This window comes from Psychrobacter sp. JB193 (assembly GCF_002285555.1).
GTDB classification, from domain to species: Bacteria; Pseudomonadota; Gammaproteobacteria; order Pseudomonadales; family Moraxellaceae; genus Psychrobacter; species Psychrobacter alimentarius.
The window spans coordinates 1,384,116-1,441,786 of record NZ_NRGY01000001.1 but is presented as its reverse complement, the minus strand read 5'-3'; the positions used below and the strand labels follow the sequence as shown (position 1 = coordinate 1,441,786).

At 43.5% G+C, this 57,671-nt stretch carries 49 protein-coding genes (2 of these 49 cut by a window edge); 26 read left to right on the top strand and 23 right to left on the bottom strand.

What is annotated here, in order from left to right:
* Nucleotides 1-1,549: the 3' portion of an NADPH-dependent 2,4-dienoyl-CoA reductase gene (locus CIK80_RS06235; RefSeq protein WP_095569261.1), read on the top strand. The gene continues 587 nt to the left of window position 1, outside the view; only the last 1,549 of its 2,136 coding nucleotides appear in the window; the start codon falls outside the window, past its left edge; it ends in the stop codon at nucleotides 1,547-1,549.
* A gap of 478 nt (nucleotides 1,550-2,027) precedes the next feature.
* Nucleotides 2,028-3,193, top strand: a protein-coding gene (locus CIK80_RS06230; protein WP_095568611.1) for an IS3 family transposase whose coding sequence is annotated in 2 segments (ribosomal slippage) — nucleotides 2,028-2,286 and nucleotides 2,286-3,193 — 1,167 coding nt in all. Because the reading frame shifts where the segments join, the coding sequence is not laid out codon by codon here.
* Nucleotides 3,194-3,688: 495 nt separating this feature from the next.
* Here CIK80_RS06230 and CIK80_RS06225 read toward each other — a convergent pair.
* The 6 genes from CIK80_RS06225 to CIK80_RS06200 form a co-directional block, all read right to left on the bottom strand.
* Nucleotides 3,689-4,486, bottom strand: a complete 798-nt coding sequence (locus CIK80_RS06225; protein ID WP_095569260.1) for a tetratricopeptide repeat protein — start codon at nucleotides 4,484-4,486, stop codon at nucleotides 3,689-3,691.
* A gap of 30 nt (nucleotides 4,487-4,516) precedes the next feature.
* The gene (locus tag CIK80_RS06220) at nucleotides 4,517-5,092 is read right to left on the bottom strand and encodes a hypothetical protein (protein ID WP_095569259.1); all 576 of its coding nucleotides are present in this window, start codon (nucleotides 5,090-5,092) and stop codon (nucleotides 4,517-4,519) included.
* A gap of 269 nt (nucleotides 5,093-5,361) precedes the next feature.
* The gene (locus CIK80_RS06215) at nucleotides 5,362-5,724 is read right to left on the bottom strand and encodes a hypothetical protein (protein ID WP_095569258.1); all 363 of its coding nucleotides are present in this window, start codon (nucleotides 5,722-5,724) and stop codon (nucleotides 5,362-5,364) included.
* A 4-nt stretch (nucleotides 5,725-5,728) separates the two neighbouring features.
* On the bottom strand, nucleotides 5,729-6,562 hold the full coding sequence (locus CIK80_RS06210) for a hypothetical protein (protein ID WP_095569257.1): 834 nt from the start codon (nucleotides 6,560-6,562) through the stop codon (nucleotides 5,729-5,731).
* Nucleotides 6,559-7,092 (bottom strand): PAAR domain-containing protein, encoded by a 534-nt coding sequence (locus tag CIK80_RS06205; RefSeq protein ID WP_095569256.1) that lies wholly within the window; start codon nucleotides 7,090-7,092, stop codon nucleotides 6,559-6,561. The genes CIK80_RS06210 and CIK80_RS06205 overlap by 4 nt, the downstream gene beginning before the upstream one ends.
* A 219-nt stretch (nucleotides 7,093-7,311) precedes the next feature.
* Nucleotides 7,312-8,316, bottom strand: a complete 1,005-nt coding sequence (locus CIK80_RS06200; RefSeq protein WP_095569255.1) for a lipoate--protein ligase — start codon at nucleotides 8,314-8,316, stop codon at nucleotides 7,312-7,314.
* Between the two features lie 357 nt (nucleotides 8,317-8,673).
* Between CIK80_RS06200 and CIK80_RS06195 the strand changes: the two genes are divergently transcribed.
* Nucleotides 8,674-9,636 carry a hypothetical protein gene (locus CIK80_RS06195; RefSeq protein ID WP_095569254.1) on the top strand — a complete coding sequence of 321 codons (963 nt, stop codon included), beginning with the start codon at nucleotides 8,674-8,676 and terminating at the stop codon, nucleotides 9,634-9,636.
* A complete protein-coding gene (locus CIK80_RS06190; RefSeq protein WP_095569253.1) occupies nucleotides 9,633-10,070 on the top strand; it encodes a Panacea domain-containing protein in 438 nt (145 codons plus the stop codon). The genes CIK80_RS06195 and CIK80_RS06190 overlap by 4 nt, the downstream gene beginning before the upstream one ends.
* Before the next feature lie 217 nt (nucleotides 10,071-10,287).
* On the opposite strand, the gene CIK80_RS06185 is transcribed toward CIK80_RS06190, so the two are convergent.
* Nucleotides 10,288-11,453, bottom strand: a protein-coding gene (locus CIK80_RS06185; RefSeq protein WP_095568611.1) for an IS3 family transposase whose coding sequence is annotated in 2 segments (ribosomal slippage) — nucleotides 10,288-11,195 and nucleotides 11,195-11,453 — 1,167 coding nt in all. Because the reading frame shifts where the segments join, the coding sequence is not laid out codon by codon here.
* Between the two features lie 579 nt (nucleotides 11,454-12,032).
* Here CIK80_RS06185 and CIK80_RS06175 point away from each other — a divergent pair.
* Both CIK80_RS06175 and CIK80_RS06170 read left to right on the top strand, forming a co-directional pair.
* Nucleotides 12,033-12,929, top strand: a complete 897-nt coding sequence (locus tag CIK80_RS06175; protein ID WP_095569251.1) for a DMT family transporter — start codon at nucleotides 12,033-12,035, stop codon at nucleotides 12,927-12,929.
* 285 nt (nucleotides 12,930-13,214) lie between these two features.
* Nucleotides 13,215-14,318, top strand: a complete 1,104-nt coding sequence (locus CIK80_RS06170) for an alkene reductase (RefSeq protein WP_095569250.1) — start codon at nucleotides 13,215-13,217, stop codon at nucleotides 14,316-14,318.
* Between the two features lie 123 nt (nucleotides 14,319-14,441).
* On the opposite strand, the gene CIK80_RS06165 is transcribed toward CIK80_RS06170, so the two are convergent.
* Both CIK80_RS06165 and CIK80_RS06160 read right to left on the bottom strand, forming a co-directional pair.
* Entirely contained in the window at nucleotides 14,442-15,452 is a 1,011-nt protein-coding gene (locus tag CIK80_RS06165; RefSeq protein ID WP_095569249.1) for a pirin family protein, read from the bottom strand.
* Between the two features lie 119 nt (nucleotides 15,453-15,571).
* Complete coding sequence (locus CIK80_RS06160; RefSeq protein WP_095569248.1) at nucleotides 15,572-16,855, bottom strand: NAD(P)/FAD-dependent oxidoreductase; 1,284 nt, start codon at nucleotides 16,853-16,855, stop codon at nucleotides 15,572-15,574.
* 437 nt (nucleotides 16,856-17,292) lie between these two features.
* Here CIK80_RS06160 and acs point away from each other — a divergent pair, with 437 nt between their 5' ends.
* The 14 genes from acs (at nucleotide 17,293) to CIK80_RS06090 (ending at nucleotide 33,052) form a co-directional block, all read left to right on the top strand.
* Nucleotides 17,293-19,254, top strand: coding sequence for an acetate--CoA ligase (gene acs / locus CIK80_RS06155; RefSeq protein WP_095569247.1), 1,962 nt, complete (start codon nucleotides 17,293-17,295; stop codon nucleotides 19,252-19,254).
* A 249-nt stretch (nucleotides 19,255-19,503) separates the two neighbouring features.
* Nucleotides 19,504-20,682 (top strand): FAD-dependent oxidoreductase, encoded by a 1,179-nt coding sequence (locus CIK80_RS06150; protein WP_087041958.1) that lies wholly within the window; start codon nucleotides 19,504-19,506, stop codon nucleotides 20,680-20,682.
* Nucleotides 20,683-20,807: 125 nt separating this feature from the next.
* Nucleotides 20,808-21,239: an MgtC/SapB family protein gene (locus CIK80_RS06145; protein ID WP_087041959.1), complete on the top strand. Its 432-nt coding sequence runs from the start codon at nucleotides 20,808-20,810 to the stop codon at nucleotides 21,237-21,239.
* Nucleotides 21,240-21,507: 268 nt separating this feature from the next.
* The gene (locus CIK80_RS06140; protein ID WP_095569246.1) at nucleotides 21,508-22,842 is read left to right on the top strand and encodes an integrase arm-type DNA-binding domain-containing protein; all 1,335 of its coding nucleotides are present in this window, start codon (nucleotides 21,508-21,510) and stop codon (nucleotides 22,840-22,842) included.
* 117 nt (nucleotides 22,843-22,959) lie between these two features.
* Nucleotides 22,960-24,381, top strand: a complete 1,422-nt coding sequence (locus tag CIK80_RS06135) for a hypothetical protein (protein ID WP_143516784.1) — start codon at nucleotides 22,960-22,962, stop codon at nucleotides 24,379-24,381.
* Between the two features lie 121 nt (nucleotides 24,382-24,502).
* Nucleotides 24,503-24,730: a helix-turn-helix domain-containing protein gene (locus CIK80_RS06130; protein WP_095569244.1), complete on the top strand. Its 228-nt coding sequence runs from the start codon at nucleotides 24,503-24,505 to the stop codon at nucleotides 24,728-24,730.
* A 3-nt stretch (nucleotides 24,731-24,733) separates the two neighbouring features.
* A complete protein-coding gene (locus tag CIK80_RS06125) occupies nucleotides 24,734-25,015 on the top strand; it encodes a helix-turn-helix domain-containing protein (RefSeq protein WP_095569243.1) in 282 nt (93 codons plus the stop codon).
* Entirely contained in the window at nucleotides 25,016-25,291 is a 276-nt protein-coding gene (locus CIK80_RS06120; RefSeq protein ID WP_095569242.1) for a hypothetical protein, read from the top strand.
* Nucleotides 25,284-25,559 (top strand): hypothetical protein, encoded by a 276-nt coding sequence (locus CIK80_RS06115; protein ID WP_095569241.1) that lies wholly within the window; start codon nucleotides 25,284-25,286, stop codon nucleotides 25,557-25,559. The genes CIK80_RS06120 and CIK80_RS06115 overlap by 8 nt, the downstream gene beginning before the upstream one ends.
* Nucleotides 25,546-26,055 (top strand): hypothetical protein, encoded by a 510-nt coding sequence (locus CIK80_RS06110; RefSeq protein WP_095569240.1) that lies wholly within the window; start codon nucleotides 25,546-25,548, stop codon nucleotides 26,053-26,055. Before CIK80_RS06115 ends, CIK80_RS06110 begins: the two co-directional genes overlap by 14 nt.
* The gene (locus tag CIK80_RS06105) at nucleotides 26,048-26,629 is read left to right on the top strand and encodes a hypothetical protein (RefSeq protein ID WP_095569239.1); all 582 of its coding nucleotides are present in this window, start codon (nucleotides 26,048-26,050) and stop codon (nucleotides 26,627-26,629) included. Before CIK80_RS06110 ends, CIK80_RS06105 begins: the two co-directional genes overlap by 8 nt.
* Before the next feature lie 106 nt (nucleotides 26,630-26,735).
* Nucleotides 26,736-28,856, top strand: coding sequence for a DUF3987 domain-containing protein (locus CIK80_RS06100; protein WP_095569238.1), 2,121 nt, complete (start codon nucleotides 26,736-26,738; stop codon nucleotides 28,854-28,856).
* Between the two features lie 2,542 nt (nucleotides 28,857-31,398).
* Nucleotides 31,399-32,085: a CDP-diacylglycerol--glycerol-3-phosphate 3-phosphatidyltransferase gene (pgsA, locus tag CIK80_RS06095; protein ID WP_062843649.1), complete on the top strand. Its 687-nt coding sequence runs from the start codon at nucleotides 31,399-31,401 to the stop codon at nucleotides 32,083-32,085.
* Between the two features lie 205 nt (nucleotides 32,086-32,290).
* The gene (locus CIK80_RS06090; RefSeq protein ID WP_095569237.1) at nucleotides 32,291-33,052 is read left to right on the top strand and encodes a hypothetical protein; all 762 of its coding nucleotides are present in this window, start codon (nucleotides 32,291-32,293) and stop codon (nucleotides 33,050-33,052) included.
* 137 nt (nucleotides 33,053-33,189) lie between these two features.
* Here the strand turns inward: CIK80_RS06090 and CIK80_RS06085 are convergent, their stop codons facing one another.
* Together CIK80_RS06085 and CIK80_RS06080 are read right to left on the bottom strand one after the other, a co-directional pair.
* Nucleotides 33,190-33,684: a pyridoxamine 5'-phosphate oxidase family protein gene (locus CIK80_RS06085; protein ID WP_095569236.1), complete on the bottom strand. Its 495-nt coding sequence runs from the start codon at nucleotides 33,682-33,684 to the stop codon at nucleotides 33,190-33,192.
* Between the two features lie 220 nt (nucleotides 33,685-33,904).
* Nucleotides 33,905-34,399, bottom strand: a complete 495-nt coding sequence (locus CIK80_RS06080; RefSeq protein WP_095569235.1) for a pyridoxamine 5'-phosphate oxidase family protein — start codon at nucleotides 34,397-34,399, stop codon at nucleotides 33,905-33,907.
* A gap of 369 nt (nucleotides 34,400-34,768) precedes the next feature.
* On the opposite strand from CIK80_RS06080, the gene purL reads away from it, so the two are divergent.
* Nucleotides 34,769-38,761, top strand: a complete 3,993-nt coding sequence (purL, locus tag CIK80_RS06075; RefSeq protein WP_095569234.1) for a phosphoribosylformylglycinamidine synthase — start codon at nucleotides 34,769-34,771, stop codon at nucleotides 38,759-38,761.
* A gap of 204 nt (nucleotides 38,762-38,965) precedes the next feature.
* Here the strand turns inward: purL and CIK80_RS06070 are convergent, their stop codons facing one another.
* From CIK80_RS06070 to CIK80_RS15490, 11 genes are all read right to left on the bottom strand, one after another.
* Nucleotides 38,966-39,877, bottom strand: coding sequence for a hypothetical protein (locus CIK80_RS06070; RefSeq protein ID WP_095569233.1), 912 nt, complete (start codon nucleotides 39,875-39,877; stop codon nucleotides 38,966-38,968).
* Nucleotides 39,870-40,439 (bottom strand): hypothetical protein, encoded by a 570-nt coding sequence (locus CIK80_RS06065; RefSeq protein WP_095569232.1) that lies wholly within the window; start codon nucleotides 40,437-40,439, stop codon nucleotides 39,870-39,872. The genes CIK80_RS06070 and CIK80_RS06065 overlap by 8 nt, the downstream gene beginning before the upstream one ends.
* A gap of 429 nt (nucleotides 40,440-40,868) precedes the next feature.
* Nucleotides 40,869-41,894: an L-threonine 3-dehydrogenase gene (gene tdh / locus CIK80_RS06060; protein WP_095569231.1), complete on the bottom strand. Its 1,026-nt coding sequence runs from the start codon at nucleotides 41,892-41,894 to the stop codon at nucleotides 40,869-40,871.
* A gap of 63 nt (nucleotides 41,895-41,957) precedes the next feature.
* Nucleotides 41,958-43,148, bottom strand: coding sequence for a glycine C-acetyltransferase (gene kbl, locus CIK80_RS06055; protein ID WP_095569230.1), 1,191 nt, complete (start codon nucleotides 43,146-43,148; stop codon nucleotides 41,958-41,960).
* A gap of 297 nt (nucleotides 43,149-43,445) precedes the next feature.
* Complete coding sequence (locus CIK80_RS06050; RefSeq protein WP_095569229.1) at nucleotides 43,446-44,321, bottom strand: N-acetylmuramoyl-L-alanine amidase; 876 nt, start codon at nucleotides 44,319-44,321, stop codon at nucleotides 43,446-43,448.
* 95 nt (nucleotides 44,322-44,416) lie between these two features.
* Complete coding sequence (locus tag CIK80_RS06045; RefSeq protein WP_095569546.1) at nucleotides 44,417-45,070, bottom strand: MOSC domain-containing protein; 654 nt, start codon at nucleotides 45,068-45,070, stop codon at nucleotides 44,417-44,419.
* A 308-nt stretch (nucleotides 45,071-45,378) separates the two neighbouring features.
* Nucleotides 45,379-45,792: a ribosome silencing factor gene (gene rsfS, locus CIK80_RS06040; RefSeq protein WP_062843658.1), complete on the bottom strand. Its 414-nt coding sequence runs from the start codon at nucleotides 45,790-45,792 to the stop codon at nucleotides 45,379-45,381.
* 130 nt (nucleotides 45,793-45,922) lie between these two features.
* The gene (locus tag CIK80_RS06035; RefSeq protein ID WP_095569228.1) at nucleotides 45,923-46,840 is read right to left on the bottom strand and encodes a nicotinate-nicotinamide nucleotide adenylyltransferase; all 918 of its coding nucleotides are present in this window, start codon (nucleotides 46,838-46,840) and stop codon (nucleotides 45,923-45,925) included.
* 357 nt (nucleotides 46,841-47,197) lie between these two features.
* A complete protein-coding gene (gene pta / locus CIK80_RS06030) occupies nucleotides 47,198-49,345 on the bottom strand; it encodes a phosphate acetyltransferase (protein WP_095569227.1) in 2,148 nt (715 codons plus the stop codon).
* A gap of 144 nt (nucleotides 49,346-49,489) precedes the next feature.
* The gene (locus CIK80_RS06025) at nucleotides 49,490-50,722 is read right to left on the bottom strand and encodes an acetate kinase (protein ID WP_095569226.1); all 1,233 of its coding nucleotides are present in this window, start codon (nucleotides 50,720-50,722) and stop codon (nucleotides 49,490-49,492) included.
* A gap of 34 nt (nucleotides 50,723-50,756) precedes the next feature.
* Nucleotides 50,757-50,885 (bottom strand): hypothetical protein, encoded by a 129-nt coding sequence (locus CIK80_RS15490; protein WP_257011694.1) that lies wholly within the window; start codon nucleotides 50,883-50,885, stop codon nucleotides 50,757-50,759.
* A 455-nt stretch (nucleotides 50,886-51,340) separates the two neighbouring features.
* Between CIK80_RS15490 and CIK80_RS06020 the strand changes: the two genes are divergently transcribed.
* From CIK80_RS06020 to CIK80_RS06005, 4 genes are all read left to right on the top strand, one after another.
* Complete coding sequence (locus CIK80_RS06020; protein ID WP_095569225.1) at nucleotides 51,341-51,667, top strand: lipoprotein; 327 nt, start codon at nucleotides 51,341-51,343, stop codon at nucleotides 51,665-51,667.
* A 120-nt stretch (nucleotides 51,668-51,787) separates the two neighbouring features.
* On the top strand, nucleotides 51,788-53,140 hold the full coding sequence (gene lysA, locus CIK80_RS06015) for a diaminopimelate decarboxylase (protein ID WP_095569224.1): 1,353 nt from the start codon (nucleotides 51,788-51,790) through the stop codon (nucleotides 53,138-53,140).
* Nucleotides 53,141-53,457: 317 nt separating this feature from the next.
* The gene (gene dapF / locus CIK80_RS06010) at nucleotides 53,458-54,345 is read left to right on the top strand and encodes a diaminopimelate epimerase (RefSeq protein WP_095569223.1); all 888 of its coding nucleotides are present in this window, start codon (nucleotides 53,458-53,460) and stop codon (nucleotides 54,343-54,345) included.
* Nucleotides 54,346-54,554: 209 nt separating this feature from the next.
* Nucleotides 54,555-55,577: a tyrosine recombinase XerC gene (locus tag CIK80_RS06005; protein WP_095569222.1), complete on the top strand. Its 1,023-nt coding sequence runs from the start codon at nucleotides 54,555-54,557 to the stop codon at nucleotides 55,575-55,577.
* Nucleotides 55,578-55,761: 184 nt separating this feature from the next.
* Here CIK80_RS06005 and CIK80_RS06000 read toward each other — a convergent pair whose 3' ends face one another.
* Nucleotides 55,762-56,658 carry a nitrilase-related carbon-nitrogen hydrolase gene (locus tag CIK80_RS06000; RefSeq protein ID WP_095569221.1) on the bottom strand — a complete coding sequence of 299 codons (897 nt, stop codon included), beginning with the start codon at nucleotides 56,656-56,658 and terminating at the stop codon, nucleotides 55,762-55,764.
* A gap of 456 nt (nucleotides 56,659-57,114) precedes the next feature.
* Between CIK80_RS06000 and rpoN the strand changes: the two genes are divergently transcribed.
* Nucleotides 57,115-57,671: the beginning of an RNA polymerase factor sigma-54 gene (gene rpoN, locus CIK80_RS05995; RefSeq protein WP_095569220.1), read on the top strand. It continues 1,108 nt past the right edge of the window; 557 of the gene's 1,665 nt are visible here — the first part of the coding sequence; its start codon is at nucleotides 57,115-57,117; the stop codon falls past the right edge of the window.

Below are 57,671 nucleotides of genomic sequence, written 5' to 3'. Positions count from 1 at the left end.
CACGGACAAATACGGTGGCGATATTCAAGGTCGTATGACATTTGCAGTCGACATCGTCAAAGCCGTACGCGAGGCAGTGGGAGAAGACTTTATTATTATGTTCCGTCTGTCGGTGATTGATTTGGTCAAAGACGGTAACGTCATGGACGAAGTCATCACGGTTGCCAAAGCGCTGGAAGCGGCTGGCGTGACCATCATGAATACTGGTATTGGCTGGCATGAAGCGCGTGTACCAACCATTGTGACAAGTGTACCGCGTGCCGCCTTTGTTGATTTTAGTGCTGAAATCAAAAAACACATCAGCATTCCTATGATGGCCGCCAACCGTATCAACATGCCAGACTTGGCAGAAGAAATTGTCGCTAGTGGTCAAGCGGACATGATTCAAATGGCACGTCCGTTTTTGGCCGATGCAAACTGGGTCAATAAAGCCAAAAACGGTCAAGCAGATCGTATCAATACCTGTATCGCTTGTAACCAAGCTTGCCTCGATCACACTTTTGAGCACAAACGCTCCACCTGTTTGGTCAATCCGCAAGCTTGCTATGAGACGGAGTTGGTCTACAAAAAGGCGAAAAAACCTAAAAAGGTGGCGGTCATCGGTGGCGGGGTGGCTGGCATGTCAGCGGCGCACGTGGCCGCGCTGCGTGGTCATGACGTGACTTTATTTGAGGCCAAAGATATCTTGGGTGGACAATTTAACTACGCCAAAGTCATCCCAGGTAAAGAAGAGTTTTTTGAAACCATTCGCTACTACATCAATGAGCTTGAACATCTAGGCGTTGAGGTCAAACTTAATACCAAAGTCGATAAAGCCATGCTTGAAAAAGCCAAGTTCCATCATATCATCGTCGCTACTGGCGTCGTGCCAAGAAGCCTTGCTGGTAAGCTTGAAGGGGCAGATCTGCCACAAGTCATGAGCTACGCTGAACTGCTCTCGGGTGAAAAGTCGGTCGGCGATACCGTTGCCGTCATTGGGGCGGGCGGCATTGGCTTTGATGTCAGTGAATATCTAACTGCACGTCACGGTCAGCCGCTTGATGAACTAGGCCCTGAGCTACTAAAAGACCCAAGCTATCGTCCAAAACCCCAGTCAGTGAGCGAATGGCGCGAAGAGTGGGGCGTCACTGAAGATACGGATTATAAAAACGATGGTGGATTGACTAAGCCCGAAAGTATTAAACCGATTCGCCAAGTTTACCTCATGCAGCGTACCAAAGGTCGCCTAGGTAGTGGTCTGAACAAAACCACAGGCTGGGTGCATCGCGCTCATGTCAAATCGCACGGTGTCATCCAAGTATCAGGCGCTCAATATAATAAAATCACCAATGAAGGAATTTGGATCACTAACAATCAAGGGCAAACGCAGCTGTTGCGTGTCGATAGCGTCGTCGTCTGTGCTGGTCAAGAGTCAGTGGTTGAGCTGATGCCAAACGTGGGTGATGCGCCAGATGCGCAATATCATTTGATTGGTGGCGCTAAACTCGCGGCGGAGCTGGATGCCAAGCGCGCGATTCGTGATGGAGCAGAGGTTGCGGCAGGGATTTAAGAGTTGTATTTTAAAAACAATAAAACGGTAGGGAATTAGTTTCCTGCCGTCTTTTTCAAAGCTGGAGGTTGTCACTTACTCATAAGTCTTATTTTCCGGCACTGTTATGCAACCTAGTTATTATGTTGAAGCGGAGGCTGATGATAATAAACAGGGTTAATACAGCCCCATTTTCTAATTGGTGTTACAGTCGTTTTATTGTCAGGGTATACATTTATCTGAAAGCTACAATAAGCTCTTTGTCTTGCATATTGAGGTTCACTAGAAAAAGTCGTACCTTTTAAACTGCGATACTTTTCCTCTCCAGGATCACCAAGTTTGTAAGAGAAATCGATACTTATATATAAGCTTTTATTTAATAGATTATTCCTGTGAACTTTAAGCACTCTAGATTGGTGACCCTTCACAGTGTATGAGCTATGCTGAAAAAACTATAGAACCAAACTTGGTAAACTAAGTGTATTCACAGGAGTTTATCATGACTAAGAAAGTCAGAACCTACAGTGCAGCTTTTAAAGCTGAAGCCGTCAAAAAGATAGCAGATAATAATGGCAATGTTTCAGCGACTGCAAAGCAGCTAGGTATAGCGATGCAGACCTTATCTAACTGGCAGAATAAAGCGAATGAAGGCAAGCTTGTCGGCACTAAGCAATATGATCCTGAACTCATGGCCATTATAGAAGAGAATAAACGTCTTAAACGTGATCTCAAGGTTGCTCAGGAGGAGCGAGACATTCTAAAAAAGGCGACGGCGTACTTCGCGAAGCACAGTTGATGAAGTACGTCTTTATCAAGGATAACCAGAAAATATTTAGCATCACCTGCATGTGTCACGTATTAGATGTTAAGCCATCAAGCTATTACAACTGGATAAATCGTGGCATCAGTAATCAGCAGATCCATCGCAATCAGTGTGAGTTGCTAGTCAGAGTGGCTCATGATGAGACTAAGCAGCGCTATGGCTATGAGCGACTGTATGCTTACCTTACAGGGCAAGGATATGCCATAAGTAAGTATATGGTTAGACGTATAAAGGAAGAATGCGGCATTAAATGCCGTCGTCACAAGCGCTTTAAAGTCACCACCAACTCTAATCACAACAAGCTGGTCTATCCAAACCGTCTAGAACAGAAATTTAATGCCAATCGTCCTAATGAGGCTTGGGTCAGTGACATCACTTATATTTGGACAAATGAAGGTTGGCTATACTTAGCAGGTGTTAAAGACCTATATACTAAAGAGCTCGTCGGCTATGTCATCAATAAGCGCATGACCGCTGATTTGGTATGCCGTGCACTTAATATGGCAATCAAAAACAAGCGACCTAGCCAAGGGTTGATTTTACATTCTGACAGAGGCAGTCAGTATTGTAGCAATGAGTATCATAAGATCATTAAGTGCCACCAATTTACAGGCTCGATGAGTGGTAAAGGCAACTGCTTTGATAACGCGCCCATAGAGAGCTTCTGGGGCATATTAAAGAATGAGCTGGTGTATCACCAAGACTATAAAACAAGATTCGAAGCCATCAACGATATCACTAAATATATTGAGCTTGAGTACAACCAAACTAGAATTCAAAAGGGCTTGGGCTATAAAACGCCAAGACAGGTGTGGTTTGACTATTATCGTCAGGCTGCGTAATTAAAATCTCCCAAGTTTAGTTGTACGGATTTGACGGCAGGGGTCAGTATCTATATGTATAACTTTCCATCTCCGAGATAGTAGGCTCAGTATCTAACCTAGCATACTGAAAGTTTGTAGCTCTTATCGACTCATTCGTTTTATTAATAATTATAAAATTTTTATTAGAAATTAAATAAAGAAACGAGAAAGATAGTAAGAATACAATAATGATAGATCTTTTTATAATTTTCATAATAAACCAATCTACGGCTATCACTTTACCAGCAAGTTTTTCACCCTTGTAAGTCAATTGGTAGTTTTTGCCAGAGATATATCTTAGCTTTAACTTACCTAGGATTGGAGGTTGATATATCCTATGATTAAGAAACGATAGGGCAATAGTTATAAGTATTATTAGGAAGAATTTCTTTGATATTGTATATTATATAGCCGATTCAGGTTCTAATACGTAGTGCCTACTGAAATCTCGTTTCTATCATTATTAATATTTTCTTAATTTTCTGAACTATTCTCTAAATCACCCAAGGTAAGACCTGTTTCTTGGGTACTATAGATAACGATGTCTTCATCGTCGATTTTACCATTCATGACCAATTTACCGATGCGATTACTGGCTTCTTGATTGCCTTGATCTGCTGCCTTTTGATACCACTCAAAAGCTTTGTCGTAATCTTGCGGCATGCCATAGCCGTTCTCGTAGAGACCACCGATATTAAGTTGTGCCATATCTAAATCTTGATCAGCTGCTAGCAGATACCACTGCATTGCTTTTTTATAATCTTGTTCCACACCAATACCTTCATGATACATGACGCCTATATGATGCTGAGCGTCGGCATCCCCTTGGTTAGCAGATCGTTGAAGCCATTTAAATGTTTCTAGATCATCTTTTTCAACAGTGATACCTTCATGGTACATAACACCGAGATTGAATTGAGCCTTAGAATACCCTTGGTTAGCAGCTTGTTGGAACCATTTAAATGCTTTTTTATAATCTTGTTCCACACCAATACCTTCATAATACATAGTACCGAGATCGTATTTAGCAGGAGCATAATCTTGATCAGCAGCTCTTTTAAATAGGCTAAAAGATTTTTCATAATCCTGAGGAACTGAGTTACCCTCATAATAGGCAAGGCCAAGTTCGTATATTTCAGCAGGGGTGCTTTGATTTGACAGTATAGGAGTGTTTGATGATTCGGCTGAGTAAGCGGAAATGATGAATACATTTGATAATAGCGTAGCTAATAGTAAAGACTGAATGAAAGTAGTAGTTTTTCTTTGATGCATTGAATATCCTTTTTTTAATTGTTATAGCTATTAATTATCCAATTCTATAGCACTAGGATTGTCATATATTTTTTCATTTAAGTCATAGCAAGGTAAACTATAGTCATATAGTAAGTCTACTAAAGTACGTGCTTCAAAAGATTCATATTCATAATCATTTTGCATGTCGGTCATATACATGAAAATGGTAGCTTTATCTTTGCATAGAATGCGAACACGTTTGGCTGTTTTATCAGATCTACTTGAGGTCTTAGATATATAATCATAATCGTTTTTGTCAATTTTATCAGTCATATCTATCCAGCCTTCCTTGAGAAGAAAGCTATGTAAATGTAACATTTTATTCTTATCAAACTCGGGACTGACATACCAAGCAGTGAACCAAACTTCTCGATTAATGTAATCATATTCACTGTTGTTGAAGTTAATAAAATTGGCGATATCATTTAATTGAGATATTAACCAACTTTCCTTCGCAACTAATTCTTGTTGATATATTTCTAGCTCTTTATCTGGTTCTAAGTCTACAGTCCATATAAATAAAATAATAACGAAAGCAATAAGTGAAATATCAGATAACTTATATTTTTTACCTCTTATTTTCACTGATTATTTTCCTGTATACACTATTATATTTTTTGCAGCGTTATACTTCATGTCCGTTGCTTCTTCTATATTTGTAGAGCCTTTACTAGTCCCAACAGAGAGTTGCTTTTCATACCTGCTAAAGATAATTGTTACCAACACCAAAAGTGAATAACTTCATTCTTATCTTACTCTCTCAGAATTTTGAGTCTCTGACAATACTGGAGTTATTTACTTTGAAAGAATAGTTGACTCTTACTATCAGTAAGTTCATCGAAAATATAGATTATCTATTCTGTAACCTTCACCTCAATGTTGTACTCTTTTTCAAAATCTTTACCAGGAAAATTAGTTCCATAGGTATTGCCTGATATATAAACTGTTATAGGTTTAAGAGTAGTGGGTAGGCCACTAATCGTTAAATTATTATAGTCGTCTTGACCGCCCTCCCTGACTGTAGGAGTAATCTTAAAACTAGCGTCTGAAAACGTTGAATAGAACGTCATGTCGTCAACTGCTGAATTTATTATATTTATATTTGTCTTATAAGGTTGATTCAGGTAAGCGTCGGGCAGTTTATTAGGCGTTACCTCAACACTGGGAGCACAACCAAATAGCAATGTTGCCATAAAGAGAACTAAGTACTTATTCATTATATTACTTCTCTATGATAATAGTGGTCGTAATGTATGCGCTAAATTTTGCATAAGATAAATCAGCATGAGTCCTCATACCAGGATCTCCCCATGAAAATAGCTTAAAGCTAACATTATCAGAAAAGGTAAGATTCTCAGTAATAGGCTTATTGCTAGTACACAACACATCTGTCCATACAATCCAATGATTTGGATACACAAAATAGCCTTTTGCTTGTGTTGAAATAATACTTGAGTCCAATAAAGAGATTACGTGATACTTTGGGTTTTTAACGTAGCCATTAATCTCTATAAAGTTGTTGACTGAAGGCATATAGTACGTATCTTTTACTCTATATCCTGCAAGTCTAAACCAGTCTTTTATCTCTCCTGGCGTTGTAATTCCAGCAACCTGTTTTAAAGGAGAGTCGTAACATAGAGCAGAATTCCATGAGTCACGCAAACCTGCTAATGTCATCCAGTCAATAGCTTTCATTACCTGAGTATTATTAGAATTAAAAAAATCTCTAGCTTTTCTAGCATCAAAAGGCCTAATATTTAGCTGATTTATTGTAGTTTTACCATCTCTCCAGAGTTCGGCTACTGCCTGCTTATATATATCTGGGTAGTCAATAAGTAAGCAATAAAAAAGGGTTGCTGGCCCACATAAAGATGATACACGTTGATGTGGAAATGTTTTGAGAGCCAATCTATTTTCAAGCTCTTCCTTCACTTTTGCTGCGGTAAAGGGGTCTTCTGAATCATTTAGAGGGTGCTGCTTTGATATAAAAGGTCTTGGTTTTATTTTAGTGGAGGTGTCCCCATCCTTCATATTTCCGCTTGTGCTATTGCTCATTCAAATGCTCCTAAGTCTTTTTGCCACTCTAAATCCAGCTTAACCTCAATCTGGTCGTCAGTATCGGAGTAGAAACGCTCCGTCCAACCACTCTCATCTGTAATGCCTTTATAAATTTGGCCGCTTTGTTTATTTTCAGCAGTATAGTGAAAACCAGCATAAGGAACATCTTCATTATCTACAAAATGAAAGGCGGTATCATATTTACTAGCTTGTTCTAGAGTTTCTTTTTTAATTGCTTCCGCCTGCGCGATACTACCGACACTAAAATCCGACTCCGCAAACGCTTGCTGATTGGCAATCAGTTTCGCGCCGCAGCTCGTTACATCGCCGCCGCGTGCAATGGGCGCACCATCGACCACAAAAGAAGCATCGCCACTCACGATGACGGTCATCTTTTTGCATTTTTTGCACATGACTTGATCGCCCTTACGAGCGACAGGAATACCGTTATGAGTGGTATGCGGTGAGCCAGTAAGGACTGTCCCACCGTGAGAGGTCTTTGCGCCAACTGTGATATAGGCTGCCATAATGCTACCTTGCTAAAATGCCCAACGTTCAGACTCTTACAGCGAATCCATTATTTGCAGGACATTATAGAGGGCTAACACCTTAAACATCAAACTTAAGTTCGTCTAATTTTATAGATTATATAACACCTTTGGTCTATGCTGAATGTAGAGATCTTTGAATATAAGGTTATAAAGAAAAGTAGGCTATTTTTACTGATAATAATAACCAGCAAAAATCTAACTTTTTAGTATACCAATCAACCAACGAGATACATCGTCAATTTGCGCTGCCAACTCGGTATTTGCTTGACTCAATTCATCGAGCCTAGTCTTGATGTTATCTTTATTATATTTAACACCAGCTAGGGCATCCTTTAATAAATCAATCAATTCCACATTCAGCGCATCAGAGAAAATGACCACATCGGTAATGACGGCTTGCTTCACATCGAGATGCATATCAATGATGCCCCAGTCAAAGCGCGTTTCTATATGATGGGTGAATTCAGGCGTCTTGCCGAAGCGCCAGTCCCAGTCTGCCATTTGCTCATAGTACTGATTAAGCGTTGGTTGCTTAGCAAGACTGGCCTCATCTAGCTCTTCTACTGGCGCAGTCTCTCCGTAATACTCGCAAAACGCCTCAATAAGCGCATTAGATAAGATTTCATGAGTGATGTCTTCATTGAACTCAACTAGGTTCGCGACGCGAGCGCGTACCGACTTGATACCTTTGGCTTTTAGCTTAAGTGGGTGCGGATTGAGGTAGTCACCCAGCTTTTGCATATCGGCATTCACGAGTAATGTCCCATGGTGAAAGCTGCGATCCGTAGCGTGTTTAAAGGCATTACCCGATATCTTACGATCGCCGACTTGAATGTCATTGCGACCTGAAAGCTGAGCGTCTATGCCCAGTTTTTTGAGCGCATTAATGATAATTGTGAAGTTCGCTGCTTGGTTGTAACTGTTTTTAGGCGACAAAAAAGTAAAGTTAGTATTACCCAGATCATGAAACATCGCGCCGCCACCGCTCTGACGACGCGCCAAAAACACCTCGTCTGCTTCCATTTTATCGATTTTGCATTCTACCCACGGGTTTTGTGAGCGCCCGATGACGACGGTCTCAGAATTACGCCATAAGAATAGCGTATGAGAATTGGCGTCCAGTGCTTGGAATATCCAGTCTTCGGTAGCGAGGTTAAACCAAGGATTGGTTACGGCAGACTTTAAAATACGCAGGTTCATTAGTTGTCCTTTTTAGAATGGTTTTATAAATTAGATAAAACCATTCTTACCGATGCAAGTTTGGAATTCAATGGGTGGTAGGTAGGAAAGATGATTTTGGGCATTTGGAGATGATGATGTAACGAGGTGTTTTGGTTAGATTCTAGAGAAGGTGAATTATAATTTATGAATAAAACTAAACGACAACTAATGACGCATAAAGCTTCTATTGATTAGTATTTGAGAAAATATATGAGTAAAATCGAGTCAAAAGACTTAAATAGTATAATAAATATTTAAGCTCAACATATATTGGTAATTTTATAGATATGATATGTATAATAAGGTATTTTCTATAGTTTAAGGCTTTATAAAAACATGTCTAGTCCAACAAATGATTCTTGTCTTGTAAAAAGTATTAAGTGGTTAGAGAGGCATGTATTAGAGTTTTTTAAAACTATCGAAGGCCTAGTACTTTTTTTAATAGGTATTATTTTTACACCTTCATTTGGCTCTTTCATGCAAATTATAAGAGATGATAGTATTCCATACAGTAAGGTCTTAGAGAACAAAGCCTTCTATATTTTATTTCTTATTTTACCCTTATATATCCTATTCATATATAAGAATAAAAAGAAAAGAGATAAGGAGGTTGCTGAAATTAACGCATTAATTAATGAAAAGATGCAACTTAGTCTTGACGTTGAAGAGAAAGATAAAGAATTAAATGAAATAAAGCAAAATCTTAATGATGCCCAAGAAGCGATCACTGACTTAAAAACACAGCATTTATCTGAATCAAGAGAGATAACTTCAAGGTTTTTAGCTTTTCTGTCCAAAAAGCTGGGGTTCACACCTAATGAAAGAATTTCACTTTATATGCTTATAAGTGTAGATAGCAATATAGATGAACAAGATTTCTTACATATTTTTGGTAGATATAGTGTTAACGTGAGCTATAACAAAACTAATAGATTGAGATTTCCAAAGGATGAAGGGGTCATTGGTAAAGCTTTTGTAAGTAGTGATACTAATACAAGCACTATTCACTTGAGTGGTAATGATAATCAATATCTAAAAGAGACTAAAACTTTTGGGATTAAGATGGAGGTTGCAAGGAAGTTCAATATGCAAAGTAGAAGTTTCTATCCTTATATGATTACCAAAAATTTAGGCGATCGTATAGGTGTCCTTCTGTGTGAGAGCACCACTGTTAATCAGCAGTTCGATTTAGCCGAAATAAATCGTATTCTGGACGAACATGATAGTATTATTTTGGAACTTTTAGATTACAATCGCGCTATCTTGAATAAAACTATAGTAAGTGAGGACAAAATATGAATATACTCAATAGTCTAATAAAATATATTTGTGTTGTTTATCCACACTCACATGAATTATCTAATGCTAGATTAACGAAATTGATTTATTTAACTGACTGGGAATCAGTTAGAATTACAGGTAGTCAAGTTACGAGTATAAAATGGTATTTCGATAATTACGGACCTTTTGTACGTGATGTTTACGACGTTGCATATATAGATCCTAATATTAGTATAGTTGAAACACAAACGATATATGGTACTCCAAAGATAATATTTCAGTACCTAGGGGAAAAGCCGATTTTAGATCCTCATATCAGAGGAATTATAGATAACGTAATTCGAGATACTAGAGGAATGTACTGGAATGGGTTTATTGAGTATGTTTACTCAACACCTCCTATAGTGAAATCAAATAGATATACTTATTTAGACCTTGTAGAATTTAGATGACTAGAGTCAAGGTGATAGTAGGATCGTGCCTACCGAACTCTTATCCAAAAAAACGCTCTTTATGAGCGTTTTTTATTGAATTAACTCTTTTAAACCTATAATTATTTACCCAAACTATTCCCTCAAAATAGCCTTTATAATCATATTACACTTTACAAGTCCTAAATCCTGTGACCCCTGCCGTCAAATCCGTACAACTAAACTTGGGAGATTTTAATTACGCAGCCTGACGATAATAGTCAAACCACACCTGTCTTGGCGTTTTATAGCCCAAGCCCTTTTGAATTCTAGTTTGGTTGTACTCAAGCTCAATATATTTAGTGATATCGTTGATGGCTTCGAATCTTGTTTTATAGTCTTGGTGATACACCAGCTCATTCTTTAATATGCCCCAGAAGCTCTCTATGGGCGCGTTATCAAAGCAGTTGCCTTTACCACTCATCGAGCCTGTAAATTGGTGGCACTTAATGATCTTATGATACTCATTGCTACAATACTGACTGCCTCTGTCAGAATGTAAAATCAACCCTTGGCTAGGTCGCTTGTTTTTGATTGCCATATTAAGTGCACGGCATACCAAATCAGCGGTCATGCGCTTATTGATGACATAGCCGACGAGCTCTTTAGTATATAGGTCTTTAACACCTGCTAAGTATAGCCAACCTTCATTTGTCCAAATATAAGTGATGTCACTGACCCAAGCCTCATTAGGACGATTGGCATTAAATTTCTGTTCTAGACGGTTTGGATAGACCAGCTTGTTGTGATTAGAGTTGGTGGTGACTTTAAAGCGCTTGTGACGACGGCATTTAATGCCGCATTCTTCCTTTATACGTCTAACCATATACTTACTTATGGCATATCCTTGCCCTGTAAGGTAAGCATACAGTCGCTCATAGCCATAGCGCTGCTTAGTCTCATCATGAGCCACTCTGACTAGCAACTCACACTGATTGCGATGGATCTGCTGATTACTGATGCCACGATTTATCCAGTTGTAATAGCTTGATGGCTTAACATCTAATACGTGACACATGCAGGTGATGCTAAATATTTTCTGGTTATCCTTGATAAAGACGTACTTCATCAACTGTGCTTCGCGAAGTACGCCGTCGCCTTTTTTAGAATGTCTCGCTCCTCCTGAGCAACCTTGAGATCACGTTTAAGACGTTTATTCTCTTCTATAATGGCCATGAGTTCAGGATCATATTGCTTAGTGCCGACAAGCTTGCCTTCATTCGCTTTATTCTGCCAGTTAGATAAGGTCTGCATCGCTATACCTAGCTGCTTTGCAGTCGCTGAAACATTGCCATTATTATCTGCTATCTTTTTGACGGCTTCAGCTTTAAAAGCTGCACTGTAGGTTCTGACTTTCTTAGTCATGATAAACTCCTGTGAATACACTTAGTTTACCAAGTTTGGTTCTATAGTTTTTTCAGCATAGCTCACTGTAACAAAGACATAAAAATCGATGCTGTATCTATCTAAGATTAATGCATCATATTGCATGATAGGTATTTCCATACCCTTTTACGCGACAATATCAATAATGAATTTACGAAGTACGTAGTTACCTCATGGTTAAAAGCGAAGGTTACTACCGAAGTACTCTTTAATTAATGAACAGTAAACTCGATATAGAGCCGTCATTGGCTGTAGTAAGATTTTCGACCAACTTTTATTTTACTTTCACTTTAAAGCCTGACGTTGTCATAAAAATCATAAAGCAAACGCCAATAAACAAGCTAACTTTACTTAAAGAATTGGAGCACGGCGATAAACTATCAATTATATATTGAGCAAGACTACCACGTAGACAAAAATCCTCGATAGATACAGAAAACACCATACCCATTGAGCGCGTAAAAAGTTATCATCGAGGTTTTTTATCTCCCTGCTACTTTTACGATTGCGCATTTTTATAATATGCCCATGCCGTCCAACGCTCGATAGGATCAACCCATGACCAACCGTGACCTCATCATTTTTATAACCCTCTCCTTTATGTGGTCGCTGTCCTTTATTTTTTATCGTATTGGCGTTCCTGAGTTTGGTTCATTGGCCTTTGCCAGCTTGCGAGTGGTATTGGCAGGGCTGACCATGTTGGTTTTTGTGCTGATCAAAAAGAAAAACAGACAAGGCATCGTTAAAAACTGGAAGGTACTGACCCTAGTTGGGCTGTTTTCTGCTGCCATACCTTTTATCTTATTTTCTTTTTCAGCGCGCTCGGTAAATGCGGGCGTATTGGCAGTACTCAACGCCTCTGTACCCATGATGAGTGGCTTTATCGCCAGTACGTTTTTTAAAGACAGACTCTCAAAGAAACAAATCCTAGGCTTGGTGATTGGGGTTATCGGGGTCGTTATTTTGATGAGTGAGAATCTGTTTGGCGAGCAGAGTGCCACATCAGGATCTGGGTTATTGCCGATGGGTTACGCATTATTGGCCTGTGTTGGGTATGCCGTGGGGGCAAACATCACCAGAAACTATTTAGACAATGTCTCACCAGTGGCGATTACCGCAGGCTCACTCATTATTGCCAGTGTGATAATGCTACCAGTTGCCCTTTATGAGTTTCCTTATGGCAAGAGCATCAGTCTCACCGCGTGGGTGTCTGTCATTTGTATTGGCGTGCTCTCAACAGCCATCGCTCTGATTTTTATGAATCAGTTGATTAAAAGCATTGGGCCGATGCGTGCCACCAGTATTACGTTAGTCATTCCGATTTTTGCGATTGTTTTGGGTTACTTATTGCTGGGTGAAGCGTTGGATACGCCAGCGATCATCGGTTCAGTGGTGATACTGTTTGGCACCTATTTATCCTTGAATCTGTCTATCAAAAAAATGCTTAAATCTTGAGCTTTAAGCATTTAAAAGCTCAGGCAGACAGCGACTTTGCGGATCGATCGTTTTGTTAGTAAATCTTATTAAAGGCATTCACTTAATAAGGTAATAAGAAGATTTGAATAATGAGTATTATCAATACCGATATCATGTTGTACTGGCCTTTTTGTTTGTAAATTTTCCTTGAATAACCTCATCTATCCCTTATAAAGAAAATCAATAAAAGCATATCTACAGATGCTTTTATCAGCATTTTTCAGCGAAAAATAATCTTTATAATCGATAACAACAGGATATTTTATGGCACACGACAGCTTATTTGAACCCGTAAAAATGGGTACGCAGACGTTAAAAAATCGCATTATCATGGCACCGCTAACGCGTGTTCGTTCAATCGAACCAGGTGACGTACCGACTCCATTTGCAGGAGAGTACTACTCACAGCGCGCAGGGGCTGGGTTGATCATTGCGGAGGCGACGCAGGTTTCTTTTCAGGCAAAAGGCTATGCAGGCGCGCCTGGTTTACACACTCAAGAGCAAATCGTCGCGTGGAAAACGGTCGTCGATAATGTCCATGCAAAAGGTGGAAAAATTGTCGTACAACTATGGCACACCGGTCTTGTATCGCACAAAAGCGTACAACCTGAGGGTAAAGCGCCTATTTCTGCCTCTGATGTCGATGTTGGTATACGTACCTCTCTACGTGATAGCGACAATCAAGCGATTCGTGTGGATGCCACACCGCCACGTCCTGCCACGCTCGATGAGATTGAGCAAGTGATTGCGGATTTTGCGCAAGCCACCAAAAACGCGCAAGAAGCAGGATTTGATGGGATAGAGATTCATGGTGCGCATGGTTACTTGTTGCATCAATTCTGGGTTGAGCAGACCAATCAGCGTAATGATGTATATGGCGGCAGTCGTGAGAACCGTGCGCGTTTAACGCTTGATGTCATTGATGCTTGTGTCAATGCGTGGGACGCCGATCATGTGGGTATTCGTATTTCTCCACTGGGTACGTTTAACAATGTAGAAGCTGGCTACAATGAAGAGGACAATGTGTGGTTGGTCGAGCAGATCAATAAACGTGGCTTGATGTATCTACATTTATCAGAGCCTGATTGGGCGGGTGGTACGCCTTATAGCGATGAATTCCGTCAAAATGTGCGTGACGCTTTTGATAACTTAATTATCGCTGCTGGTGGGTATACAGCCGAAAAAGCCGAGCGCAATATCGAAGCGGGTTATATTGATGCGGTTGCGTTTGGTCGTGACTACATTGCCAACCCTGATTTGGCTGAGCGTATTCGCACAGGTGCCGCGCTCAATGAGCAGCGTCCAGAGTCTTTTTATGGTGGCGGTATCGAAGGCTATACCGACTATCCATTCTTAAATCAAGCATAAAAGTTTGGTAGCTGATGTAGGGGGCAGTACAAACGTCACTCATTGAAAAGCTACTCACCAAAAAAGCCAGTTAGCGGTCTCTATATGATACCGTTAGCTGGCTTTTTTGTGCAGCATCATTAATTATTTACCAAAATTCCCCGTTTGATAGTCACGAAACGTCTGGCGCAACTCTTCTTGCGTATTCATTACAAATGGCCCATGACCTGCCACAGGTTCTCCAATAGGCTCACCGCTAAACAGCAGGAGTTTAACAGGTACGGATGATTCATCAGAAGTTAGGTAGCGCAGCTCAATCGTGTCAGTAGACGGTATAGCAGTGTGAAGATTTTGCTCGCTTTCAGTTTGCTTACTTTGGACTTGATTGCCTTGAGTATGGACGTTTTGATCAGAAGGCGCTTCAAACTGAATCAAGCTTCCCGCATTCACAGCCGTCCCATTAACGAGCAATTCGCCTTCTTGTACCAGCAATAACGTATTGTGGGTATTGGGAATGGGCAGGCTCGCTTTGCCGCTAGTATGCAGCTCAATATCCCAGACATTGACAGGCGTAAACGTACTGACAGCGCCTGTGATATCGTGCCATTCGCCAGTGATAATGACAGCTTTACCAATAGGCGTTTGATGGTCTGTAGCGTTGTCGTCTAGCAGAGTAACGACTGGCATATCAGTCCGTTTAAAGGTTTGATATTTAGGATCAGTCAGTTTGTGAGTGCTTGGCAAGTTGACCCACATTTGCACCATACTAAAGACACCGCCGCGCTGACCAAATGCCTCCGAGTGAAACTCTTCGTGGGTAATACCGCGCCCTGCGGTCATCCATTGTACATCGCCTGGCGAAATATCATGGCGACCACCCATCGAGTCGCTATGTGTGATCTCGCCTGCATAAGCGATGGTTACGATGTCAAAACCTTTGTGTGGATGTTTACCGATACCATGAGGCTGCGTTTGATACTCAGGATTGGGCTCAAAGATCGTGGGCTCGCCATAATCGAACAATAAAAAAGGATCGGTGTGACTATAATTAAAATCAGGATTTTCATCTACATAATTAATGAGGGTTCTGACAAAAAAACCATCGCCGACCCAATAGGGCGCTTTATCACCATGAACATGTTTAATTGCACGCATTTGTCACCTCATCATACGATATGTGTGATTGCTACTCATAAAAAGGGTGGTTAAAGGGTTTTATATCAGGATTCATCACACAGGGTTTATTAAATATGGTTTATCAAGTAAGGGTCTGGCTATACGACCTCACCACATACAAAACCACTGGCCCATGCCCATTGAAAGTTATAACCGCCAAGCCAGCCTGTCACATCGAGCACCTCTCCGATGAAGTACAAGCCCTCTTGCAAATGACTCTGCATGGTTTTTGACGACACCTCATCGGTTTTGACACCGCCGCGAGTCACCTCAGCCGTACGATAGCCTTCTGTACCAGAGGGTTTGAGCTGCCAACCGTTTAGCGTGTCACCCAGCTCAATCAGTCGCTCATCTTTAATATTGGCAAGTTCGGTCTCTTTTATATCATCCCATAAGTGCGTTTGCAAAGCTGCCAGTAGCTTTTTGGGCAGCGCACCATCGGTGTTTTCTGTCAGTACGGTACGTATGAGCTGTTTTGGGTGTGACTTCTTGCGGGCAAGCAGTAGTGTTGTCACATCAGTCTCTGGCAGTAAATTAATACGGATGACTTCACCAGTGCGCCAATAGTTTGAGAGCTGTAGCATTGCAGGGCCAGAGAGTCCGCGATGGGTGAACAGTACCGGCAGTTTAAAAGAGATACGCTCATTACTGGCAATCACGGGCAGACTGATACCGGCAAGCGCTCGAATTAACTCGCCTGTTTTATCCGTAAAGGTAAAGGGAACCAAGCTAGCATCAGTGGCGATGAGTGTGTGACCGAATTGCTGCGCCACTTCATAACCCAAACTGCTTGCGCCCATGGTTGGAATGGAGAGTCCACCTGTGGCGACGACTAACGACTCGCAGCGATAGTGCGTTTGCGACGATTTACTCTCGCTTGCGATGTCTTTTTTGCCCAGCTTTTTGCTGGTTGTCAGTTGGAAGCGTATTTGATTGTCTTGGCTCAGCGTTTGGACACGATCAATATTGGTATTTAACCGTACTTGCACACCAGCTGCCGTACATTCATCCAGCAGCATAGTCAAAATATCTTGGGCAGAGTCATCACAAAATAGCTGACCATGTTCGCGCTCATGGTAAGGAATCTTATGCGCCTCAACCATACCGATAAATTCCCAACTGGGATAGCGACTAAGCGCTGATTTACAAAAGTGAGGATTGTCACCGATGAAGTGCTCAGGCTCTACGAAATAATTGGTAAAATTGCAGCGGCCACCACCTGACATGAGGATTTTTTTACCCGCTTTATTGGCATGGTCTAACACCAGTACGCGGCGACCACGGCGACCAGCAGTGAGCGCGCAGTATAATCCAGACGCGCCAGCGCCGATGACGATGACATCGTAATGAGTGTGGTGTGGTGCGCTTTGGGTATGACTCATGGTGTTCTCATAAAGTGATAAAGATAAAAGGTCAAAGCCAATCGACGATAGTGAAACAATCAAAGCGATCTCATTGTTTGAAGCGATGGCTTGAGTGGCTATTGTCCATATTTACTATCAGGTTACAAGGACTAAATGCCATATCGCCACAGTAACCCATCAGAAATCAGCCATTTTAATCAGTAAGTGTTCTAATGAGTCAGTGACGGCGTTAATGGGATTTATCATAAGTTACCGAGTATATATCTGTACAGAGGAATTGTTATGATTGGATGTTGAGACCTTGCAACCACTTGGCTTATTTGGCAAACTGATGTTAAGTGTAGAATGTTGTAGAAGGTACTAAACGTTAGGGAAGACGCCTCTGATGACCTGTACGAGACGTCGTGATCGACGTTTATGAACACAGATTATAATAATCAACAAGGATGAACACTATGACACAGAAATCATTTCCCATTGCCGCCGAATTTATCGCTGCTGCCAACACCTCACCCGAACAATATAGCAAAGAGTATCAGCAATCGATTGAATCACCTGATGCCAATGCCAACTTTTGGGCACAGCGTGCTGAGCTGATTGATTGGATAAAAAAACCCACCAAAATCCGTGACGTCAATTATGACTTAGACGATTTTCGCATCAAGTGGTTCGAGGACGGCGAGTTAAACATCTCTGTCAATTGCCTCGATAGACACCTAAAAGAAAACCCTTATAAGCCTGCCATTATTTGGGAGGGCGATCATCCCTCTTTACACAAAATCATCTCATTTAAAGAATTGCATGCTGCGGTTTGTAGGCTGGGTAATGCCCTGCGTAAGCTTGGTGTAGAAAAAGGCGATCGCGTGACGCTGTATTTACCGATGATTCCTGAAGCCATGATTGCTATGCTGGCATGTGCTCGTATTGGCGCTGTCCATTCAGTAGTCTTTGGCGGCTTCTCTGCTGAGAGTTTGGGTAATCGTCTGATCGACAGCCAATCAAAAGTTGTCATTACTGCTGATGAAGGCATACGTGGCAACAAGCGTACCCCGCTTAAGGCCAATGTCGATCGCGCGTTGGACATGGATGGGACAGACAGTGTGACAAACGTCATTGTCGTCCATCGTACAGGCAATTCTGTACCGATGAGCGGTCGCCGTGATGTGTGGTATCACAGTTTGGTCGATGGGGAATCTGTGAACTGCGAGCCTGAGGTGATGAATGCTGAAGACCCGCTGTTTTTATTATACACCTCTGGTTCTACGGGTAAGCCAAAAGGCGTGGTGCACACCACGGGTGGCTACATTACCTATGCGTTGTCTACCTTCCGAGATGTTTTTGATATAAAAGACAATGACGTCTATTGGTGTACAGCGGATGTCGGCTGGATTACGGGACATACTTATGCCACTTATGCGCCACTTGCCAATGGAACGACGACCTTGATGTTTGAAGGGGTGCCTGAGTATCCGACATGGGCGCGTATTGGTCACATTATTGACAAGCATGACGTGACGATTTTATATACGGCACCCACAGCGATTCGAGCGATGATGAAAGAGGGCGACGCCTTCGTTCGTGAGTCGGATCGCTCAAGCCTACGTCTGCTTGGGTCGGTTGGCGAGCCGATCAACCCCGAAGCATGGGATTGGTATTATCATGTGGTTGGTGATGGTCGTTGTCCCATTGTCGACACGTGGTGGCAGACAGAAACAGGCGGTATCTTAATGGCACCGTTGCCAGGCGCTGACCACCTCAAACCAGGGGCTGCGATGAATCCTCTGTACGGGATCAAACCAGAAATTATCGATAGTGATGGAGAGATACTACAAGGTGCTGCCGAAGGAAATCTACTGATTAACAGCAGCTGGCCAGGACAAATGCGGACAGTTTATAACGACCACAAACGCTTTTTGGCCACTTATTTTAGTGATTATCCGGGCTATTATTTTACGGGCGATGGGGCGCAGCGCGACGAAGATGGACACTACTGGATTACTGGGCGTGTTGATGATGTGCTCAACGTATCAGGTCACCGTTTGGGCACTGCCGAAATTGAAAGCTCCGTCGTTGCGCATCCTGCTACTGCTGAAGCTGCGATTGTGGGTATGCCGCATGAGATTCGCGGTACTGGTGTCTGCGCCTTTGTTATCCTAAAATCTGGTGAAGAGGCAACAAAATCCCTAAAAACTGAGCTAAATCGTCATGTGCGTGCCGAGATTGGGCCAATTGCCAATTTAGATGCCATTTATATTGTCGATGCGCTGCCAAAAACCCGTTCGGGTAAAATCATGCGTCGTATTCTGCGGAGCTTAGCAGCAGGGAAATATGACGGGTTAGGCGACTTGTCTACGCTGGCTGACAGCTCAGTCATTGTTGAGCTGATTGATATCGTCAAAGCGGAACGTAAAAAATAAGCTGGGATACAAGTTGATTAAAGGCGATGGCTAACTGTGCTCATTGAGTGCAAGTGAGAGTAAGCACGTAAATCCATCATAGCCATGTCTAAGAGAAGTCATATCTAAGAGAAGCCATGTTATAGAAGATAGCATGGCTTTTTTACGCAGATGATATTGCTATCAAGGGATTTTAAAGGTTCAATATTAGGTTGAGCCATTTTACCTATACATTTTTTTATTGAACGCTATACAGGGCCTATTGTCATTATGACCAATCATTCTTTATCTGCCACCAAAACCGCATTGCCAAAAATCGCTATCATTGGTGGAGGGCTGACTGGGCTATTTACCGCCACGTTACTAGAGCGGGCGTTCAATCAAGGCCAAAACCAACAACCATCTCGCAGCCCGCACATTACTATTTTTGAAAAATCTCGTAGTGTGGGTCGACTAGCGACTCGTTATCGTACTAACAGTACCACAGGCAAGAATTGGCAATGGGCATTTGGTGCGCAGTTTTTTACGGCGAAGACCGCGCCGTTTCAGCAATTTATTAAGCCTTGGCTCGTGACAGGTTTGCTACAACCGTGGTGCGCGCAGGTGGTCACTATGACGCCTGCGCCAGTAACTAAAGATGAAAATGAGGCATTACCCAATATCGAACACAAAGAGCAATGGAATACGCAGCAACCGCGCTATATCAGCACACCAAAGATGACGGCTTGGGGACGTGCATTGGCTGATGAATTGGCACACACGACCATCGAGTTTCAGACGCGAGTTGCGTCACTCACGCAATACACAAAGCATGAAGCTGGTAAACAAACCGAACTATTTGATGATACGGGTACCAGTCTTGGCTGGTTTGATTGGGTGATTTGTACAGCGCCTAACGCTCAGGCAGTAGATATGATGGCAAACAGTGGGTTTGAGCGGCAGGCGGATATTACCATGCCGCAAATGCTGGCGTGTTATACCTTAATGCTGGGCTGGGAGAAAGGACAATCCTTGCCTGAGGCGTTAGACCATCAAAAAATAGATCGCTGGGATGTGGCTTATGTTAAGGACTCAATACTAGACCGAGTGTTCATCGAACATCAAAAGCCTGCCAATCATGAGTTACTACCGAGTATCACTATTCATGCTCGCAATGATTGGTCAGAGGAGCACGTCGATGACGATATTGAGACAGTAAAAGCAAAACTGCTAGCAGCGGCGCAGCAATTATTGCATTGGAATAAAAGCAGTGCGCCCAGCCAAATCGACTGTCATCGCTGGCGTTATGCCGCAACCGTGGTTGATGGTAAAGACAGGCGTGAGATATTAGGCGCTTTGGTTGATCGCCAACATCGCTGGATTGTCAGTGGCGATTGGTGCGGACAAGGCAATATCGAAAGCTGTTATCAAATGGCACAAGAAGCCGTTACCGCTATTGTCTCTTACTAAGAGATAATTATGTACTTGGGCAAAACAGCCTTTGAGTGAAATGACCAACGATAGAAGGTAATGATATACGAATATAAAGCGCATATTGTTGTCACTGGACGGGTTTCAAAAATAGGGAAAGCGACATGTTTGGATTTGACATAGATTTTGGTCTATTGGGCTATCACTTTTTTCAATTAAGTGTGGCCTTTATCCTCTCCCTGCCAATCGCTCTCAATCGAGAGATGAAAGATAATGGCGCAGGCCTTAGAACATTCCCATTAGTAACGATTGCGTCGTGTGCTTTTATGCTTGTAGGCATGGACATTTATGATTCTACTGGTGAGGCTAGGATTATGTATGCTGTCATTACTGGTATGGGGTTTATTGGCGGTGGCGCTATTTTTAAAAATGAAAAAGGGTCAAAAGGGACAGCGACGGCTGCTAGTTTATGGAATACAGGTGCGATTGGGATTTCGATCGCTTATGGTCGTTATGAGATTGCCATCATCTTATCGGTAGTGGGCTTCTTGATTCTTCATTTTTCCGAGAGTTTTAAGACTAAGGAACATCTATAAACGCTGAAGCAAGAGGTGACACCGCGTAGCAATAAATAAAAGAACAATGTCTCATTCATCATAGAGTAGACAAAAAAAAGCCCACAGAGGGGGTGTTTTTCTTGTTATCACACGTTATCTAAAGTTAGCCTTAGCCTATATATTACGTGCATTACGTGCTAATATCTATTATCTAGCGTTATCACAACTGACCACCAATTAGTTACATAAATGGTGGTCAAATTGGTGGTCAGATTTATCACTGTAAATAGGTAACAAGGGCGTGGTCATGGCAGCATTAACAACTGATACCCAAATCAAGCGAGCGATCAAAGACGCACAGGGACAAAAGCGCGTTTATCACACCATTGGTGGCTATGCTGGCTTACGTTTGCGCTTACGTGGTGGCTGTATAGAGTTTCAGCACCGCTACACGCACCCTATCACTGGTAAGCGTAAAGAGATGACACTAGGACAATACCCAGCTTTGACGCTTGAGCAGGCAAGACAGACCCATGCCGACAATATGCGTATGCTTGCCCAACTGATTGATCCAATCACACAGCGCGATAGTGAACGGGTAAAGCAAGCCACCGCCATAACCAACACATTTCAAGCCGTAGCTGATGACTGGCTATATGAGCAAACCAGTAACCCCGATCACCAACCAGCGCCAAGCACACTAGAAAACATCAATAACTACCTAGCGCCATTAACTGCCACTTTTGGCAAATTCCCAGTTAGTGAGATAACAAGCCAGCAAGTATTGACGCTATGCCGTGACATACAAAGAAAGCATGTGCATAAGGGCAACCGCGTTAAGCACATGGCGCAGCGTATCTTTGCCCATGCTGTGTTAAAAGGCTTCATTGAGTACAACCCAGTAACCCAGCTATCAGGCGCTAAGGCATTAAAAGCCACACGCACCAAACACCATGCGTCACTGACAGACCCCAAAGACTTTGCCGTCTTATTAAGAGATATTGACGGGTTAAGTGACAAGCAAGTCTATAACAAACCGATATTAAAACTATTAACGCTTACTTTTGCCCGTGTAGGTGATATATGCGCGATGCGATGGGCAGATATTGACCTGAACGTTAAGCAATGGGTTTTTACCCCTCAAAAGGGACAGAGGCGCGAGGACATGGTGGAAAGTCTAGTCATACCACTAGCACCGCAAGCAATAGCCGTCATAGAGCAAATGCAGTCACTCACAGGTGGTCATGATTATGTATTCCACAATGCCAACCGTAAGAAAGCACCGCATCATGATCCGCAAGCCATTAACAAAGTATTGAATGATCCATCTATGAATAGCACGGGCATTGGTAGCAATTACGAGGGCAGAGGCTATAAAGAAGTACACACGCCCCACGGGTTCAGAGCCAGCGCAAAAACTATGCTGATGGAACGATTAGGCTATGACGAGCTGCTAACAGAGATACAGCTAGGACACCAAATGCTTAACAAGTACGGCAAGGCGTATAACCGTATGCAAGCCGTACCTGAACGAACGCGCATGATGACGGACTGGGCGAACTACTTAGATAATATTAAGGCAGGCAAGTTTGATAATGTCATTCATGCCAGCTTTAAACAACGATCACAAAAGCATGGCTAACGCCATGTAATACCAACCATGCAAGGCTAGGACTAATTACCCGAACGACAGCTATTCACACCCTTATGCTGTCACCGCCTTGCTCCTATTTTTGCTTAAGGGTGTAGGGGTGTGAATGTGAGTAAAGATAAGAGTTATTACGACCAGTTCAATAATTGTGATGATATAAAGAACAGGTATGATTATTTTACAGTGCTAGAAGCAGCCTTGATATGGTGTGGCATACCTAACGACCAATTAGAGTTTGAGGCAAGCCAATGCCAACCTAAAGGTGATGACAATGGATTGCAAAGAGGTACGTTTATTCACCCTTATGTTTCTTGTGTAGAACCAAGGTGCTTAGTATTGCATCAAGCATTTGAGGACAACTTTCTAAAAATGGGTAGAGATGGAGGGGAAAGTGGTTTTAAGAGTCTAACGGATTTTGCGGTAGGTCATATAGCACACCCAAGGCGTACGATTAAAATTGCAGACCTTAAGGAATATATTAAAAACTATCATAATGATGATATGCCTAAAAGTTTGTTCCCTGAATTGAATGTAAACCAAGATAGGACATTGCCCCCAAACCTTATCCATGATGTGTATGGTAGAACTTACGACATTAATCAACATAAGAAAAACCGTGAGGACGACTATCTAACACTTGCCGAAACATTAAGTTTTCTTAATTATAATGCTTATGACTATGTAAAACTAAGAGATATAGCAAGGCGAAAACTCATTACCCCATGCTTTTATTTTGACGGGTATGTTGGCAGCTTTATAGGTGATAGCGATGATAGAGATTATGGTTTTTACACAGAATTAGTGGCAGGCTATTTCACATATAGATCACTTGCAGAAGAAATTTGTAGTGATGATGATTATATGAGATTACCAAACGATGGGGTTATGATTTACAGCATTCTTGAAAAGAAAACCGCCAAATTTGCAGATAGTAGCGATGTATTCTTGTTTAATGATAAGCCGCGAGGACTTGAGGAAGCTGAGGAATTTAAGCTAACACATATTGATGCTGGGGAAATCAGATTTTCAAAGCGTGCACTGAATAGCTATATAGCCTCACTTGCCAATACCAGTCAAGATGATACACCAGCACAGAATGATAGTGAATTACTCGCAAAGCTGGAAAATGCTCAAACTGATAATGACAAACTTACAGCTAGATTGAACACGGCTATAGATACCTACAGGCAGAACAAAAGCGAGATAACAGAACTCAAAGCACAGCTTGATAAAGCAAACGCTGATAGTGCAGAACTCAAAGAGCAGCTAAGCAAAGCTAATGCAACATTGGCAAACATGCCAGCCGATGACAAAGAGTTAGCGCCTAACTCACAAACTAAAGTGGCTTGTATGCTTTACGCTATTCTAAAAGAGCATGACTACGATCTATCACCCCCAATGGGTAAGGGGCTAGCTAATGATTTAATCGTTACCGCCTCACAATCACATGGCACACCAGTAACTAAAAACTTTGTAGCAGACTGGCTTAAAAGAGCCAATCAAGCAAAAATTAATTGCACCAAGAAGTAGGGTCATATCGAAGTTTAAGGGTCATGTGACCGTCATGTGACCTTATATGACCCTCGTATCAAAAGTCATACTGCTAACTCAAATCAACGCCAAGTAACGGCATGACATCGGAGTTAGCAAAATGCTAAACATCTCGAACACCCCCACCACCACAGAGTTACACCCTAATGGGCAAACTCGCATCAAGGCAGCCGCAAGTCTCATAGGCGTTCACCACCAAACGTTACGCAGATGGTGGAAAGCGGACAAATTCCCAAAACCTACCGACATCAACGGCATTCTATTATTTAGAAATGCTGACCTATTGGCATGGCTTGAGCGCCAACATTCAGCCACTAGCGAGGTGTAGATCATGACGACTACAGCCACCGCCCCAGTGACCAACCAGCCAGCACCTAAGACACAGATTGATATTGTCAGAGCGCACCTGATGACAGGCGCAACGATCACCACATGGGACGCTTACCGCCTTTATCAAATCACATGCTTAGCACAGCGCATTCATGATCTAAGAACCGCAGGGCTAACCATTCAAAGCGAGATAGTCACTCACAACGACAAGCGGTTTTCTGTCTATTGGCTTGATGAGCAAACTTTGCTTGAAAGCGAGTTATCTAACAGCGAGGTGAACTAAATGAGCCAATCAAACGACATATTAGAACCGCGCCTAGTGGCAGTAGATAGCTATTATCTGTCTATCATTAATGAGCGCATACAAGACCTATCAAACGATAGCGAGCATCTATCAATGGCGCTTAGTGCGATCAAGACCGATGATGAAGCAAGTAAGGGCGTGATAGTGGCAGTTAGAAGCGCCCTACTCGCTAACAGTGAACTAGCAACCATCTTAAGCGAACAGATGGACGGGCTTATATTACTGCCTGAAATCAAGGTGAATGACTATGAGTGATAACACTTTTATAAATCAAGTCATGGACGGGTTGAAAGATCAAGGCGTGCTGATGATGCCTGATGGCTTTATTGACCAGCTAATCATTACCTTGCACGCCAATGTGACCATCATTAACACCATGACCCAATTAGCAGAAATAGAAACGCAGATGCTAGGCAGCTTGTTACCGACAGGCAGCCGACAAGTGGAGTCATTAAAAGAGCTATCGAAAAACATTGCAGAAATCGCTTTCAACGTGGAGGACGTAAGAAATGACCAAAGATAACAGAACCAGTCTAAAAGCCAGCCACGGGGCACACAATCGCACACAGCCACATAAGCGCGGCTTACTACTTAGCTTTATCATATTCATGGCATGGGTGGCAGGTATTGGCTTGCTATTGTCATTGGTAGCGTGCCAGCCAGTGAATGCAAAACCGATTGCAACCGATGATAACAGCGGTTATCATAGCCTCACTACTAAATTACTAGCGGTTAAGCCAAGCCGTCATTCATTGGCTATTTTTGTGCCTAAAACTTGCCTGACTACTAATCAGCAAGCTACTACAGGCATGAATAAAAATACGTCTGTCTTTATACAGGCACGTCATATATCTAGCGCCGTCACTGGTGCAAACATCTATGACGGGTTGATAGAGCCTAATACAACAGCCTTTACGGTAAATAAGCTCAACCGTCTAGTAACGGTAGTTAAGACCCGTCACCCTATTTTTATGGGTGACAACAAACTAACTAAATTACTAGGAGGCTATCATGCCTAATTCAATCCGTACGACCTCAAACACTCAAACCACTACCAACCACACACCAGCCACATTCAAGGCAGGTGATAGCGTGCTGTGTCCGTCTGTGGGCAGTGGTAATTATCAGCTATTCAATGATAAAGAATACGGCTGTTTAGGCTTTACCACCAACGGCAAAACATACCATTACCGCAATGACGGCAAGGTAAGCCGCGATGATGCCGCCCCGTCATTATTCCATGACACCAAAGCCAACCGCCAAGCAATAGCCACGCTATACAGTGGCAGCCAATCAAGCCAGCGCAAAGTAATAGACACCACCGAAGCAGACGATAAAGAAGTGATTTTAATATCTGCTTTTGATTTATCAGATATTGCTTGTGACATTGAAAGCGCGTCTATTGTAATAAGTGACATTGGTAGTCTGTTAGGACTTATTCACTACGAAAAAATAGAGCAGCACACCGCTATATCAATGGCGAGATTGACGCATGACGCTACGGTAACGTGGTATGACCTATTACAAAATCAGGTAAATTCAATCAAAGAAACCCTAGCAATGACTCGCTACGGCAAGGAGGGTAAACAGTGAAAACCTACCCACCAAAGCAAAGCCGTAAACACGCCAAGCGCAAAAGCTACTACAAAAAGTATAGAGAGCAGCGCAAACCGAACCAGTCGCAAGCAAGGGGGAACAGATGACCACCACACCACAAACAGCCACCCATGAAAAAGCCCGCGCATTTAGCGCAGGCTTTGAGATGATAAGTAGATTTGATGCAGCCACACGGCAAGGGCTGGCAGATGACAATATATTACTCAGTCTTTATAACCTATGTGAGCAGTTAGGCATACAAGATAAGCTATTGCACCTTGATAGTGATATTACCATAACCACAGGCTTTGATACAGGTAAGAACGCGCCCACGGCTGACACGATAGGGCTAGTATTGAGCAGTAACCAAGACGAACCCGTCACCCTTGCCAGCATTACACCTAACAGCAATCATGAGCCGTTAATCATTGACCGTATGCAGCCGTCTGCCTTAATCATTGGCACGTTAGACAGTGGTAATGAGATCATAGCGATTGATGACCCACTGGCAGACGTTGTAAAGCTGGCTTACTACCTCATAGCCGATAATGTCACGCTACTGGTAAGCCTTGATAAGCTGCTATTTAATAGCATGGTCAGTCACTTTGCCGAAGTTTATCCCGTGACTATCTTTACTACTTTAGACAAAAAAGACAAAGTTTGTAAGCCGCTGGCAGGGGCAAACGTCAAAGCAGTTATTACGGTTTTTGATGTACTGCTACAGCTACAGAATGGCGCTACCTATGCCAATATTCTAGCCGATGACGATACAGCAATACTCGATCTACAAAGCGAGGTATGGGGCACGCCTGAACCTTTAGCCAATGATCCAAGTAAGCCCACGCCTTACCCTATAGAGGCGTTCACAGGCTTGTTACACCACGTTGTTAAGGCAGTCGCACACTACACGCAAGCACCGACCGCTATAGCAGGTCAATGCGTTTTAGGAGCACTGGCACACATGGGGCAGCGCTTCATTGATGCACCAATGGGCAACGGGCACATGCCGACCAGTTTAATATTAATCACAGAGGGGGAAAGCGGATCAGGCAAAAGCCAAACGATGGGTTTAACGCATTTCAAAATACGTGAGTATGAGAAGCAGCTATATGCTGATTATCTTATTGAGCTGTCATCATGGGAGAATAACAAGGCAAGTTTAAAGGGTAAGGAGCTAGCCGACTTCTTAGAGGACAACCCAAAGCCCCAAAACCCTAAGACCATGTTTAAAGAAGCGACCATTGAGCCGATACTCGATAAATTTATTGATGGTAGTATCAGTAACGCTTCATGGACGACAGACGAAGCCGCCCAGTTTTTTAACGGGCACACCATGAAAGGTGATACCGCAGGCAATGCGCTATCATCATTAACAACGCTATACAGTGATGGTGAAGTGTCCCGTTTGCGCTCGCAAAAGTCTGCCTATGCAACACCGCACACAGACGCTTACAACGTGCGTATGACGCTATTACTACAAGGGCAGCGCGTTATCTTAGAGCCAGCACTAGCCGACCCCGTGATGAATGGGCAAGGGTTTTTAGCAAGGGCATTGATTGCTTGCCCTGAGGACTTACGCGGTCAAAGAGTATGGAACGATGAGCAGCGCAATAATGACAGCCCGTATGATAACCCTTACTTAATAGACTACTGGGCACGCTGTCAGAGCTTACTTGATCCATCACCAGCCAATCTACCCAATGACAGCATAGGCGCACCGAAGCGCATTAAGATGCAATGGGCAGACAATCAGACTAGGCAAGTCTTTACTGACTTCAAACAGGCAATAGAGAACAGACAAGCACAGGGGCAGCCGTTGGAGTATCTAAAAGCGTATGCGTCACGTATGGCAGAAAACGCCAGCCGTATAGCGTCATTAATGGCTTTCTTTGAGGGACGTAAGGCGATCACTGCTGATGATATTAAACGGGCGTTTATGTTGGTGGAGTATTCCACCAGCGAACGCTTACGCTACCTTGATGCAACACCCACAGGTGAGCAGAACGACAGTGAGAAGTTAAGTAGCTGGCTAGTGGACAAAGCGAGGGGGAAAAATCCACCTATCTTGAATAAGTCGTTTGTGTCACAGAATGCACCCAATACCCTAAGAGGTAAGAAGCTGAACAGCTTACTTGATGACTTAGAAAGTATGGGGCATATCAGGTTAGAGAGTGAGGGGCGCAGGCGTTTAGTGTGTATTAATCCTAAGCTAATTAATGAATAGCTAACTTTAGCTATAACTTAGCTAACCCTAAAAAGCTGCTAAACTTGCTAAACTTCATCTAGCCCTTGCCAGTCAAGGGCTTAACTTTAGGTAGTGCGCTGCTAAGCATTGCTAAACTTGCTAAACTTTAGCTAAGAATGGCTAACTTTAGCGGAACTATAGCAACTTTAGCAGCACCTTAGCAGATGCAAACTAAGCTACAAGTCATAACCCGTAAGGATTAGCGCAACTTTAGCAACTTTAGCGACTTTTTCTAGGTATAAAACTATATTGGCAGGCGTTTATCGTCTGCCTTTTTTATTGGTCATAATTATAGACAGGGCATAGACAGATCAGTAAGACGTAATAACATGCAGGCAGGTACAAGCCCTTAAGTTTATTGATAGCAGTCACTTGCAACCAGTTGCAGCTACTCGATGCCGTCAAGAATAATGTTGATAAATGTTTATCGTGAGATCAGTTTGAGCACTGGCAGCATGTTAAGGTATGTTAAGGTTTAAAACTAAATCACGGTAACAGTGACACAGCCAAAAAAGTATAGAAAAGTATAGTTTGAAACGGTTTTTACTTTTACCACGTTTTACCGATCACCAGCCCCCAATGGGGTAACTGTTAGCGTGATACCTTACTACCATTAGCCCACAGCGTCATGATGCCACCAAAACAGGATATATCTGTCAAAAATTAGATGCGTCCTGTTTTGGACATATTGAGCATGGTTTAAGTTAACTATTCCGCTACGAACTGCCAAAAAGCGAATGGAGCGCAAACACTTACCAGTCATGGGCTATAAGGCAATTTTAGGGCTAAATTATAGTAGGGCTGTAACGGATTATAGATGCGCTCAGATTTGAGCCTATTTTTTATACCACATGATACGAGATGACCACTTTAAAACACTAGATAATTGACTCAATGGCAGACAGTACAAGGCGTACAGATGAAGCCCTACGCCATAGCCGTATCAAATGACAGATAAAACCAATTATGGTTCTATCACCTGATGAAACGTGAGTTTTCGGACACGTTAGGCGATCACTGCCAAGCCCTTTTTATAGTGTAAAAAAACTAAGGTTTCCCCTAGGTTTTTGGACATCGTAAAACCCAACAAAACCCAATATTTAAAATGAAAATACGAAGTAGTGAACCTGTCAAAACCTTACATTCAAAATCAATTTGCACCGCCTTACATGTTGTCATTTGTTTACATTGGCAGACAGTACCGACTTAATAAAACTTAACATTGAAAACCTGAACCCTCACATAGTAGAACCTCATAAAACCTCACATTGAAACGTTAGAAAACCACATATAGCAAACCTTATAAAACCTTATATTCAAAATCAAATCACACACCGCGCAATGCTGGCTTGAACCTTGCCGTTATCTTGCCGTTGCCTAGTTTTCGGAGTCCATACAAAGGCTAATTTACGGACATCATAAGCAGGGTTAAAAATGAGTTTATGGAACAGTACGCACGCGCGCGAAGCAAGCACCAATGACGGGGTTTTTGCGCAATATAAAAAGGAGTTTTTGGAGTCCATAAAAAGAGCGACTTTTGCGAACAGTACGCGCACGCATAAGGGAATTTTTAGAGTCCATAAAAAGGGGTAGTTTCTTAACAAGTACGAGGTAGATTGTTGGACACGTTAGAGTTATGGGCACAGTACGCGCACGGGTGCAGTTTATGCCAATGCTGGCTAGTTTTCGGACATCTTAGAGGGCAATCAAAATAATACTTTGAGTCCATAAAAAGGGGACTTTCTGGACAGGTATCGAGGGGGGCTATAAATCGAGATTAAACAGGCAAACCACATAAGAGCGCCCCTATTCACACGCACAAGAAAAAAACCGTTTCAAAAAGAAGTTAAAGCGACTTTTGCGACAAGTAACGTAAGCGCATGACTTGCAGCGATAATTAGTAGGTTAAAGTCATGTTAAGAGGTTAAAGCGACTTTATGGACAGGTATCGTAAGCGAGCACCGCGCTAGCATGTTGAGGAATGTTGAAACTCAAAACCCAGTCAAGTGAATGGCTGGCATGTTCATATTATTGGTGGTCAAACTATTAAAATTTTGAGCAAATGGTGGTCAAATTGGTGGTCAGATTGATGTATAAAAATATTAAATATATATAAATCAATAGTTTAAAGACAAAAAAATAGCCCACAGAGGAGGAGACTATGGGCTGAGGAAACTTATTATGCGATTAGGCTGCAAGGTAAGTGGCTAACATTTTATTATTGTTATAATTAAGATAATACCAAAGCGCCAGATTTCAATAAATTCTTACATCTGCTTACAACTTCTGGTGTACAACTGTAGCCGTGGCTTTAAAATACTATAGAGGTTGCTTTGAGATATCTATATCAAATAATTCGCTTAAATAAGTAGAATGATTGATAAAGTATGAGTAAGAAAAGCAGTAAAGGTTGCAAGATATGTCCAGTATCGAGGAAGATACAGAGATGGCATGACGGCATCCATGAAAAGTGCTAAGCTAGCAGCCAGCATTCTTACGTCCACCATAGACTGGGTTTTCCATGACCGAGAGTACACCGCTGCATAAGCCAGAGCCAGAATCATTGCCAGTGCAAAGTGAAAAAAGTATTTTTAATTTGCCCAATAATCTGACGATTGCACGTATCCTGATGATTCCGCTGTTTGTGGTGATTGCCTATTGGCCACCTGCCATGGGTATTGGCTTGCCTGCCATCTCAGATAACGTGATTGCACGGGTAGGCATGAGCGAGTTCAGTGATAGCTTATTACGCCACTTATTATTGACCAGCGTCTTTATCATTGCCGCGATTACTGATTGGCTTGATGGATATTTTGCTCGTAAACTCAATGTGATGTCAGCCTTTGGTCGTTTTTTGGATCCAGTTGCTGATAAGCTTATGGTCGCCGCCGCACTGATTGTTTTGGTACAGTGGCACCCCAATATTATTATGGCGATTGCTGCTATCGTCATTATCTCACGCGAAATCGCGGTATCGGCGCTGCGTGAGTGGATGGCAGAGTTGGGCAAAAGTACCAGCGTGGCGGTGTCTTATGTGGGTAAGCTTAAAACCACATTTCAGATGGTCGCGATCACAGTACTGCTGCTGAACTGGCAGTCGCTTGAAATGATTGGCTATATCTTGATGGTTGGCGCTGTCATTTTGACACTATGGTCGATGATGATTTATCTAAAGGCGGCTTGGCCTTACTTAAAACAAAGTGGGTAGCTGTTTATAGTCAAATTCATATGCACAAAAAACGCCAGTCGCATCAGCCGCTGGCGTTTTTTATTGTTTGGCTTTTAAAGGTGCGAGAGAGCCGTTGTATTTTACTTTGATTGTTTGGGTGGTTCCTATATACTCGAAAAAACAAACAAATGACAAGGATTTTAGATAAAATATAAAACAACGTCATTGGACTGAGGACACAACAATGGTATTACATAAGAAAAAATTGATCGCTGCTGCTTTATGGTTGGTGATACTAGCAGGGTGTTCACAATCGCCAAGTATACAGAGAGAAACAGCACCGAGTATCCAAGCAGAGGCTGTGCAAGCAGAGTCTCTGCAAGACGCAGCTGAATCAGAGCGGTTGGGTACACAGTGGGGTGATGATGTTGATTCAGAGATTATTACTGTCGATCTGAGTCGTACCAGTGACAATCCACTTCAGGAGATGCAGATATCGTATGCTGATAAAAATTATCAGGGCCGTGCGGTAAACAGTATGTCATTATTGGCAGGGAAAGTTGAGTTCTCAATACATACTGACAATGGTAAATTACCACTGTATCGTGATGCTGGTAACTACTATCTCAAAGGTATGGCTGGTCAAGCTTATCGTCTGGTGTATCATAATAACAGCGCCAATACTTATGAAATCGTTGCCAGTGTCGATGGTCTAAATGTTCTCAATGGCAGTGCCGCCAGTCGCTATGATGATGGATACGTTTTAAGACCTAATGATGATTTGGTGATTGAAGGCTTTCGCAAAAGTCAAAGTGCAGTGGCCTCCTTTATTTTTAGCAAACCAGACAATGCTTATGCAGCGAATACCAGTAGCGGCTCTATAGAAAATACGGGCGTTATTGGTACGGTGATTTATGAGCTATACGATCCTTCTAAACCCAAACCCAAACCCAAACAAGCAAAAGCATATCCAGCAGACAAGGGTTATGCGAAACCACCACAATAGTGACGAACATATACAAGCATTATTAGTCACAAACATGAGCATAAACCACAAAAAACGCCAGCCGCAAATCGCGATTGGCGTTTTTTACTGTCTACTTCTAATATTTAAACGCTTAAATTACTTAAACGCTTAAGGTATTACAGCTCTATCGAGAAGTTTTCACCCAAGCTTTTTTCAATAGCCGTATCGGTGACTGCTGCCGCTGCCATTTTAACAGCGCTAGTAATAGCATTGCCGTTCGCCCAGTATTCAGCGCCATGTGGCACGACTTTAATCAGCTGAACGCGTGGATCTTCTTTGCCTTTTTCAAAGTAGGCATTGTACATAGGTGACCACAGCTCATTGAGTTTTTTTTCGTCTTCAACCAGCTCAGCTTTACCCGTGATAGAAAGATATTTTTTGCCATCTTCACTGACATAAGCCAAGTTCACTTCAGGGTTTTTTTCAATACTGCTCACGGTTTCGCAAGGACTGTGACCAATAAACCAGATTTCTTTGGCACCGATACTGGTCTCAGTAGTATTCATTGGGCAAGAATGTAGATGATTTTCATCATTGCGAGTGGTCATCATCGTATATTTGATGTCTTTTACCATTGCTTGAATGGTGTCCATTTGTGCTTGTTTACTCATAATAGTTATCCTTTACTATTTAACAGCTAGGGTTTGGAATTATTTTGTTTAAAATTTGCTGTGACCAGTTTTAAGAGATAAAAAGCGCCAATAAACCACTGCCTATTGACGCTTTAAATACATACTATCTATCGTAGAATATTTTTGTGTTTTGTTGCTTTCTACTACTTTTATTATTTTCTACTACACAGATACTGGTTTATGCAGAACAGTTACTGAACTATAGAGCGACCGAAAACTGTTCGCCCATATCTTCAGCGGTTTTGCCATCTTGTAGAGCCGCGGCTGCCATTTTGAACATGTTGACAGTTGAGCTACCACTTAACCAGCACTCGACACCATGTGGAACAACTTTGATTAATTGTACATTTGGATCTTCTTTACCATGCTCGAAAAACGCATTATAAACAGGTGACCATAGCTCATCTAGCTTGGCTTGATCTGATGATAGTTCTGCATTAGCACTGACAGAGACATAGTTTTTTTCATCTTCAGAGGCATAAGAAAGACCGATTTTTGGATTGTCTTGAATGTCTTTGACGACGTCCGAGGTTTTATCACCGATGAACCAAATTTCTTTGGCACCAATGCTGGTTTCGCTCGTTGTCATTGGCCAAGCATGGACATCGCCTTTACTGTTGACGGTGCTCATCATGGCAAATTTTACGTCTTTGATTACGTCTTGGATTTTGTCGAGTTGTTCTTGCTTATTCATGATATATCCTTATTGCGTTAGAATTTTGATAAAAAATAAAGTGATGGTAAATCGTTTTAATTGTTGATCGTTTTAATTATTGTCAAGTGGTAGAGTAACGATAGACACCCTCATAGTTATATAGTCTGAGCGTAATGCGATGTTAGTGTTTGTAAGGTATATAAAGGTTAGGTAAAAAATGTGACCCGCCAAGCGAAACCTTACTGCTGTAGAAAAATTGGGTAAAGATAAAGAGTGGCATTTGAATTTATAAGTACGATGGGCAATTTATCTCGGTTTAGACCTGCTTCTTATAGGGCTTCTTGTTATAATACGCAGACCATTTACTTTGCATGGCAGAGATGCCTTGATCTTACGGATTATGCCTTTATGATGACCATCGCCGGACAACCGTTCCTTACCGATTTTCAGACGCAGCAACTCATCAGTCAGTTTCAGCAAAAAACCGAGCTAAATGTTAGCCAAATCCATACTCAGCAAGTATATGTGCTATCACGCGAGTTAAGTGGTGATGAGCACAAAAAAGCCTTGGACTTGTTTGGGATTCATGAAGGTATTGACGTTTTAGCGCCAGAAGACAACCAACGACAAGTGATCGTCAGCCCACGTTTTGGCACGATATCGCCGTGGGCAAGTAAAGCGACCGATATCTTTAATAACTGTGAAATCGATATCAATCGTGTTGAGCGTGTCGTTGTTTATACACTAACGCTTGATAATAAAGCGGCTGACAAGAAGCTACCGACTGCCGCTGAGCAGTTATTGTTTGACCGTATGACTCAGAGTTTGGTGTATGACTTGAGCGATGTCAGCAAATTGTTTGACGATCAAGCACCAGCTTCACTCAATCATATCGATGTGATCGGACAAGGTCAGTCAGCGCTAGAATCCGCCAATACCGAGTTCGGCTTTGCGTTATCAAACGAAGACATCGACTATCTGATGAATGCGTACGTCAATGAGCTAAAGCGTAATCCAACCGACGTTGAGCTGATGATGTTTGCACAGGCAAACTCAGAGCATTGCCGTCATAAGATCTTTAATGCCCAGTGGACAGTTGACGGCGACGTGCAGCCAAAGTCATTGTTCCAAATGATCAAAAACACCTATCAGTCTAATCCGCAAGGTATCTTGTCTGCTTATAAAGACAACGCTGCTGTGATGGCTGGCTCTGACGGTATGCGTTTTTATCCTATCCCAACTGACGCGATGGATGCCAATTCAATTCATCCTTATGGATTTTATCAAGAAGACATCGATATCTTGATGAAAGTTGAGACCCACAATCACCCAACCGCGATTGCTCCGTATTCAGGTGCAGCGACTGGTTCTGGTGGTGAGATTCGTGATGAAGGTGCGACGGGTCGTGGCGGTAAGCCAAAAGCGGGTCTAGCAGGCTTCCACGTATCACATTTGCATATTCCAGAGCTGGCTGAGAAATGGGAGCAGTCAGGTCAATTAAGCACGCAAGCGTATGGTACGCCAGATCGTATGGCAACCAGTCTTGAGATCATGACGGAAGCGCCATTAGGTAGTGCTAACTTCTCAAACGAGTTTGGTCGTCCGAACTTATGCGGTTATTTCCGCAGCTTTCAGCTAGATACCTCTGCGGCAAAAGACGGTAGCGAGATGCGCGGCTATCACAAGCCAATCATGCTGGCAGGTGGTTACGGCAATATCAAACGCAACCTGATTGAAAAAAATGCGATTAAAAAAGGCGATTTGCTCATCGTCCTTGGTGGCCCTGCGATGCAAATCGGTCTGGGCGGCGGCGCGGCATCTTCAGTCGATAGTGGCGAGCTCGATGAAGGTTTGGATTTTGCCTCAGTACAGCGCGATAACGCTGAGATGGAGCGTCGTTGCCAAGAAGTCCTCGATCGCTGCTGGGCGCTAGCTGGAGATGATGTAGACGCCAGTAATAACAGTAAAGACGGCAATCCAATCGTCTCACTACATGATGTAGGGGCAGGTGGTCTGTCTAATGCGATGCCAGAGCTGGTCAATGACCATGAAATGGGCGCGCATCTGAACTTGCGTAAGATTCCATCATTAGAGGCGGGTATGTCGCCAATGGCGATCTGGTCGAACGAAGCGCAAGAGCGTTATGTGCTGGCGATTCGTCCAGAGAGTAAAGATCAGTTCGATGCGATCTGTGCTCGTGAGCGCTGCCCGTATGCCATCTTGGGTGAGGCGACGGATATCCGTCAGCTAATCGTTGATGATGAGCTATTAACTGAGCAACCAGTCGATATGCCGATGCAAGTACTACTCGGCGGTACACCAAAAATGCAGCGTAGCTTTGAGCGTACGGAGCGCACGTTGCCAGCATTAGAGCTTGGTAACGTTAATCTAGCCGAGTCAATTACCGATGTATTGCGTCACCCAACAGTAGCGAGCAAGTCATTCTTGATTAGCATTGGTGACCGTTCTATCACCGGTATGGTCGTGCGTGATCAGTATGTGGGTCGCTATCAAGTGCCTGTATCAGATTGCGCGGTGACGGCATCGGGCTTAGTGGCGCTAGATGGTCAGCCGATGACTGGTGAAGCCATGAGTGTCGGCGAGCGTACGCCTGTTGCCCTTATCAATCCAAAAGCCTCTGCACGTCTGGCAGTGGGCGAAGCGATTACCAACATCGCGGGCGCACGTATCGCTCAGTTGTCTGATATCACCATGTCAGCGAACTGGATGGCGGCGTGCGGCGATGATACAGAAGATGCGGCATTGTTTGATGCGGTACATGCTATCGGTGAAGAGCTGTGCCCAGCACTCGGTATCGCCATCCCAGTCGGTAAAGACTCGCTATCTATGCGCGCCAACTGGAGTGACGAGGACGGTACGGACAAATCAGTCGTCTCGCCAATGAGTTTGGTCGTAACTGCGTTTGCCCCTGTCGTTGATGTGGCAAAAACGCTAACCCCTGAGCTTATCAATGGCGATAGCGCGTTCTATCGTATTGATTTGTCTAAAGGTAAATTGCGTCTAGGTGGTTCAATCCTTGCGCAAACACTTAGCCAATTAGGCAACGACTGCCCAGATCTAGCGCAGCCAAGCGATTTGATCGACTTCTTTAACTTTATCCAAGCAGGTAACGCGCAAGGCGTCATCAGCGCCTATCACGATATCGGTGATGGTGGTCTACTGGCGACTATCGCAGAGATGCAGTTTACCAGCCGTCAAGGTATCAAGCTGTCATTAGATGATGACAATTTACTCGGTCAGCTGTTCAGTGAAGAGCTGGGTGCGGTCATCCAAGTATTGCCAGAAAACGTTGCCGCTTTAATGCAGTTGGCAGAAGAGTTTAATGTTGCCGATATGCTCAGCCTCGTCGGTCAAAGCAGTGAAGAAGACAGCCTACTTATCCAAACGCCAACGCTCATGGGTGATAACACTCTACGCTTTAGCCGTACTGAGTTACAGCAAGCATGGACTCAGGTCAGCTATCAAATCGCACGTCGCCGTGACAATCCAGCGTGCGTACAGCAAGAGTATGACTTGATTGCTGATGCCAGCCATCAAGGACTTATCGCTGCGCCAAACTACGATCTTAATCAGAAGGTGGAAGCGCCATATTTAGCTAGCCGTGAGGCTCAACCAAGAGTCGCCATCCTCCGTGAGCAAGGTGTCAACGGTCAGACAGAAATGGCAGCAGGCTTCACGCAAGCTGGTTTTGAAGCGGTCGATGTACACATGAGTGACTTATTGAATGGTCGCATCAATCTACGTGACTTCGACGGTCTGGTTGCTTGTGGTGGCTTTAGTTATGGTGACGTCCTCGGTGCAGGCTCTGGCTGGGCGAACTCTATCTTGTTCCATGACGAGTTACGCATGCAGTTTGTGCGCTTCTTTGCCCGTCCTGATACCTTTAGCCTTGGTGTCTGTAACGGTTGTCAGATGATGGCACAGCTAAAAGACCTGATCCCAGGTGCTGAGAACTTCCCACGCTTCGTCGCTAATAAATCAGCTCGATTTGAAGCGCGTACCGTCAACGTAAAAGTCGAACGTACCAAGTCGATCCTGTTTAAAGGGATGCAAGACAGTATCTTACCAATCGCGGTGGCGCATGGTGAAGGCTATGCCACGCTGGACAACACTGAGATCGACGGTATGGCAAACCACGGTCAGCTTGCGATGCGTTATGTCGATAGCCAAGGTCATCCAACCGAGACCTATCCGCTCAATCCAAACGGGTCGCTCGGCGGTGTCACGGGTTTATGTAGCACAGATGGTCGCGTCACTATCATGATGCCGCATCCTGAGCGTAACCTAAAAGCTTATAACCACAGCTGGAAACCAGAAGCGTGGGATGAAGACGGCGCGTGGATGCGTATGTTCCGTAACGCTCGTGCTTGGTTTAGATAGGCTAAGTTGGTTTAGAGTATTGTTTTAGACATAAAAAAAGGTGGGCGTAATGCTCACCTTTTTGTGTTTGGGTTTTGGGGTTTCAAAGTAGGGGGGCTATTTCCCGCCTTTCGCTTGTACCTGTTAATCTGGACCAAAACGCGCCTTTAGATAATGATTGATGACTAATGAAAGTTCTTTCTATTAGAATCTTGCAATAATCAGTTAATTAATTTTCTTTATATCTTGCAAAGTATATTTAGGTTTGGCTTGTCCATATTGTACAACTTTGAACTCAACTGTGACAGGTTTGTGCAAATACTCACGATTTATCACGTCTGGGTCTTCAAATGTGTGGTCAATCTTACCTTTGATCAAAGTTCTATCAGAATATTCTGTAAACTCGAAAGTTCTAGAGTTAGGTAAAACTCCTTGAAACTCACCTTTGTACTCTTCGACAATTTCACTAATATTTTCTTCTGAAAGTCGTAAAATGAGTTTTTCTAAAACATTTTGGGAATCAATGCGAGTTAATTTTTTATTGAATTCCATTGCAAACAAAGCTTCACTACGAAACATTAGTTCAAGAAAATCATGTACTTTACGAACAGCTCTTGGATGTATCTCATTAATTACATCACTAATTTGCTCGTCTGTACCATCAATTCCATACTGTAGTAGCTTTTGTATATCATCTATGGCTGTTTCAGTTCCATTTCTTTCTGCTAGCAAGTCGTGATCAGGTTCTGGTAACTCTAATTCAAAACCAAATGAACCAGTTGCAGTACCTGTTATTAACAGTTGATGCTGATTTCTATTTGGTATGGGTCCTGAAAAACGTAAATTATTACTCAAACTAGCAACTACACTTGCAATCATATCGTTTAGACTATCGATAGCTTTACCAGAAAATTCAGCTGTAATACCATAACTTTTATGAACTGGTTTACCTCTGAATGTAAAAATGGTCTTTTTCACTAACCTACGAGTATCGACTTTATTAATTGCGGTTTGAACACTTTTTAAACGTGACTCTAGGCTCATCCTATCGACAATAGCATAAGGTGGTGTTTCTTCTATTAGGCCTTCAAGTGTACTTCTTTCAGCAAGTAACTTGTTATAGTCATTTTCACGCATTGTTAGACTCTATATTTAATTCAGAAAGATACTTGAGAGCCTCAATATCCTCGCTAGGAGATAAAGGGATAACAAAAAAACCTTTCCAAATATTAGTATCTCTTTGATGAGACCACATACTGTACCAATAAGTACATCGTTTGATACTGGCTTCATTAAAGCCTAAGTCCATGTCAACCCAGTAAGAATCGACTTTGTATTGACTCTTAGCGATTGGATTGTCAACTAAATTATTATTCCTTTCAGCCCAATCGATATAATCGGGTATAGTTTTATATAAGTTGCTAAATGTCACAACATCAATATCGTTCGGAGCACGTTCAGCAATTGACTCTATGTTTTCAACAAAACTTCCATTTACCCATTGAAAACCTGCTTCAATACCAGATAAGTATATAGCTCTTCTATATGCTAAGAATCCAATAAGTATTTCAATTCGTTCAGTTGAAAATGCGAAATTCTGTACGAATTCATTGATGCTAATTGGATATGGAGAGCGTTTAGGGCTATGACCTTCTTCGCCGATAGCAATAGGTGATATTACTCCTTGTATATTCCACATTCTATATCTCTTAAAAGGTTTTATGTGAGTAGCAAAGATCTTAAAAAAATTCAAAACAAACTTACTGTGAGTCTTAAGTATAAGCTAATTTAATACTTCAAGCTAAGCTTATCATATACAAATTCAGTCTAAAGCCAAGGTGCAGTACTTATCTAAATAATTATTTATAAGAGGCTTTGAAGTCGTATAGGTTCTTAAAGCTGAGTCTTACCAGCTGAAACAGGTTTCGCTTCCTGTTCCTTTTCCTATGCTTACTTGGCTTTTTTTGCCAAGTACTTTTGAAGTTTATCTTGGTTAGAATTACTCATGATTTACCTATCTGATCACTTCTTAATAACCAAAAAAAAACGGCACTGAAATCAGTGCCGTTTTATAAATCGTGACAATATAAAAGCTAACCACGACTCTTCAAATATTAAATCGCAAAAATCAATCCCAGCTTAAGATCACCTTACCGCATTGCCCACTTTCCATGATATCAAAGCCTTCTTGAAAGTCATCAATGTGCATGCGATGGGTAATGATTGGCGACAGATCAATACCGCTAATCAGCATTTGCTCCATCTGATACCACGTCTCCCACATCTCACGCCCATAAATACCTTTTAAGGTCAACGCCTTAAAGATAATCTTGCTCCAATCCACCGTGGTGGTGTTAGGCAAAATGCCCAACAGTGCAATTTTAGAGCCGTTATACATGTTACTAATCATCGAATCAAAGGCCTGAGGCGAGCCTGACATCTCAAGCCCAATATCAAAGCCGTGCATTTTTAGCTCCTCGATAGCGCCTTCGATGCTTTCGCCTTTGGCTGGGTTGATGGTCATCGTCGCGCCCATTTTTTTGGCAAGCTCTAGGCGATAATCACTGATATCACTGACCACAATATTACGCGCCCCTGCAAATCGGCAAATCGCCGTTGCCATTGACCCAATCAGTCCTGCACCCGTAATCAGCACATCCTCACCAAGTACCGGGAATGAAAGGGCAGTATGCGTGGCGTTGCCAAAGGGGTCCATAATGGCAGCCATCTCATCGCTGATACGTTCATCGAGTTTGATGACATTATCGGCAGGTATCACCAAATATTCGGCAAACGCGCCATCGCGGTCAACGCCCACGCCGATGGTATTTTCGCACACATGCAGCTTACCACGGCGGCAGTTACGGCAATGTCCACAAGCGATATGGCCTTCGCCTGTGACGCGATCACCCACTTCAAGATGCTTGACACCATCGCCCATTTCACTAATGACACCGACGTATTCATGTCCGATAATCATTGGCGTCTTGATGGTGTTTTGTGACCACTCATCCCACTTGTAAATGTGCAAATCTGTCCCACAAATGGCGGTTTTTTTAATTTTTATTTTAACGTCATTGATGCCGACGGTCGGTTCTGGCATGTCTTGCATCCAGATGCCTTTTTTGGCATGAGCTTTAACCAGTGCTTTCATATTTTTCTCTTATTTAGCTGTGTTGCATTTTATTGTTGAATCTAGATAAATACCGAACGACGCTTAATCAATCACCTTCATTTGCTTGGCGACTTTGATAAAGGCAGCGATACACTGGTCGAGTTGCTCGCGCGTATGGGCAGCAGAGAGCTGGACACGAATACGAGCCTCATTTTTGGGTACGACAGGGTAGAAGAAACCAATCACATAAATGCCTTCTTCAAGCAATGCGTCTGCCATTTGTTGCGAGACATTGGCATCATAGAGCATCACTGCACAAATGGCCGATTCAGTAGGCTTGATATCGAAGCCTGCATCTTGCATTTGCTTAACAAAATAGGCGGTGTTTTCATGCAGTTTGTCTTGTAGCGTATTGTCTTGTGACAGCATCTCAAACGCTTTTACCCCAGCGGCAGCCACCATAGGAGGAATAGAGTTTGAAAACAAATACGGGCGTGAGCGTTGACGCAGCATCTCAATGATTTCTTTTTTACCCGTCGTAAAGCCACCAATTGCACCACCAAACGCCTTGCCCAACGTACCCGTGATCAGCTCAATATCACCGCGCAGATCAAACAATTCAGTCACGCCGCCACCGGTGCGACCGACGACGCCTGCTGAATGCGACTCATCAATCATCACCATGGCATCATATTTTTGTGCGAGCGCATAAATCTCATCCATCGGCGCCACATTACCATCCATTGAAAACACCCCATCGGTGACAATCAAACGAAAACGCTGTGCTTGCGCCGCTTGCAATTGCGTCTCCAAATCTTGCATATCCGCATTGGCATAGCGATAACGCGCCGCTTTACATAGGCGCACACCATCGATGATTGAGGCATGGTTTAACGAATCAGAAATAATAGCATCTTCGCTGGTCAGCAGTGGCTCAAAGGCACCGCCATTGGCATCGAAACAGGCCGCATAAAGAATTGTGTCTTCAGTATTAAAAAACTTGGAAATTGATGCCTCTAATTGCTTATGCAAATCTTGCGTACCACAAATAAAACGTACCGATGACATGCCATAACCTGAGTTTTCAATGGCTTGTATAGCTGCTTGTTTAATCTCAGGATGATCGGATAAGCCAAGATAATTGTTGGCACAGAAGTTCAGCATCTCACGGCCATCAGTGATTTTAATCATGGCATTTTGCGGAGAGGTGATGATGCGCTCGTTTTTATATAGTCCTGCGGCGCGTATGTCGCTGATTTCTTGTTGTAGATGTTTTTGAAAGGCTTGGTACATACATATTCCTTGTTACTATTATTAGAGTCTGCATTAGCAATGCAGATATTAGGACTGCTAATAGGATCAATCATTAAAGCCACGCATCATCCTAGCCTTTAGTAAGACCAATGATATGAGGTGAGCAGTGATGCTATCTGTTATCCGTAAGTGCTGATTTTATCATTAGCCCGTCGCAATAAGTAGCCCAAGTAGCAATCCTATGTTGAGTAACTGTCGTCTCGCTTAGATAAATATGTTTTTAGCTCATCTTCTTAGAATCAAGCATCGCACATATCTCTGCATATTTTGTACTACTTAATAAAAATCATCGCGGCTTGCATACTTCATATTTAGCGCTTGTAATATGGCATAAGTTTCGCTATCTATCACACCTGTGGGCTGCTGCGGTCTAAAATGCAATTGAAACGCATAAATGACATCACGGCTGGGTTTGTCCCACTCATCGCTATTATTGATTTGATAGCCATATTTGCGAAAGGCTTGCTTGATTTCCTGCACACTTGGCGCGACCAAGGTACGTCGATTCATAATTTCTTGCTTGTCCGCTTCGTCATACCAAGCACCAATGCCGTATTCTTTGTATAAACGCTCCCACGGGAATTTTGCACCAGGGTCTATCTTGCGCGAGGGTGCCATGTCCGAGTGACCGATGATGTTTTTGGGTGAGATGTCATAGCGCGTGGCGATATCTTGCACCAATTCTGCGACTTTCTTAATCTGCAATTCATTAAACGCCGCATAATGCTCATAAGGGTGATAATCGAGATTACTATTTTTTAGCGCATCTCGATATTCAGGCTTGATACCTGCATTTACAATCTCGATGCCAATAGACGTATCGTTGAGGATGGTTCGTCCTGAAAATCCACCGTCGCCTGCATGCCAAGCGCGCTCCGACTCTGGGACGAGGTTATAGATTTTATCGTCATCTTTGTCCAAGATTAAGTAATGCGCGCTCACGTTGCCCGTGGTCAATGTCTTGATGGAGCGCTCATTGTCTGAGACGGTATAGTGCAAGACGATGGTTTTGATACGCTGGCTTTTGCCTGTCGATTGATAGGTTTTACTATCAATGCTGTAGTGTTTGGTGGTTGCTACGTACGGGGCAGTGGTTACGCAGCCAATTAAAGGCAGAGTTAAGCTAAGTGCTAAGAAAATGTTTTTTACCATGAAATGCTCTGTGTGAATAAAGGTGTGCCGTTAAACCAATCTTTATCTTAAGTGAATAGTATTATTAAATGATGTCTAAGGTTTGGTACTTGTGTTTAACCCTTCCGAATCTTCTTCGCCAATACCTTTTTCCAACTATCTTCCAAACATTCAATCTCAAGCCACGGCTCAATCACCTCAGCGTCAAACTTCTCTTTTGAATTGGACAATTGCCAGAGTGTCTCAAGCGTGGCAAACGGATAGGGACGTTCAATCAAATACACAGGTAAGTCCGCGTTAATCATGCCATCACGCACCACTTGGAAGTACCAACCCGAGATACCTTGCTTACTGACCCAAGATGCGATATTTGGCACTTTGGTAAATTGGCCAATTTGATCATTGATCTTGTAGCATGGACGGCGTGGTTGGACGATACGCAGCTGCACACTATCTTCACCGTTTATCTTGTCTTCACCATATTGAAAAACGTCGCCGATACAAACGGTAGCCTCAGTCATTTCGGGCAGCCCATTGACGGCTTCGGTCGTAAGGTTTTCACCGAGTGTACCGACGTGCACCTTTAGACCAAACTCAGCGTTAATCTTGTCGTAAGTCGCAGGTGCTAGCTGATGTACCGCTTTTAATGGGCCGCCGTGATGCTTGCGATCGGCTTGCTCGTCGGTGGTCAAACCCATGAAGTTGATGGCGACAGGCGCGTCGATTGGGTGTTTATCAATGGCGCTCATCTCTTCACGAGTGAAGGGCATGGCTTTGCCAGCGCGGACACAGGTGAGAGTGGCGATATGCAAGGGCAAGGGTTGGTTAAAATCAAGGTTAGTGTTTTCTTGTACGTATGTTTCGGTTGATTCTATGCGCATTGGGGTTCCTAACGGCTGGTCATTTTTTAGGCAAATACGATTGGATGATTGTCATCATCTTAGCGCAATCATAGACAGCTTTCAGCTTATTTATACCATGTGTATTTATAAAGCTATTTTTAACAGTCACCCATAAAAAAAGACCAGAATCAGTCTCTGGTCTTTTTAAGGCAATAAATATATCGAACTCAATACACTTATTTGTTTTTGTTGCGACGGCCTGCGGTTTTCTTTTCACGCGGGGTTGCAACCAGCTCAGCCAACTGATCAGGTGATGACCATAGGCCTTCTAAGTCATAGAACTCACGAGCTTGCGGCGTCATCATGTGCACAACAACAGCACCCAAATCAATCAACGTCCAGTCAGAGTCGATACCGCCTTCACGGCCAAGTGGCATAAAGCCAGATTTTTTGGCTTCAGCACCGACGCTATCGGCCATGGCGCGCACGTGACGCTTCGACGTACCATCAGCGATGACGATGTGTTCCATAACGTCAGTCAAATCTGCTACATCCATTACAGTGATATTTTTCGCTTTCATATCATTCAGCGCACTGTCTACAAGGGTCAAACACTCTTTTATGCGTTCTTCAGTCATGGTATTGGTCATAAATTTTAATCTCTTGAATCGTAAATATGTAAAATAAAAGGTAAAGCATTAATAGGGATTGTCCAACTGACCATTTGTCGCCAGCCGTATGTACAGACAAAATGGGCAAAATGACAAAGATAAGGCGATTTTAACGGAATTGAGCAGCAGAATATAGCTGATGGGCGATAATATAGTGATAAACAGCCGGATTTAGCCATTTAGGTAACGGATTGGTGGCAGTATGGCTCATGATATCATTTATTGGTGGTATAGAGGTCATTTGCCTGTCGGCTGCTTGCATTATATTCAATCGATCTTGCAAAGACTGTAGCTGCTCGCGCATCTGAGTGCTCGACACGGCTGCGACAGGCCGCGAGTCTATATAAATATGGCCTTGATGCGTGCTTTTCAAGCCAGTATTCGTCGCAAGCGCTTTAGTAATGGGCGTGACTAGTTCTGTCGGTGTGCCAACGACTAATGATTGTAGCGGTACGGGCAGTTTGGCTTGAATGGTGTCTGTGTTCGGCATATTGTCTGGGTCTGGCAGAATGTCATTATCCACATCATCTTTATCCGCACCATCTTTATCAAAGATGCGACTGACATGACTGCGACTAAAGATCCAAAGATTGACATGATTCGTCAGCGCCAGCCCTTCTTTCCAATGTGGCAAGCTCAGCGCGCTGTCCATACCAATGATAAAGATCAAACTGTCACGTGGATAGCGCTGTCTTAATGTACGCACACTATCGATGGTATAAACAGGCGGCGTTTGCCACAGCTCAAGCTCATCAATCTGAATAGGTGTCTTTTGGGTCGCCAGCTTTAACATTGCTAGACGATGGTGAGGGTCTGTGCTTTTTTGCTTAAATGGGGAACGTGAGTTTGGCAATAATGACACATGCAGGTCGCGCTGCTGCCCCTCCGCTATCGGTAACAAGCGCTCATACACGTACATGGCCATTTGTATATGACCTTGATGCACAGGATCGAACGAGCCGCCCAAGTAAGCACGAATGGCAGGCCTAGAGGTTTTATCATCGAGACTGTCAGTGGTATTTGGCATAGTTTGGCACAGATATGGTTTATCGTAGATATGGTTTGGCACGGATAGGGAAGCAAAAAGGCGAAACAGAAAGTCGCTATTGTAAAGGGCGCAGCAGCATCTGTCATTAAAAGCCCTCAAAAGTCATCAAAAATGAACAATAAAAAACCGACCATCATGACGACAGTCGGTGATATAAGATCTGGTTTTTAATCAGCATAATAAAACTAAAAATAATACGATGTGGCTGAGATAGATTTTTCAAAGCTTCTGTCACACTTGCGAACAGCCAGTAAGAAAAATCCATTTCAGTAGTACAGTGTTACTTATGCATTACTCTTATTTATCATTGACCAGATAGCAATTAAGCTGTAGCGATCAAATCTCATCGCTATAAGCTTGGATGGCCGTCAGCGCGATGGTATAAATAATATCATCGACCAAGGCGCCACGTGACAAGTCGTTCACAGGCTTGTTCAATCCTTGCAACATGGGGCCAACACTGACGACATTAGCACTACGTTGTACGGCTTTATAAGTGGTATTACCTGTATTGAGGTCTGGGAAAATAAAGACGTTGGCTTGTCCAGCAACCGGTGAGTCTGGCGCTTTTTGTTTGCCGACGCTCATGACTGAGGCGGCGTCATACTGTAGGGGGCCATCGACCTTTAGGTCTGGTGCGCGCTCACGCACGATTTGAGTGGCACGAGTGACTTTTTCGACATCTGCACCGGCACCTGATGAGCCAGTAGAGTAGCTGATCATCGCAACTTTTGGATCAATACCGAAGGCTGCCGCCGATTGCGCGGACTGAATAGCAATCTCAGCCAGCTCTTCTGCGGTTGGATCAGGATTGATGGCGCAGTCACCATAAACCACCACTTGTTCAGGCAATAGCATAAAGAAGATGGACGATACCAAAGAGTATTGCGGTGCTGTCTTAATCAACTGAAACGCTGGACGTACGGTGTTGGCAGTGGTATGAATCGCTCCAGAAACCAAGCCATCGACTTCGTCCATCTGTAGCATGGTGGTACCCAAATACACCGTATCTTTGAGATACTCAGCAGCGACATCTTCACTGGTTTTGCCTTTACGGCGCTCGACGACGGCAGCGATATATTTGCCCATATCGAGATCATCAGGATCGATAATCTCTAACCCTTCTGGAATGACCAAATCACGATTTTTGGCCACTTGTTCAACGTCGCTACGCTTTGCAAGTAGCACACAATTGGCGATACCGCGACTCTGACAGATACAGGCGGCCTCGACAGTGCGCGGCTCAGACCCTTCTGGCAAGACGATACGTTTTTTGGCCGTTTGTGCCTTTTTGACCACTTGATGGCGAAAGGCAGAAGGAGACAAGCGTCGCTCATAATCACGGCTGAAATACTCTTTAATCCAGTCCAAGTTTAGATGCGCTGCCACGTAACGTGCCACTTCTTCCGCACGTTCGGTGTCATCACTTGGAATCTCAGAACTCATGTGTACCAAGCTCTGTACGGTCTCATAACTGTCATCTTCCACACTCATGACAGGGATACCCGTCTTGAGCGCTGATTGCCACAATTCCGCAACGGTTGCACTTGGCTCAACGCCGCCCGTTAAAACCAAACCTGCCAGCGGGATGCCATTGATACAGGCCAAGCCAGCTGCCAGTAGTAAATCATCACGATCACCAGGGACGACGATTAAAGTGCCACGTTTGAACACCTCGTCGACGCGGGCAACAGAGCGAGCAGTTAAGCTAATACGGTTAATGCGGCGCGTTTTTGCTTCACCCACATTGAGCCATTTGGCATCAAGTTCAGTGGCAATGTCCCAAGTACGTGGCACAGAGAGTGAGTCGCTAAAAGGCACCACACCGATCAAGCGAAAGGCATCAGTATCAAAGTGGGGGGACAAGCGTTTTACTTCTTGCATGAACGAGTCATCCAAGTGTACGACAGCTTCACCGGGTGCGACCGGCTGGGTCTCAAAAGTATTGTGTACGTCTTGTACCCGCATCAAAATCACCCCAAGTGTACGCGCAGTGGCAATACCACCAAACTCACGAGCGTGAACATCGAGTTTGTCAGCCAGATAGGCAGGATTGCTGGTATCAGCAGTACTGACGAAGATGATTTTGGCATCTAATGCATGAGCAATGGCACGGTTGATTTGTGAGGCGTAAGACGTCTCAGTGGTTGGTACTAGTCCTTCACAAATGATGACGTCATGACCCTCACCGATGGTGTGATAATTGATGACCACTTCTTCCATCAGATCGTCAAGGTTGCCATCACCAATCATACGCTCAACGCGCTGACGACTGATGGATTTGGGCGGTTTTAACCCAAAAGCGTGCATGGTAAGCGCACTGGAGCTGTCCAAGCTGCGCTGCTTATCCAGTGTATCATCTTGCAAAAACGGCTTCATAAAACCAGCTTTGATACCGTTGTAGTCAAAAGCACGAATCAGTCCAAGCGCGGCTGACGTGACACCGATACCGCGACTAATGGGAACAAGTAAAATGGTTTGCATAGTGTATCCTACGGTTTATTATATTTTTAAGGCTCAATTCATCCTTGCCACAATGTGTAAAACAATGCATCAAACACAGCGCTTCTCATCATATGATTTACCAGAAGCGCAGGTTTTAAAACAATGAAACAATCGAAATGGATCTTAAATTAAGTCTAGCGCTTCACGCGTCTCTTGAGCAATGCGACCTTCTTCATCGGTTGGTATGACCCATAGCTCAAAGCTACTATCGCTACTGTGGAAGCTGCCTTCATTACCGCCAACCAAGTTTGCGTTCTTATCTGCATCGACCTTAATACCGAAATGACGCATCACTTCTAAAATGCGCGTACGTGTGCTGACCGAGTTTTCTCCAATACCGCCAGTAAAGACGATACCAGTAAATTCAGGCAACGCACAGCTCAAGCTGGCAAGGTATTTACCCACGCGGTAACAGAACATCTCGATAGCAAGCTGGGCGTCTTTGTGACCTTCTTTGGCGGCTTGCTCAACGGTACGCAAGTCATTCGACAAGCCAGAGATACCCAGCAGACCGCTTTCTTTATTAAGCATGGTATCGATGTCTTCTAAACTCATACCCAGCTGGCGCTTTAAATGAATATGTAAGCTTGGATCGACATCGCCGCTGCGCGTACCCATCATAAGGCCTTCAAGTGGCGTTAACCCCATACTGGTGTCCAGACTTTTGCCATCGTAGACCGCAGTCGCTGAACAGCCATTACCCAAGTGCGCTGTTAGCCAGCCATGCGTACCGCTTGCCTCTGTGATACTACTTGCGCGCTCTGAGACGTAAGCGTGAGACGTACCATGAAAGCCGTAACGACGGATTTTATGCTCTTCGTACAGGTTTTTTGGTAGCGGATAGCGAAAGGCAACAGGAGGCATAGTTTGGTGAAACGCAGTATCAAAAACGACGACTTGTGGAATATCAGGGTAAATGGCTTGAACGGCTTCAATACCTAAAGCATGAGCAGGATTATGTAGCGGTGCCAATACTTTTAGACGCTTGACTTCATTAAGGACATGGTCATCGACACGTACCGCTTCAGAGTATTCACGGCCGCCATGAACCACGCGATGACCGACCGCGATGAAATGATATTGCTCTAATAGCTCAAGAATTTTTTGTAGGGCGAACTTATGATTACCACCTGGTATTGAGATTTCAAGCTTCTCGCCGTTTAAAGTGGTGTGTTTGATACGGGCGGTATCGAGTCCTAAGTTTTCGGCCAGACCTGTGATACGAGTTGCATTGTCATCACTAATCAGTGCGTATTTAATGGAAGAAGAACCACAGTTGAGGACTAAGGTAGGATTGGTTAGGGTTGATGTTTCAGTATTTTTGTCATCAAAAGTGCTGGTTAGACTTGCGCTCATACTCTATCCTTAGATTATATTTTTATAAAGATATTCATTCGTGATGAATACCGGTTCGATAAACAAAAACCAGCCACATCCCTGCTGATATACCAATGGCAATGATATCGCTGATTTCAATCACACTTGGGCTGACTCTACTGATGAGAGCGGGTTCAGTCATGTTATTGCCTTACCCTAGCTCTATAGTGATAGCCACAAGGCTGACCATAATGTACCATATTTTTGGGGCTATACCATGATAACTATGAGGATTGGCACCTAAGATGTATACACATCGATAACAACTGTACACCGATTGTGGTTAGGGCTGATCAGAGACAATCAGAGAAAATGATACTTAATAAAAATTGTAAGAAAGTTTTGCTAGGGCATTATTCATAAATCTTCAACGATGAGCGATTTCGCTAAATTTATTGCCAGTTGTATTCAGTATCAGCATCGCTTTATGTAATAATGCTATGATTTAAAGCAGTCATATTGCTCATATTGGCAACTGACTGACCCCTATATGTCAGTGCTCACTTATTATAGTGTGCTTGGCACTTGACGACGTTTTACCGATCATACGTTCTTTAATATACTTACACCGCTGTAAGGTTACAGGTTACCTACTTTATGCTTACTATCCGCCGCACTTCAAAAACCGAGTACGCCAATATGATTACTTTCAGTCGCCATGCAATATCGACGCTTATCATCAGTAGTGTTGTGATACTGGGTGTGTCAGGCTGCGGACAAAAAGGGGAGTTGTATTTGGCAAATGCTGATGGCCAATCAGCGCAGAGTAGCACTGCTGTGTTGGACAGTACCAGTCATCCACAAGATGCCGCCTTTGCTGGTATCGACGATGACAGCGTTAGTAATGCTAATAACGTACCCAATACGCAAAACGCGCAGGATTTTGAGCTACCAGAACCGAGTACTGATCCCAACGACTATTAATGCCAATTAAGATTTTTTATTAAAAAGCGTGCTTATGACGACATATCTTTGTCTAATGCGCCCTTGTCCCTTTCTTAGCTTCATTTTCATTTGATACCCGATTATATTAGAGATGTTTATATGAGTCATTCTGAGTTACCTACTGGCGAATCTGTCACTACCCAAACAGAGCAAGGATTGTATGTCGATCCCAAGGCTTTAACCAATCACTTGCCAGCCTTGCAGTATCGTGATGAGGCGCTGTATATGGAGCAAGTCAGTATTGAGAGCATTGCCAAACACTATGGCACGCCATGCTATGTCTACTCAAAACAGGCCATATTGGATGTTTACCAAGCTTATACCGACAGCTTTGCCAGTCTCGATAATCAGATATGCTATGCCGTCAAAGCCAACTCCAATCTGGCAGTGCTGAGCGTACTGGCACAAGCAGGTGCAGGGTTTGACATTGTCTCACGTGGTGAGTTGATGCGCGTGGTAGCGGTCGGGGCCGAGGCGTCACGCGTGGTATTTTCAGGCGTGGGAAAAACTTATGGCGATATCGAGTATGCGCTGACCCAAGGCATTGGCTGCTTCAATGTCGAGTCTATCAGTGAGCTGACCCTCATCAATGAGGTGGCAAAGACACTTGATAAGCCTGCACCAATCTCATTACGCGTCAATCCAAACGTGGATGCTAAGACTCATCCTTATATCTCGACGGGATTAAAAGACAATAAATTTGGTATCACGCACGAAGATGCGCTTGCAGTTTATCAACAGGCAGCAGCAATGTCTCATATCGATATTGTCGGTATCGATTGCCACATTGGCTCACAGTTAACGGAGGTTGAGCCATTTGTTGCCGCTTTGGACAAAGTCATTGAATTGATACATAGCCTACGGGAGCATGGTATTGAGCTGCGTCATATTGATTTGGGCGGTGGCTTGGGCGTGCGTTATATTGATGAAACCCCTGTGTCTATTGAAGAATTCGCAGCAGCATTACTGCCAAAATTGAGTGAGCTTGGTTTAACGGTGTTTTTTGAGCCGGGTCGTAGTATCGTTGCCAATGCTGGCGTGCTCTTAACCCAAGTCGATGTGCTCAAGCCAACTGAGCATAAGAATTTCGCTATTGTCGATGCAGCGATGAATGATTTGATTCGCCCAGCGTTATATCAAGCAGAAATGGCAGTCATTCCAAACGTATTGCCTGACGCTGGTCTTGATACCAATGGAACAAAAGCATGGGATATCGTTGGGGCTATTTGTGAAACGGGCGATTTTTTGGCAAAAGACCGTCTGTTATCCCTAGCGGAAGGGGATATCTTAGCAATTACGGGTGCAGGTGCTTATGGATTCACCATGAGCAGTAATTACAATTCGCGCCCACGTGCAAGCGAGGTAATGGTGTCAGAGGATCGTCATCAACTGATCCGCAAACGTGAGACGATTGAATCCTTGTACGCTGATGAAGTTTTGTGGCAAGACTAAAGAGTAGTAAAGCATAGTATTCAGAACCGCTAAAAAACCCATTGTGATAAAAGCAATGGGTTTTTTATGGGCGAATTTGAGAGCAACTGACGCTGCAATGAGGAAAGTCGTGCTATAGCTAACGGCTTAAATGTCTCACAAAATAAATATAAACCGCCATATGAGCCGCATTAAAGAGTGCGATGATGTCAAATATAGGTTTGAGAGACGGTACAACGCTGAGATAACTGGACATTTGATAGCAGTGATAATTATGATTGTATCTGACAGCGTGCTAATATAAGGCATACATAAAAATAGGATAGGATATCAAGGGTATGCTAATAGAATTTACTAAGATGCATGGTCTGGGCAACGACTTTATGGTCATTGATTTGGTGACTCAGCGCTTAGAATTGACCAAGGATTTGGTACAGTTGTTGGGAGATCGTCATTTAGGCATTGGTTTTGATCAGCTACTCGTGGTCGAGCCACCGATGCGCCCTGACGTTGACTTTAGCTATCGCATCTTTAATACCGACGGTACAGAAGTCGAGCAGTGCGGCAATGGGGCGCGTTGTTTTGCCCGTTTTGTTCAAGCACGTAAGCTGTCATTCAAACAGCGTCTGCGTGTTGAGACTGCAAGTGGCATTATCTCTTTGACGACCGACCGTTATGGTTGGGTCGAAGTCGATATGGGCAAGCCCAAATTTGAGCCAAATGAGATTCCGTTTACACCCAGAGCCACCACAAAAATCCAAAATGCCTATCATTTGGATGTCAATGGTACGCCAGTGCAGCTCTATGTTGCCAACATGGGTAATCCACATGCGGTGATCAAAGTCGATGATGTACTTGATGCCGATGTCGAAACACTGGGTAAAGCCATTGAGTCGCATCCTGCGTTTCCAGATCGCGTCAATGTCGGGTTTATGCAAGTCATGAATCAGCGTCATATTCGTCTGCGTGTTTATGAGCGCGGTGTTGGTGAGACACAAGCTTGTGGAACGGGCGCTTGTGCCGCTGTTGCCGTCGGTATACGTGAAGGCTGGCTTGATGAAGGCGAAGATGTGCGCGCGCAGCTCTATGGTGGCAGTATGATTATCAGATGGCAGCCAGGGTACTCAGTCATGATGACTGGCCCAACAGCCTTTGTCTATGAGGGTGTGTTTAGCCCAGATGGGCTAATGGCACAAGCAGGTCTCAAACCTCACTCAGAAGAGTAGGCACTTATCATCAATGATAAGCTGTACGTAGTCAGGTCAATATAAAAAAGGTATAGCGAAATTGGCATAAGTTTTTTGTCGCCTCTGTCCGAAGAGGCACAGCACGCAAGAAAAATTGATGCCAGTCTTGCGTATTGACGCAACGTATCTATTTTATTTAGCATCGACTATACACTGATGATCGAGCCAATGTTAAGGCGGACTTTTATATGGTGATGTCCAATCAAGACGAGCAATCTACGAACGCGGCGCCATGGCTATCAGTCGAGCTGGCCGCTGCGGTAGAGCTGGATACCGCACTACAAGAGCTACTATCGCCTGTCCACCGTTGGCTCAATACATTATCGGTGCGTAACCATTCGCCGCATACGCTAACGGCTTATTTTGCTGGACTTAATCAGTTGGCACTGTTTTTGCGCGGTAAGCGCTTGTCATGGACACGCTGTGATAAGCGTCAATTGGCACAACATATCGGCCATCGTCTAGATGAAGATAAATTGGCACTGGCTAGTGTGCAGCAAGAGCTATCGGCTATTCGCCATTTTTATGGTTGGTTAATTGAAGAGAATTTGGCACGTATCAATCCAACCACAGGTTATCAGTTAAAGCGTAGCCCGAGACCGTTGCCGTCTATCGCGGATGTGGATTTATTGACGCAGCTGCTCGATCAAGACATGCCTGACACGCCCGAACAAGCCCGTTTATGGTTACGCGATAAAGCCATGTTTGAGTTGCTTTATAGTAGTGGACTACGCGTTGGTGAGTTGGTCGCACTTGATATGGCAGATGTAGATTTGTCTGATTTACGGGTGAGAGTCACGGGTAAGGGTAATAAAACGCGCTTGGTGCCTTTAGGCGCCAAGGCTGCACAAGCCATCATGCGCTATCTGCCGCACCGTGATTTATGGGTAGAGCAACAAGATAGGGCATTGTTCATCAGCGAAAAACTAGGAACCCGCTTATCGACGCGTGCCGTGCAACAACGATTAAAGGTGGCGGCGATTCGTGCTGGCATTGCGCAAAACCTATATCCACATTTACTGCGTCATTGCTTTGCCTCACATATGCTATCCGGCAGCGGCGACTTGCGTGCGGTTCAAGAAATGCTTGGGCACAGTGATATCAGTACCACGCAAATTTATACCCATGTTGATTTTGCTAAATTGACACAGGTCTATGACCGCGCTCATCCGCGAGCGACGCACGCACAAAATGAGAGCGAGAGTCTTTAAGCTTACTTATATAACTTTACATCTATAGTGAGTTCAGTATAAAAGTGATACAGCGGGACTGAAATGCGTTTTTCGTAGCCTCTGTCTGCGTAGGCACAGCAAGCAAGAAAAATGTATGCCAGTGCCGCGTTGGAGTACAACGTATCTGTTTTATTTGGAGTCGACTGTACTTATATAAACAGTCTTATGCCAAACGATGGCAATCAAAAATAGGCAGTTTTTGTCGACCTTGTACTTGTGCTTGCTGATCAAATGTAGCCATGACAATGGCATAATTCTTATTGTCTTTAGTATTGTCTTGATTCAACTTGCTATCATCATAACTGTCTACAATGGTGCCGTCATAAGCGCTAATCGCTGTGTGCCCCCATGTCTGACGAATGTTGCCGCCTTTATAAATATGGTCACCGCCCTGAGCTGCGCCAATCACCATACACTGGCTGTCTAAGGCACGCGCGCGCAATAACAGTGACCAGTGCGCTTGACCTGTCAAGTAGGTAAAGGCTGACGGAGCACTCAATAAGTCGGCACCTGCCTGACGCAGACGCTGCGCTAATGCAGGAAAGCGCAGATCAAAGCACACCATCATACCCAGTTGATAGACCACGTCATTGATTTCAAGTGGTGTGACCACCGTTTGGGTACCTGGCTCAAATGTTGCCGCCTCATTGTAATTACCTTGCTTATCAGCCACGATCGCCGTGAATAAATGAATCTTGTCATAGCGTGCCACTCGTGTGCCATCAGGAGCAAACAGCTGACTGACCTGTCTTAGCCTATCGTTAGAAACCAGCATGCCATCAGGACGGTAAGTGCAGGGTAGTGAACCTATCAGCACATAGACATTGTAAGTACTGGCATAATGGGCTATCGTCGCTGACAGCTCATCGAACCGCTCTGCAGTGGCAAATTGCTCACCCATGCTACAGCAGTTTTCAGGTAAGATAATAAGCTGTGCACCTTGAGTACACGCATCAGCAATAGCGGCTTTTATATCGGCTAGGTTTTTTTCGATATCTTGCTGACTATTCATTTGAATGGCCGCCGTGATAAATGGATGGTTATTTGCTTTATTATTCATAGTATTGTTCTCAGCTGGTTTATGATTTATGAGAGTGATTCTAAGGTTTTAGAGTATAAGTCCCATCGTTTTTTATCAAGCGTTTGGATTTTTGAATATATTTACCTTGCTTAGTATTGAGTAACCACTGCCAAAGTAAAAAAATAATCAATGATGATAAAAGATACATAACAAATGCATGGTATTTTCAAGGTAGCAAAAGGGTATTTAAAATAGTATTTTGACAAGATAAGCTTTTTTCATTGGTCGTATATTTTGCTTGCCAGCAGCTGTAAAAAATTGCGCTTAACAGCATTTTTGTCTTTAAATGAACTGACTATATCTGGGTAGACCATAAATTATCATAGCAAAATCGCAGCAAAAAATGCTATCGTCATGCCCTAAGACCATTAAATCTCCGCCTGAATTGGCAACATATATAGACTATCACCACCATCGGAGTGTAATAAGCCACCCATGAATATGTCGTTCGGATTGGCAACCACGCTGAATACCTCACAAAAACTGACACCGCAGATGCAGCAAGCCATCAAGTTGCTGCAACTCTCTAGTCTTGAGCTGGCGCAAGAGGTGCAGATCAAGCTGGACAGCAACCCTTTGCTTGAGCGGATTGAAGAAGACGAATACGAGTATGATACTGATGATAGCGTCAATGAGTCAGACACCTCATTGACACTAGACAGTTGGAACCAAAGCGCTGGTACGGATTCTTTGAGCGCAGACTACGATGGTAATGAGTCGAAGTTTGACGATGATTCTGACTACAATGATGAGTTTAGTGACAGCTTAGATAAGTTACAGCAAGCCAGTATTGATGACGGTGCCATCGATAATTATGCGGCGGATGGCGATAGCCTTTTTGACACGAATAATTTCGATAACAGTAACTATGCATCTGCAACTAAGAATTCTAGTAACAGCAAAAGTGATGAGGACTTTGATAGTTATCAAGGCGGCACTTCTGCCACTATTCAAGACCACGTACGCTGGCAGCTTAATTTTAAGCGACTGTC

Coding starts and splice junctions, on each gene's coding strand:
- CIK80_RS06170 (WP_095569250.1), top strand. CDS start 13,215: ATGGCACACGACAGCTTATTTGAACCCGTAAAAATGGGTACGCAGACG.
- CIK80_RS06125 (WP_095569243.1), top strand. CDS start 24,734: ATGACGACTACAGCCACCGCCCCAGTGACCAACCAGCCAGCACCTAAG.
- CIK80_RS06070 (WP_095569233.1), bottom strand. CDS start 39,877: ATGCGTGAAAATGACTATAACAAGTTACTTGCTGAAAGAAGTACACTT.
- CIK80_RS06105 (WP_095569239.1), top strand. CDS start 26,048: ATGCCTAATTCAATCCGTACGACCTCAAACACTCAAACCACTACCAAC.
- pta (WP_095569227.1), bottom strand. CDS start 49,345: ATGCAAACCATTTTACTTGTTCCCATTAGTCGCGGTATCGGTGTCACG.
- pgsA (WP_062843649.1), top strand. CDS start 31,399: ATGACCGAGAGTACACCGCTGCATAAGCCAGAGCCAGAATCATTGCCA.
- CIK80_RS06110 (WP_095569240.1), top strand. CDS start 25,546: ATGACCAAAGATAACAGAACCAGTCTAAAAGCCAGCCACGGGGCACAC.
- lysA (WP_095569224.1), top strand. CDS start 51,788: ATGAGTCATTCTGAGTTACCTACTGGCGAATCTGTCACTACCCAAACA.
- CIK80_RS06175 (WP_095569251.1), top strand. CDS start 12,033: ATGACCAACCGTGACCTCATCATTTTTATAACCCTCTCCTTTATGTGG.
- CIK80_RS06225 (WP_095569260.1), bottom strand. CDS start 4,486: ATGCATCAAAGAAAAACTACTACTTTCATTCAGTCTTTACTATTAGCT.
- tdh (WP_095569231.1), bottom strand. CDS start 41,894: ATGAAAGCACTGGTTAAAGCTCATGCCAAAAAAGGCATCTGGATGCAA.
- CIK80_RS06130 (WP_095569244.1), top strand. CDS start 24,503: ATGCTAAACATCTCGAACACCCCCACCACCACAGAGTTACACCCTAAT.
- CIK80_RS06085 (WP_095569236.1), bottom strand. CDS start 33,684: ATGAGTAAACAAGCACAAATGGACACCATTCAAGCAATGGTAAAAGAC.
- CIK80_RS06120 (WP_095569242.1), top strand. CDS start 25,016: ATGAGCCAATCAAACGACATATTAGAACCGCGCCTAGTGGCAGTAGAT.
- CIK80_RS06035 (WP_095569228.1), bottom strand. CDS start 46,840: ATGCCAAATACCACTGACAGTCTCGATGATAAAACCTCTAGGCCTGCC.
- CIK80_RS06045 (WP_095569546.1), bottom strand. CDS start 45,070: ATGCCCTTCACTCGTGAAGAGATGAGCGCCATTGATAAACACCCAATC.
- CIK80_RS06115 (WP_095569241.1), top strand. CDS start 25,284: ATGAGTGATAACACTTTTATAAATCAAGTCATGGACGGGTTGAAAGAT.
- CIK80_RS06145 (WP_087041959.1), top strand. CDS start 20,808: ATGTTTGGATTTGACATAGATTTTGGTCTATTGGGCTATCACTTTTTT.
- CIK80_RS06100 (WP_095569238.1), top strand. CDS start 26,736: ATGACCACCACACCACAAACAGCCACCCATGAAAAAGCCCGCGCATTT.
- CIK80_RS06215 (WP_095569258.1), bottom strand. CDS start 5,724: ATGAATAAGTACTTAGTTCTCTTTATGGCAACATTGCTATTTGGTTGT.
- CIK80_RS06195 (WP_095569254.1), top strand. CDS start 8,674: ATGTCTAGTCCAACAAATGATTCTTGTCTTGTAAAAAGTATTAAGTGG.
- CIK80_RS06150 (WP_087041958.1), top strand. CDS start 19,504: ATGACCAATCATTCTTTATCTGCCACCAAAACCGCATTGCCAAAAATC.
- CIK80_RS06205 (WP_095569256.1), bottom strand. CDS start 7,092: ATGGCAGCCTATATCACAGTTGGCGCAAAGACCTCTCACGGTGGGACA.
- CIK80_RS06190 (WP_095569253.1), top strand. CDS start 9,633: ATGAATATACTCAATAGTCTAATAAAATATATTTGTGTTGTTTATCCA.
- CIK80_RS06210 (WP_095569257.1), bottom strand. CDS start 6,562: ATGAGCAATAGCACAAGCGGAAATATGAAGGATGGGGACACCTCCACT.
- dapF (WP_095569223.1), top strand. CDS start 53,458: ATGCTAATAGAATTTACTAAGATGCATGGTCTGGGCAACGACTTTATG.
- CIK80_RS06050 (WP_095569229.1), bottom strand. CDS start 44,321: ATGGTAAAAAACATTTTCTTAGCACTTAGCTTAACTCTGCCTTTAATT.
- CIK80_RS06200 (WP_095569255.1), bottom strand. CDS start 8,316: ATGAACCTGCGTATTTTAAAGTCTGCCGTAACCAATCCTTGGTTTAAC.
- CIK80_RS06160 (WP_095569248.1), bottom strand. CDS start 16,855: ATGAGTCATACCCAAAGCGCACCACACCACACTCATTACGATGTCATC.
- CIK80_RS06065 (WP_095569232.1), bottom strand. CDS start 40,439: ATGTGGAATATACAAGGAGTAATATCACCTATTGCTATCGGCGAAGAA.
- CIK80_RS06165 (WP_095569249.1), bottom strand. CDS start 15,452: ATGCGTGCAATTAAACATGTTCATGGTGATAAAGCGCCCTATTGGGTC.
- rsfS (WP_062843658.1), bottom strand. CDS start 45,792: ATGACCAATACCATGACTGAAGAACGCATAAAAGAGTGTTTGACCCTT.
- acs (WP_095569247.1), top strand. CDS start 17,293: ATGACACAGAAATCATTTCCCATTGCCGCCGAATTTATCGCTGCTGCC.
- CIK80_RS15490 (WP_257011694.1), bottom strand. CDS start 50,885: ATGACTGAACCCGCTCTCATCAGTAGAGTCAGCCCAAGTGTGATTGAA.
- CIK80_RS06000 (WP_095569221.1), bottom strand. CDS start 56,658: ATGAATAATAAAGCAAATAACCATCCATTTATCACGGCGGCCATTCAA.
- CIK80_RS06080 (WP_095569235.1), bottom strand. CDS start 34,399: ATGAATAAGCAAGAACAACTCGACAAAATCCAAGACGTAATCAAAGAC.
- CIK80_RS06025 (WP_095569226.1), bottom strand. CDS start 50,722: ATGAGCGCAAGTCTAACCAGCACTTTTGATGACAAAAATACTGAAACA.
- purL (WP_095569234.1), top strand. CDS start 34,769: ATGATGACCATCGCCGGACAACCGTTCCTTACCGATTTTCAGACGCAG.
- CIK80_RS06140 (WP_095569246.1), top strand. CDS start 21,508: ATGGCAGCATTAACAACTGATACCCAAATCAAGCGAGCGATCAAAGAC.
- kbl (WP_095569230.1), bottom strand. CDS start 43,148: ATGTACCAAGCCTTTCAAAAACATCTACAACAAGAAATCAGCGACATA.
- CIK80_RS06020 (WP_095569225.1), top strand. CDS start 51,341: ATGCTTACTATCCGCCGCACTTCAAAAACCGAGTACGCCAATATGATT.
- CIK80_RS06090 (WP_095569237.1), top strand. CDS start 32,291: ATGGTATTACATAAGAAAAAATTGATCGCTGCTGCTTTATGGTTGGTG.
- CIK80_RS06005 (WP_095569222.1), top strand. CDS start 54,555: ATGGTGATGTCCAATCAAGACGAGCAATCTACGAACGCGGCGCCATGG.